The 56,441-nt window shown below is 67.7% G+C and carries 57 protein-coding genes and 1 pseudogene (2 of these 58 running past the window's edge); 26 read left to right on the top strand and 32 right to left on the bottom strand.

The window, feature by feature from the left end; genetic code table 11:
• The 3 genes and pseudogenes from ispF to carD all read right to left on the bottom strand — a co-directional run.
• Positions 1–256: the 5' portion of a 2-C-methyl-D-erythritol 2,4-cyclodiphosphate synthase gene (gene ispF / locus FOH10_RS29010; RefSeq protein WP_143984383.1), read on the bottom strand. It extends 212 nt beyond the left edge of the window; 256 of the gene's 468 nt are visible here — the first part of the coding sequence; the start codon lies at positions 254–256; its stop codon lies off the left edge, out of view.
• A gap of 161 nt (positions 257–417) precedes the next feature.
• Positions 418–1,038: pseudogene (gene ispD, locus FOH10_RS29005) on the bottom strand (2-C-methyl-D-erythritol 4-phosphate cytidylyltransferase); the annotation flags it as partial.
• Positions 1,039–1,094: 56 nt separating this feature from the next.
• Complete coding sequence (gene carD, locus FOH10_RS29000) at positions 1,095–1,583, bottom strand: RNA polymerase-binding transcription factor CarD (protein ID WP_019931623.1); 489 nt, start codon at positions 1,581–1,583, stop codon at positions 1,095–1,097.
• Between the two features lie 317 nt (positions 1,584–1,900).
• On the opposite strand from carD, the gene FOH10_RS28995 reads away from it, so the two are divergent.
• The 3 genes from FOH10_RS28995 (at position 1,901) to disA (ending at position 5,355) form a co-directional block, all read left to right on the top strand.
• Positions 1,901–2,575, top strand: a complete 675-nt coding sequence (locus FOH10_RS28995) for a copper chaperone PCu(A)C domain-containing protein (RefSeq protein ID WP_029925253.1) — start codon at positions 1,901–1,903, stop codon at positions 2,573–2,575.
• Between the two features lie 222 nt (positions 2,576–2,797).
• On the top strand, positions 2,798–4,198 hold the full coding sequence (gene radA / locus FOH10_RS28990; RefSeq protein WP_039808985.1) for a DNA repair protein RadA: 1,401 nt from the start codon (positions 2,798–2,800) through the stop codon (positions 4,196–4,198).
• On the top strand, positions 4,198–5,355 hold the full coding sequence (gene disA / locus FOH10_RS28985; RefSeq protein WP_081871992.1) for a DNA integrity scanning diadenylate cyclase DisA: 1,158 nt from the start codon (positions 4,198–4,200) through the stop codon (positions 5,353–5,355). The genes radA and disA overlap by 1 nt, the downstream gene beginning before the upstream one ends.
• Before the next feature lie 40 nt (positions 5,356–5,395).
• Here the strand turns inward: disA and FOH10_RS28980 are convergent, their stop codons facing one another.
• Together FOH10_RS28980 and FOH10_RS28975 are read right to left on the bottom strand one after the other, a co-directional pair.
• A complete protein-coding gene (locus FOH10_RS28980) occupies positions 5,396–6,055 on the bottom strand; it encodes a DUF4232 domain-containing protein (protein ID WP_029925258.1) in 660 nt (219 codons plus the stop codon).
• 153 nt (positions 6,056–6,208) lie between these two features.
• Positions 6,209–6,832 (bottom strand): carbonic anhydrase, encoded by a 624-nt coding sequence (locus tag FOH10_RS28975; protein ID WP_143983062.1) that lies wholly within the window; start codon positions 6,830–6,832, stop codon positions 6,209–6,211.
• A gap of 267 nt (positions 6,833–7,099) precedes the next feature.
• On the opposite strand from FOH10_RS28975, the gene FOH10_RS28970 reads away from it, so the two are divergent.
• Positions 7,100–7,969: an HhH-GPD family protein gene (locus FOH10_RS28970; RefSeq protein WP_143983061.1), complete on the top strand. Its 870-nt coding sequence runs from the start codon at positions 7,100–7,102 to the stop codon at positions 7,967–7,969.
• 361 nt (positions 7,970–8,330) lie between these two features.
• On the opposite strand, the gene FOH10_RS28965 is transcribed toward FOH10_RS28970, so the two are convergent.
• From FOH10_RS28965 to kstR, 5 genes are all read right to left on the bottom strand, one after another.
• The gene (locus FOH10_RS28965) at positions 8,331–9,209 is read right to left on the bottom strand and encodes a metal ABC transporter permease (protein WP_143983060.1); all 879 of its coding nucleotides are present in this window, start codon (positions 9,207–9,209) and stop codon (positions 8,331–8,333) included.
• Complete coding sequence (locus FOH10_RS28960) at positions 9,206–10,114, bottom strand: metal ABC transporter ATP-binding protein (protein ID WP_143983059.1); 909 nt, start codon at positions 10,112–10,114, stop codon at positions 9,206–9,208. The genes FOH10_RS28965 and FOH10_RS28960 overlap by 4 nt, the downstream gene beginning before the upstream one ends.
• A 130-nt stretch (positions 10,115–10,244) precedes the next feature.
• On the bottom strand, positions 10,245–11,216 hold the full coding sequence (locus tag FOH10_RS28955; protein WP_143983058.1) for a metal ABC transporter solute-binding protein, Zn/Mn family: 972 nt from the start codon (positions 11,214–11,216) through the stop codon (positions 10,245–10,247).
• Positions 11,217–11,390: 174 nt separating this feature from the next.
• Positions 11,391–13,973, bottom strand: a complete 2,583-nt coding sequence (otsB, locus tag FOH10_RS28950; RefSeq protein WP_143983057.1) for a trehalose-phosphatase — start codon at positions 13,971–13,973, stop codon at positions 11,391–11,393.
• Between the two features lie 278 nt (positions 13,974–14,251).
• Positions 14,252–14,899, bottom strand: a complete 648-nt coding sequence (kstR, locus tag FOH10_RS28945) for a cholesterol catabolism transcriptional regulator KstR (protein WP_039808991.1) — start codon at positions 14,897–14,899, stop codon at positions 14,252–14,254.
• 122 nt (positions 14,900–15,021) lie between these two features.
• On the opposite strand from kstR, the gene FOH10_RS28940 reads away from it, so the two are divergent.
• The 7 genes from FOH10_RS28940 to FOH10_RS28910 all read left to right on the top strand — a co-directional run bounded on the left by FOH10_RS28940 (position 15,022) and on the right by FOH10_RS28910 (position 22,483).
• Complete coding sequence (locus FOH10_RS28940; RefSeq protein ID WP_143983056.1) at positions 15,022–17,181, top strand: acyl-CoA dehydrogenase family protein; 2,160 nt, start codon at positions 15,022–15,024, stop codon at positions 17,179–17,181.
• A gap of 28 nt (positions 17,182–17,209) precedes the next feature.
• Entirely contained in the window at positions 17,210–18,277 is a 1,068-nt protein-coding gene (locus FOH10_RS28935; RefSeq protein ID WP_143983055.1) for an acyl-CoA dehydrogenase family protein, read from the top strand.
• Positions 18,262–19,431, top strand: a complete 1,170-nt coding sequence (locus FOH10_RS28930; protein WP_143983054.1) for an acyl-CoA dehydrogenase family protein — start codon at positions 18,262–18,264, stop codon at positions 19,429–19,431. Before FOH10_RS28935 ends, FOH10_RS28930 begins: the two co-directional genes overlap by 16 nt.
• A gap of 10 nt (positions 19,432–19,441) precedes the next feature.
• Positions 19,442–20,383, top strand: a complete 942-nt coding sequence (locus tag FOH10_RS28925; RefSeq protein ID WP_143983053.1) for a bifunctional MaoC family dehydratase N-terminal/OB-fold nucleic acid binding domain-containing protein — start codon at positions 19,442–19,444, stop codon at positions 20,381–20,383.
• Positions 20,380–20,796: a MaoC family dehydratase gene (locus FOH10_RS28920; protein WP_029925280.1), complete on the top strand. Its 417-nt coding sequence runs from the start codon at positions 20,380–20,382 to the stop codon at positions 20,794–20,796. Before FOH10_RS28925 ends, FOH10_RS28920 begins: the two co-directional genes overlap by 4 nt.
• On the top strand, positions 20,793–21,995 hold the full coding sequence (locus tag FOH10_RS28915; RefSeq protein WP_244961417.1) for a lipid-transfer protein: 1,203 nt from the start codon (positions 20,793–20,795) through the stop codon (positions 21,993–21,995). The genes FOH10_RS28920 and FOH10_RS28915 overlap by 4 nt, the downstream gene beginning before the upstream one ends.
• A gap of 224 nt (positions 21,996–22,219) precedes the next feature.
• Positions 22,220–22,483, top strand: a complete 264-nt coding sequence (locus FOH10_RS28910; RefSeq protein WP_143983052.1) for a PIN domain-containing protein — start codon at positions 22,220–22,222, stop codon at positions 22,481–22,483.
• A 39-nt stretch (positions 22,484–22,522) separates the two neighbouring features.
• On the opposite strand, the gene FOH10_RS28905 is transcribed toward FOH10_RS28910, so the two are convergent.
• Genes FOH10_RS28905 through FOH10_RS28895 form a run of 3 tightly spaced genes read right to left on the bottom strand, consistent with a single transcriptional unit; the run spans position 22,523 to position 26,163 of the window.
• Complete coding sequence (locus FOH10_RS28905) at positions 22,523–23,236, bottom strand: hypothetical protein (RefSeq protein WP_143983051.1); 714 nt, start codon at positions 23,234–23,236, stop codon at positions 22,523–22,525.
• Between the two features lie 18 nt (positions 23,237–23,254).
• A complete protein-coding gene (locus FOH10_RS28900; RefSeq protein ID WP_143983050.1) occupies positions 23,255–25,852 on the bottom strand; it encodes a TPR repeat domain-containing protein in 2,598 nt (865 codons plus the stop codon).
• Positions 25,849–26,163, bottom strand: coding sequence for a hypothetical protein (locus FOH10_RS28895; RefSeq protein WP_143983049.1), 315 nt, complete (start codon positions 26,161–26,163; stop codon positions 25,849–25,851). The genes FOH10_RS28900 and FOH10_RS28895 overlap by 4 nt, the downstream gene beginning before the upstream one ends.
• A gap of 231 nt (positions 26,164–26,394) precedes the next feature.
• Here FOH10_RS28895 and FOH10_RS28890 point away from each other — a divergent pair, with 231 nt between their 5' ends.
• Positions 26,395–26,754: a hypothetical protein gene (locus tag FOH10_RS28890; protein ID WP_143983048.1), complete on the top strand. Its 360-nt coding sequence runs from the start codon at positions 26,395–26,397 to the stop codon at positions 26,752–26,754.
• Positions 26,755–26,914: 160 nt separating this feature from the next.
• On the opposite strand, the gene FOH10_RS28885 is transcribed toward FOH10_RS28890, so the two are convergent.
• Both FOH10_RS28885 and FOH10_RS28880 read right to left on the bottom strand, forming a co-directional pair.
• Entirely contained in the window at positions 26,915–27,277 is a 363-nt protein-coding gene (locus FOH10_RS28885; protein ID WP_143983047.1) for a hypothetical protein, read from the bottom strand.
• Positions 27,270–27,737 (bottom strand): hypothetical protein, encoded by a 468-nt coding sequence (locus FOH10_RS28880; RefSeq protein WP_143983046.1) that lies wholly within the window; start codon positions 27,735–27,737, stop codon positions 27,270–27,272. The genes FOH10_RS28885 and FOH10_RS28880 overlap by 8 nt, the downstream gene beginning before the upstream one ends.
• A 71-nt stretch (positions 27,738–27,808) precedes the next feature.
• Between FOH10_RS28880 and FOH10_RS28875 the strand changes: the two genes are divergently transcribed.
• The gene (locus FOH10_RS28875; RefSeq protein ID WP_143983045.1) at positions 27,809–28,024 is read left to right on the top strand and encodes a hypothetical protein; all 216 of its coding nucleotides are present in this window, start codon (positions 27,809–27,811) and stop codon (positions 28,022–28,024) included.
• Positions 28,025–28,121: 97 nt separating this feature from the next.
• Here FOH10_RS28875 and FOH10_RS28870 read toward each other — a convergent pair whose 3' ends face one another.
• Positions 28,122–28,553: a pyridoxamine 5'-phosphate oxidase family protein gene (locus FOH10_RS28870; RefSeq protein WP_143983044.1), complete on the bottom strand. Its 432-nt coding sequence runs from the start codon at positions 28,551–28,553 to the stop codon at positions 28,122–28,124.
• Positions 28,554–28,942: 389 nt separating this feature from the next.
• Here FOH10_RS28870 and FOH10_RS28865 point away from each other — a divergent pair, with 389 nt between their 5' ends.
• Both FOH10_RS28865 and FOH10_RS28860 read left to right on the top strand, forming a co-directional pair.
• The gene (locus FOH10_RS28865) at positions 28,943–29,263 is read left to right on the top strand and encodes a hypothetical protein (protein WP_143983043.1); all 321 of its coding nucleotides are present in this window, start codon (positions 28,943–28,945) and stop codon (positions 29,261–29,263) included.
• Positions 29,264–29,516: 253 nt separating this feature from the next.
• On the top strand, positions 29,517–30,353 hold the full coding sequence (locus FOH10_RS28860; protein WP_143983042.1) for a DUF6881 domain-containing protein: 837 nt from the start codon (positions 29,517–29,519) through the stop codon (positions 30,351–30,353).
• Here the strand turns inward: FOH10_RS28860 and FOH10_RS28855 are convergent.
• Positions 30,325–31,299 carry an alpha/beta fold hydrolase gene (locus FOH10_RS28855; RefSeq protein ID WP_221937892.1) on the bottom strand — a complete coding sequence of 325 codons (975 nt, stop codon included), beginning with the start codon at positions 31,297–31,299 and terminating at the stop codon, positions 30,325–30,327. The genes FOH10_RS28860 and FOH10_RS28855 overlap by 29 nt on opposite strands.
• 63 nt (positions 31,300–31,362) lie before the next feature.
• On the opposite strand from FOH10_RS28855, the gene FOH10_RS28850 reads away from it, so the two are divergent.
• Positions 31,363–32,310, top strand: a complete 948-nt coding sequence (locus FOH10_RS28850) for a helix-turn-helix transcriptional regulator (protein ID WP_143983041.1) — start codon at positions 31,363–31,365, stop codon at positions 32,308–32,310.
• Positions 32,311–32,368: 58 nt separating this feature from the next.
• Positions 32,369–33,820 carry a HEAT repeat domain-containing protein gene (locus tag FOH10_RS28845; protein WP_186000619.1) on the top strand — a complete coding sequence of 484 codons (1,452 nt, stop codon included), beginning with the start codon at positions 32,369–32,371 and terminating at the stop codon, positions 33,818–33,820.
• A gap of 16 nt (positions 33,821–33,836) precedes the next feature.
• Here FOH10_RS28845 and FOH10_RS28840 read toward each other — a convergent pair whose 3' ends face one another.
• From FOH10_RS28840 to zapE, 8 genes are all read right to left on the bottom strand, one after another.
• Entirely contained in the window at positions 33,837–34,271 is a 435-nt protein-coding gene (locus FOH10_RS28840; protein ID WP_143983039.1) for a hypothetical protein, read from the bottom strand.
• A complete protein-coding gene (locus tag FOH10_RS28835; protein WP_143983038.1) occupies positions 34,268–35,542 on the bottom strand; it encodes a DUF58 domain-containing protein in 1,275 nt (424 codons plus the stop codon). The genes FOH10_RS28840 and FOH10_RS28835 overlap by 4 nt, the downstream gene beginning before the upstream one ends.
• Positions 35,539–36,501 carry an AAA family ATPase gene (locus tag FOH10_RS28830; protein ID WP_143983037.1) on the bottom strand — a complete coding sequence of 321 codons (963 nt, stop codon included), beginning with the start codon at positions 36,499–36,501 and terminating at the stop codon, positions 35,539–35,541. Before FOH10_RS28830 ends, FOH10_RS28835 begins: the two co-directional genes overlap by 4 nt.
• Before the next feature lie 22 nt (positions 36,502–36,523).
• Positions 36,524–37,027, bottom strand: coding sequence for a hypothetical protein (locus FOH10_RS28825; RefSeq protein ID WP_143983036.1), 504 nt, complete (start codon positions 37,025–37,027; stop codon positions 36,524–36,526).
• 40 nt (positions 37,028–37,067) lie between these two features.
• Entirely contained in the window at positions 37,068–37,985 is a 918-nt protein-coding gene (locus tag FOH10_RS28820) for a DUF4129 domain-containing protein (protein ID WP_244961416.1), read from the bottom strand.
• A gap of 278 nt (positions 37,986–38,263) precedes the next feature.
• Entirely contained in the window at positions 38,264–39,625 is a 1,362-nt protein-coding gene (locus tag FOH10_RS28815) for a UDP-glucose dehydrogenase family protein (protein ID WP_221938072.1), read from the bottom strand.
• Between the two features lie 2 nt (positions 39,626–39,627).
• The gene (locus FOH10_RS28810; RefSeq protein WP_143983035.1) at positions 39,628–40,830 is read right to left on the bottom strand and encodes a glycosyltransferase family 4 protein; all 1,203 of its coding nucleotides are present in this window, start codon (positions 40,828–40,830) and stop codon (positions 39,628–39,630) included.
• 150 nt (positions 40,831–40,980) lie between these two features.
• Positions 40,981–41,928 carry a cell division protein ZapE gene (zapE, locus tag FOH10_RS28805; RefSeq protein WP_143983034.1) on the bottom strand — a complete coding sequence of 316 codons (948 nt, stop codon included), beginning with the start codon at positions 41,926–41,928 and terminating at the stop codon, positions 40,981–40,983.
• Between the two features lie 176 nt (positions 41,929–42,104).
• On the opposite strand from zapE, the gene FOH10_RS36160 reads away from it, so the two are divergent.
• Together FOH10_RS36160 and FOH10_RS28795 are read left to right on the top strand one after the other, a co-directional pair.
• Complete coding sequence (locus FOH10_RS36160) at positions 42,105–42,314, top strand: type II toxin-antitoxin system VapB family antitoxin (RefSeq protein WP_143983033.1); 210 nt, start codon at positions 42,105–42,107, stop codon at positions 42,312–42,314.
• The gene (locus FOH10_RS28795; RefSeq protein WP_244961415.1) at positions 42,311–42,745 is read left to right on the top strand and encodes a PIN domain-containing protein; all 435 of its coding nucleotides are present in this window, start codon (positions 42,311–42,313) and stop codon (positions 42,743–42,745) included. Before FOH10_RS36160 ends, FOH10_RS28795 begins: the two co-directional genes overlap by 4 nt.
• Positions 42,746–42,813: 68 nt before the next feature.
• Here FOH10_RS28795 and FOH10_RS28790 read toward each other — a convergent pair whose 3' ends face one another.
• A complete protein-coding gene (locus FOH10_RS28790; RefSeq protein WP_143983032.1) occupies positions 42,814–43,674 on the bottom strand; it encodes a MaoC family dehydratase in 861 nt (286 codons plus the stop codon).
• 470 nt (positions 43,675–44,144) lie between these two features.
• Positions 44,145–45,866, bottom strand: coding sequence for a 3-oxosteroid 1-dehydrogenase (kstD, locus tag FOH10_RS28785; RefSeq protein ID WP_425326109.1), 1,722 nt, complete (start codon positions 45,864–45,866; stop codon positions 44,145–44,147).
• Between the two features lie 143 nt (positions 45,867–46,009).
• On the opposite strand from kstD, the gene FOH10_RS28780 reads away from it, so the two are divergent.
• The 3 genes from FOH10_RS28780 to dmpG are packed head-to-tail and all read left to right on the top strand — an operon-like array spanning position 46,010 to position 48,808.
• On the top strand, positions 46,010–46,795 hold the full coding sequence (locus tag FOH10_RS28780; protein WP_143983030.1) for a 2-keto-4-pentenoate hydratase: 786 nt from the start codon (positions 46,010–46,012) through the stop codon (positions 46,793–46,795).
• Positions 46,796–46,837: 42 nt separating this feature from the next.
• A complete protein-coding gene (locus FOH10_RS28775) occupies positions 46,838–47,746 on the top strand; it encodes an acetaldehyde dehydrogenase (acetylating) (RefSeq protein ID WP_029925318.1) in 909 nt (302 codons plus the stop codon).
• Between the two features lie 12 nt (positions 47,747–47,758).
• On the top strand, positions 47,759–48,808 hold the full coding sequence (gene dmpG / locus FOH10_RS28770; protein ID WP_143983029.1) for a 4-hydroxy-2-oxovalerate aldolase: 1,050 nt from the start codon (positions 47,759–47,761) through the stop codon (positions 48,806–48,808).
• Between the two features lie 56 nt (positions 48,809–48,864).
• On the opposite strand, the gene FOH10_RS28765 is transcribed toward dmpG, so the two are convergent.
• Positions 48,865–49,146, bottom strand: a complete 282-nt coding sequence (locus tag FOH10_RS28765) for a DUF433 domain-containing protein (protein WP_143983028.1) — start codon at positions 49,144–49,146, stop codon at positions 48,865–48,867.
• Positions 49,147–49,343: 197 nt separating this feature from the next.
• Here FOH10_RS28765 and FOH10_RS28760 point away from each other — a divergent pair, with 197 nt between their 5' ends.
• On the top strand, positions 49,344–50,270 hold the full coding sequence (locus FOH10_RS28760) for an NADP-dependent oxidoreductase (RefSeq protein WP_143983027.1): 927 nt from the start codon (positions 49,344–49,346) through the stop codon (positions 50,268–50,270).
• A gap of 80 nt (positions 50,271–50,350) precedes the next feature.
• Positions 50,351–51,283, top strand: coding sequence for an AraC family transcriptional regulator (locus tag FOH10_RS28755; RefSeq protein ID WP_143983026.1), 933 nt, complete (start codon positions 50,351–50,353; stop codon positions 51,281–51,283).
• A 73-nt stretch (positions 51,284–51,356) separates the two neighbouring features.
• Here FOH10_RS28755 and hsaB read toward each other — a convergent pair whose 3' ends face one another.
• The 4 genes from hsaB to hsaA are packed head-to-tail and all read right to left on the bottom strand — an operon-like array spanning position 51,357 to position 54,909.
• Positions 51,357–51,941 carry a 3-hydroxy-9,10-secoandrosta-1,3,5(10)-triene-9,17-dione monooxygenase reductase subunit gene (hsaB, locus tag FOH10_RS28750; protein ID WP_143984377.1) on the bottom strand — a complete coding sequence of 195 codons (585 nt, stop codon included), beginning with the start codon at positions 51,939–51,941 and terminating at the stop codon, positions 51,357–51,359.
• Positions 51,942–51,955: 14 nt separating this feature from the next.
• On the bottom strand, positions 51,956–52,855 hold the full coding sequence (hsaC, locus tag FOH10_RS28745) for an iron-dependent extradiol dioxygenase HsaC (RefSeq protein WP_039809041.1): 900 nt from the start codon (positions 52,853–52,855) through the stop codon (positions 51,956–51,958).
• Positions 52,856–52,857: 2 nt separating this feature from the next.
• Complete coding sequence (gene hsaD / locus FOH10_RS28740; RefSeq protein WP_143983025.1) at positions 52,858–53,736, bottom strand: 4,5:9,10-diseco-3-hydroxy-5,9,17-trioxoandrosta-1(10),2-diene-4-oate hydrolase; 879 nt, start codon at positions 53,734–53,736, stop codon at positions 52,858–52,860.
• A 3-nt stretch (positions 53,737–53,739) separates the two neighbouring features.
• Positions 53,740–54,909 (bottom strand): 3-hydroxy-9,10-secoandrosta-1,3,5(10)-triene-9,17-dione monooxygenase oxygenase subunit, encoded by a 1,170-nt coding sequence (gene hsaA, locus FOH10_RS28735; protein ID WP_039809044.1) that lies wholly within the window; start codon positions 54,907–54,909, stop codon positions 53,740–53,742.
• 196 nt (positions 54,910–55,105) lie between these two features.
• Between hsaA and FOH10_RS28730 the strand changes: the two genes are divergently transcribed.
• Positions 55,106–56,314, top strand: coding sequence for a 3-ketosteroid-9-alpha-monooxygenase, oxygenase component (locus FOH10_RS28730; RefSeq protein ID WP_143983024.1), 1,209 nt, complete (start codon positions 55,106–55,108; stop codon positions 56,312–56,314).
• On the top strand, positions 56,314–56,441 hold the 5' end (the start) of the coding sequence (locus tag FOH10_RS28725) for a hypothetical protein (RefSeq protein WP_143983023.1). 202 nt of this gene lie beyond the right edge of the window; 128 of the gene's 330 nt are visible here — the first part of the coding sequence; it begins with the start codon at positions 56,314–56,316; the stop codon falls past the right edge of the window. Before FOH10_RS28730 ends, FOH10_RS28725 begins: the two co-directional genes overlap by 1 nt.

Here is a 56,441-nt window from a genome sequence, read left to right as displayed (position 1 = left end):
CGTCGAGCAGCCGCCGCACCTCCTTCAGCATGGCCGCGCCGGTGACGCCCTCCCATTCGGGGCGTCCGACGCCGAAGACCGCGCCCACATCGCCGAGCCCGGCGGCCGACAGCAGGGCGTCGCACAGCGCGTGCGCGGCCACATCGCCGTCGGAGTGTCCGGCGCAGCCGCTGTCACCGTCGAAGAGCAGTCCGGCGATCCAGCAGGGGCGGCCGGGTTCGATGGGGTGCACGTCGGAGCCGATGCCCACGCGCATGGCGGTCGGATCGATCATCGCGGCACCGTCGCGGAGGATGATTCCGACCGATCGCCCGGTGTGTCGGGCGCGCCGCGCGCAACGTCAAGGGGGCTGGCAGAGATGTCAAGGGGGCTTCTGTGGCCAAGGCCATCCTGGCGTGTCGCGCCCTGCCGAGCCGCGAGGGTATCGGCGAGCGTGAGATCCAGGGGAGTGGTGATCTTGAAAGCCAGCGGGTCGCCCGGCACCGTATGCACGGTCGCGCCCAGCAATTCCACCAGTCCGGCGTCATCGGTCGCCCGGGTGTCGCCCGCGTACGCGTCGCGCAGCAGGGCCGCGTCGAAGCCCTGCGGCGTCTGAATCGCGCGCAGCGCGGAACGGTCCGGCGTTCCGGTCACCTCTCCGGCCGCGTCCACCGACTTGATCGTGTCGGACACCGGCAGCGCGGGCACCACGGCCCGCCGCCCCGCTCGCAGTTCGGCCACCACGCGGGCGATCAGCGACGGCGGCGTGAGGGCACGGGCCGCGTCGTGGACGAGCACATGGGTGGCGTCCGGCGCGGCCGCGAGACCGGCCCGGACGGAATCGGTGCGTTCGGCCCCACCGACCACGACGCTCACCGCCACCGCGCCCGAGGCGGGCAGCAGTCGGCGAGCGTCATCGACCAGCTCGGCGGGGACCATCACCACGACGTGGTCCACCACCGCGGAGGCGATGAGACCGTCTACGGCGAGTCGGAGCATGGGACTGCCGCCGACCGGAACGAAAGCCTTGGGGAGTGATTCCCCAAGGCGAACGCCCATGCCGGCGGCAGGCACCAACGCCACGACACGAAGGCCGTCGCGCGATGTATTCACTGTCAGGAGGCCGCCGCGAGAACCTCGTCGAGCAGGGTCTCGGCCTTGACATCGTCGGTGCCCTCGGCGAGAGCCAATTCACCGACAAGGATCTGACGGGCCTTGGCCAGCATCCGCTTCTCGCCAGCGGAGAGGCCGCGGTCCTGCTCCCGACGCCACAGATCGCGAACGACCTCGGCAACCTTGTTCACATCGCCGGAGGCGAGCTTCTCGAGGTTGGCCTTGTAGCGGCGAGACCAGTTGGTCGGCTCCTCGGTGTGCGGAGCACGCAACACCTGGAAGACCCGATCGAGGCCTTCCTGACCGACCACGTCGCGAACGCCGACATATTCAGCGTTCTCGGCGGGAACCCGAACGGTGAGGTCGCCCTGTGCGACCTTCAGGACCAGATACTCCTTCTGCACACCCTTGATGGTGCGAGTTTCGATAGCTTCGATCAGCGCCGCTCCGTGGTGGGGGTAAACGACGGTGTCTCCGACCTTAAAAATCATGTGTCCCGTGCCCCTTTCGATGTTCACAGTTTAACATGCGACTCGGTAACGGCGCGATCAACGATGCAGGTCAGGGCCACAACTAGGCGGCGGCGGGGGTTGACAGAACCGATTGAGTGTGCATCTGCGTTGTGCCATAAGGAGATACCGGCCACACGTGTTCGCGCGTTCATCCCTTGGCGCATCACGCAATTCCGCATCCGCGTGTGAGCGAACCGCGACACCGCCCCCGCGCGAGGCGCCGGAAGTCGCCCACTACTCTCTTTGACTACTACTCTCCATAGTGGAGTGAGCCCGGTCGACATGGAGGACAACCCGTGACTGCCCTGAAAGCCACCACAGCGTCGAAACCGCGGCGTGCCGCGACACTGATCGCACTCGCTGCGGGCGCGGCGCTCGCGTTGACGGGCTGCAGCGCCGGCCAGATCTCGCAGACGGCGGATCAGGTCGCCGCCGTCAACGGCAACAGCGCCGACGTCGGCAAGATCGCGCTGCGCGATGTGCGGATCCTGCTGCCGCAGTCGGCGGAGTACGACAACGCCAAGGGCGGCAAGGCGCTGCTGGCGTTCAGCGCCATCAACCTCGGCGAGCACCAGAGCGACACCCTGGTCAGCATCGAGGCCCCCGACCTGGGCACCGTCCAGATCGACGGCAAGGTGGAACTCGGTCCGCAGTCGACCGTGGTCGCGGGCGAGGCCGCCGGCGCCGGTGACTCGCACGCCGATCCCGCGCACTCCGACGACGCGCACGGCGCGCCCGTCGCCGAGGCGCCCGCCGACGAGGTCGCCGACCCGGCCGCCGACCCGCTGAAGATCGAGATCACCGGCCTCCAGCAGGACGTCACCGCGGGCCTCACCTACCCGGTGCGCTTCAACTTCAAGGAGAACGGCACCGTCCTGGTGAACGTTCCGGTCGACGCGGGCGTCGAGCTGGAGCGCGCCGTCACCGACAAGTCGCGTTCGGGCGAGGGCGGCGGAGGCGGCGGCCACTGAGCCATCCCAGCGTATACATCGGCCGGTCCGCACCAAGTGCGGACCGGCCGTCGTATTCGCGCCGGATGCCCGTGCCATCGCCGATCTCGCTGGCGGCAGTTCTGCTCGGGGCCGCGCTTCGGACCCCGGCATCACCCGTTGCCGGGCGCGCGATCGAGTCGCCGGGAGACGTGCGGGCGCGGCGGGGGCGGGACTGTCGGGGCGCGTTATTAGGCTGCCCGCGTGGCCAAGGTGAAAACGCTGTACCGCTGCTCCTCCTGCCAGCACGAGGTCGCCAAGTGGGTGGGCCGGTGTCCGGAGTGCGGCGGCTGGGGCACCATCGACGAGGTCGCCGCGACCTCGACGGCGGCGGCCGTGGGTCGCCGGGCCATGCTGCCGAGCACCGCGGCCGCGCCGATCTCCAGTATCGATTCCAAGACGACGCGGGCCCGCTCCACGGGCGTGTCGGAGCTGGATCGGGTGTTGGGCGGGGGCATCGTGCCCGGTTCGGTGGTGCTGCTGTCGGGGGAGCCCGGGGTGGGCAAGTCCACGCTGCTGCTCGAGGTGGCGCACCGCTGGGCGCGGCAGCGTGACGAGAAGTCGCTGTACGTGACCGCGGAGGAGTCCGCCGGGCAGGTGCGCCTGCGCGCCGACCGCACCGATGCCGTGCACGAACGGGTCTACCTCGCCGCCGAATCCGATCTCGCCACCATCTTCGGCCATGTGGATCAGGTGAAACCCACACTGCTGGTGGTCGATTCGGTGCAGACCATGCTGGCCGCCGACGCCGACGGCGTCATGGGCGGCGTCACCCAGGTCAAGGCGGTGACGGCGGCGCTCACCTCGATGGCCAAGGCCAGCGGCATCGCCGTGCTGCTGGTCGGCCACGTCACCAAGGACGGTGCGGTGGCGGGTCCGCGCACGCTCGAGCACCTGGTGGACGTGGTGCTGCAGTTCGAGGGCGACAAGCACTCCACCCTGCGCATGGTGCGCGGCATCAAGAACCGTTTCGGCTCCACCGACGAGGTGGGCTGCTTCGAGATGCGCGAGAGCGGCATCGCCTGCGTGGACGACCCGTCCGGGCTGTTCCTGCACCACCGGGGCGTGGCGGTGCCCGGTACCGCGGTCACGGTGGCCATGGACGGCAAGCGCCCCATGCTGGGCGAGGTGCAGGGCCTGACCGTGGACACCCAGGTGCCCGCGCCGCGCCGCGCGGTGAGCGGGCTCGACTACAACCGGGTCGCCATGGTGCTGGCCGTACTCCAGAGCCGCTGCGGTCTCTACGTGGGCAAGCAGGATGTGTACGCGGCCACCGTCGGCGGTATGCGGCTGGCCGAACCGGCCGCGGATCTGGCGGTGGCCCTGGCCATCGTGAGCGCGCACCAGGATCGGGCGTTGCGGCCCGGCATGGTGATCCTCGGCGAGGTCGGACTGGCGGGGGAGGTGCGCCGGGTGGCCGGGCTGACCAGGCGGCTGGCCGAAGCCGAACGGCTCGGCTTCACCGAGGCGCTGGTGCCGCCGGGGGTGGACCGCGCCGGACGCACCATGACCCTGCGCGAGGTCTCGGACCTGGGGTCGGCCATCGCCGCCAGCGGACTACGCCGTCGTCGGGCGAAGGCGCCGGTCGAGGCGGTCGGCGACTGATGGCCGGGCGGTGGGTGAGCGGGCTGCTCGGTCGCTCGAATTCCGCTGCGGCCGGGGACGGTTCGGCAGCGAGCGCGAATGACGGCGCGGCGCGGGACAATTCCGCGAACGCGCGCCGCGATGTGCTCTCGCGATTCGTGCCCGGCACGCAATTGCGGGACGGGATCGATCGAATTCTGCGGGGCCGCACCGGTGGATTGATCGTGCTCGGTTACGACGATCGGGTGGAGCGCATCTGCGACGGCGGATTCGAATTGGATGTCGAATTCGCGCCGACCCGGCTGCGGGAATTGTCGAAAATGGATGGGGCGGTGGTGCTTTCCACCGACGGCACGCGAATTGTGCGCGCCAATGTGCATTTGGTGCCCGATCCGGCGCTGCCGACCGTCGAATCCGGCACCCGGCACAAGGCGGCCGAACGCACCGCCGCGCACACCGGATATCCGGTGGTGTCGGTGAGCCGCTCCACCGGCCTGGTGACCGTGTACGCGCACGGCGACCGATATCTGGTGGAGGATTCGCCGCTCATTCTGTCGCGCGCCAATCAGGCCATGGCAACCCTGCAGCGCTACCGGGCCCGCTTGGACGAGGTGACCCGGCGGCTGTCCGCGCTGGAGATCGAGGACTTCGCCACCCTGCGCGATGTGCTCACCGTGCTGCACTGCCTCGAGCTCATGCGCCGCACCGCGGGCGAGATCGACCAGGCGGTCGCCGAACTCGGCGTCGACGGCCGTCAGCTCGCCCTGCAACTGACCGAACTGGTGGCCGACACCGCGCAGTTGCGGCGGCTGCTCGTCCGCGACTACCTGGTGGCGGAGCGGGCCGGGGAGCCCCGCATCGACCGTGCGCTGGCGCGACTGGACGCGCTCGGCGAGCCGGAGCTGCTCGTGCTGGCGGATCTGGCTCCGCCGCTGGGCTATCCGGCCACCCTGGAGGCCCTGGACACACCGGTGGGGCCGCGCGGCTATCGGCTGCTGGCCGAGATACCCCGGGTCCCGTTCCGGCGGGTGGAACCGCTCGTGGACGCCTTCGGCGGCCTGCGCGGACTGTTGGACGCCACCCAGGCCGATCTGGAAACCGTGGACGGCATCACCCCCGCCACCGCCCGCCGCATCCGCGAGGGCCTGTCCCGCCACGCCGCTGGCGGCGACTGCTGAACCGGTGCCGGCCGCCGTGGTGGCAGGCCGGTGTCGGCGCTCAGGTGATGTTGAACGGCTCCGGGGAGCTGGTGACCGAGCCGAGTTGCGCCACAACGCTGTACGGTCCCGGCGGCACCGGCACGCGCTCGCCCGCGCAATTGGGCTGCGAGGTGGAGCCCGACCAGGTGACGGTGAAGGCGGCCTGCTGACCGGGCTGCAGGGTGCGCACGTCGGGGGTGCCCTCCGGGTAGCAGTCGGTGCTGGCCCACATGCGGCGTTGGCCGTCCAGCGAGGTCACCGCGACCTCCTGCAACCCTGAACCCATATCGCGCTCACAGGCCTCGCTGGAGATATTGGTGATGACGATGCCGAAGACCGGCTGCTCACCCGCCTTGTAGGTGGGCGCGCCGACGCTCACCTTCACCGCGAGGGACTGGTCCGGGCACTGCTTGCCCTGTGCCGCGGGCCCGGCCTCGGCGGTGGCATTGGCCTGGGACTGCGCCGAATCCGACTCCGATGTGTCGGAGGAACTTCCGGCCGCCTTGTTGGTGGCGGCCGTGGTGGTGTCCGCGGCGGCGGAGCTGTCGTCGCCGTCGCCGCGCAGTAGCGCGAAGGCCAGCCAGAGCACCAGTGCGAGGGCGACTACCAGCGCGCCGATCGCGAGCAGTCGGCGACGCCAGTAGATTTCCGGCGGCAGTGGTCCATTCGGTTCCAGCACGGCAACTACGGTAAGGGCACAGTTGGGCGCATCCGGCTCAGGGTCGCGGCGTGTCGGTGGGGAAAAGCCCCTGGGGCCGGGTAGATTTCAGCCCCTTCGGACACCCGACCAGCTTGCGGGGTCCCCACCTGCGCCGAACGTCCGTTCCGGCGGCTAGACGACCTCGCCGATATTGCCGATCACCCGGCGCAGCGTGATCTGTCCTTCGCCGAGCTTGTAGGTGACGCACGCGATGGCGCACTCACCGGCGGCCACCCGCTGCGAGATGACCATGGACCGCTGCATGAGCAGGCGCGCGGTCTCCTCGACGTGCCGCGCCTCCAGGTCGTCCACCGTCTCCAGCCCCTCGCGGCGGCCCAGCAGGATGGACGGCGTGACCCGCTCGACCACGCTGCGGATGAAGCCGCCGGGCACATTGCCGTTGTCGAGGGCGTCGATGGTGGCGCGCACCGCACCGCAGCTGTCGTGGCCGAGCACCACGATGAGCGGCACGTTCAGCACCTGCACGCCGTACTCGATGGATCCGAGCACCGAGCTGTCCACCACGTGTCCGGCCGTGCGGACCACGAACATGTCGCCGAGGCCCTGGTCGAAGATGATCTCGGCGGCCACGCGGGAGTCACCGCAGCCGAACAGGATGGCCTGCGGGTGTTGCCCGGCAACCAGCTTGGCGCGATCGGCGGCTCCCTGGCTGGGGTGCAGCAGATTGCCGTTCACGAAACGCTCATTGCCCTCGCGCAGGGCTTTCCAGGCACTGATCGGATTGGATTGCGGCATGTGTCCCATTCTCCACATCGCATGGGTTACCGGCGAGTCCGCGACGTTACGGCGCGGCAAACACCCCCTTGCGCCCGGCCGCCACCGGCCGTGAGCACCCCGCCGACCTGTACTTCGGCGACTGCGGCAGCGTGATGGGACCGGCGCGAAGGGCGCGTGCGATCGGTCCGCGCCCGCCCGCACCGGGCACGGATTCGTCGGCGGCGGTGACTACCATCGCGTGGCGTCGGATGTCCCGGCTCCGACGGGCCGGGAGGAGGGCGGGAGATGGACAGCGACGCACTGGTCGAGTGGTACGAGCAGACCGCGCGGGATCTGCCGTGGCGGCGGCCCGAGGTGACCGCGTGGCAGATTCTGATGAGCGAGATCATGCTGCAGCAGACGCCGGTGGCGCGGGTGGAGCCGATCTGGCGGGAGTGGGTGGCGCGCTGGCCGGTGCCCTCGGCCATGGCCGCGGCGTCCCAGGGCGAGGTGCTGCGCGCGTGGGGCAAGCTCGGCTATCCGCGGCGGGCGCTGCGGCTGCACGAATGCGCCCAGGCGCTGGCCCGCGACCACGGCGACGAGGTGCCCGCGGATGTGGACGTGCTGTTGGGGCTGCCCGGGATCGGCGCGTACACCGCCCGCGCGGTGGCCTGTTTCGCCTACGGGCAGCGTGTGCCCGTGGTGGACACCAATGTCCGCCGGGTGGTCGCCCGGGCCGTGCACGGCCGCGCCGAGGCGGGCAATCCCGCCGCCCGCGACCTGGTCGAGACGGAGGCCCTGCTGCCGGTGCGGGTGGACCGCGCCGCGGTCTTCTCGGCCGCCCTCATGGAACTCGGCGCGGTGGTCTGCACGGCCCGCAACCCCGACTGCGACTGCTGCCCGCTGCCGTCGTGCGCCTGGGTCGGCGCCGGGCGACCGGCCTCGGACGTGGTCCGCAAGGTGCAGAAGTACGAGGGCACCGACCGCCAGGCCCGCGGCCGCCTCATGGACGTGCTGCGCGCCGCCCACGGCCCCGTCGAACGCGTCCGGCTGGACCTGGCCTGGACCCGCGATCCGGGCCAGCGCGACCGCGCCCTGGACTCGCTGCTGGTGGACGGCCTCATCGAACAGACCTCCGACGGCCTCTTCGCCCTGGCGGGCGAGGGCGGGGACTGAGCCCCGGCCGCAACCCCGGGGCCGACCTCATCGACGGTCGGCCGCCTCACTCGGTGGCGATGTCGGGCCTCGATCACCGACAGGTCGGTGATCGTTCGGCCGACAGCGATGGGCGCTCAGGTGCATGTGCTTCCGTGCACGCACACCCTCCGCGACGCGACGAGGTGGCGTCGTCGCGGAGGGTGCGCGTCGGCGCGATCCGCTGCCCCTCATGCGGCGGATCGCGAGTCTCGGGGCCTGGAGCTTCGGGCGGGCGGAAGACCGGCGCGGCCCGTGAGACCGCCAGCCAGCGCCGCGCTCGGCATCTTCGGATGTCGATCCGCTCGGCGGAGAGCCGCCGTTGTCCTTGCGCCGCGGCGACTCAGGCCGGGACGAGCGCCCGTCCGCGAGTTCTGGTGCGGCGGCCGACCATCCGGCAGATCACGTAGATCGCGAACGAGATGGTGGTGACGAAGGTCGAGATGGGCACACCGGGAGCCAGCGAGAGCAGGATGCCGCCGACCGCCGCGACCTCAGCGAACACGATGGACAGCACGGCGGCGTGCGCCGGATTGGCCGTCAGCTGCGCCGCCGCGGCGGCGGGCGTGATGAGCAGCGCGAGCACCAGCAGCGCCCCCACGATCTGCACCCCGAAGGCGGCGGTGATGCCGACCAGCACCGCGAACACCACGGCGAGTGCGCGCACCGGAACCCCGCGCGCCACCGCGACTTCCGGATCGGTGCTGGCGAACAGCAGTGGGCGGTAGACGAATCCGAGCACCACCAGCACGCCCGCCGTGCAGGCGGCCAGCAGTCCGAGCCCGGAATCGCCGACGCTCACCACCTGCCCGGTGAGCAGCGAGAATTTCGACCCCGCGCGCTCGGGCCCGAGCCACAGGAACAGCACCGACAGACCCAGTCCGAACGACAGCACCACCGCGATCACCGAATCGCGTTCGCGCGCACGGGCACCCAGCACCCCGAACAGCACGGCCGCCACCACCGACCCGGCGATGGCCCCGAAGCCGACCCCGATCCCGGCCAGCAGCGCCGCCGCCGCACCGGTGAGCGACAGTTCGCTGGTGCCGTGCACCGCGAAGGACATCTGGCGGCTCACGATGAGCGGCCCGATCGCGCCCGCGAGCAGGCCCAGCAGCGCCGCCGCCAGCACGGCCTGCTGCACGAAGTCGTAGGACAGCAGATGCGCGGTGGTGGAGAAGTCGAACATCTTGGCGAAGACGTCGGCGAGTTTGTCGTTCACGCGCGCACCTCGCCGTCACCGTGGCAGTGCTGCGCTCCGGCCGCGCCGAGCGCGTCCATGGTGTCGCCGGTGCCGACCACCACCAGGCGGCCGCGCACCCGCAGCACGTCCACCTCGGTGCCGTAGAGCTGCGAGAGCACCTCGGTGGTCATCACCTCGTCGGGCGGGCCGATCCGGAATTTGCCGTCCACCAGGTACAGCACCCGATCCACCAGCGGCAGCACCGGATTGATCTCGTGGGTCACGAACAGCACGGCGGTGTCGTGGGAGCGGCGGCGCTTGTCGATGAGTTCGGAGACCAGCCGCTGGTTGGCCAGGTCCAGGCTGAGCAGCGGTTCGTCGCACAGCAGTACCCGGGGGTCGCCGACCAGGGCCTGGGCCACCCGCAGCCGCTGCTGTTCGCCGCCGGACAGCACGTCCAGCGGGGCGTCGGCGAAGTGGTCCGCGCCCACGTCGGCGATGGCGGCGGCCACCTTGCGCCGTCGTTCCTTGCGCCCGCGCAGGCCCAGCCCCCAGCGGTGCCCGTCCACGCCGAGTCCGATCAGGTCGACCCCGCGCAACTGCACGCCGGCGTCGATGGTCTTCTGCTGCGGGATGTAGCCGATATCCGGATTGCCCGCGCGGGCCGGACCGCCCGCGATCTCGGCGGTCCCGGCCGACAGGCCGAGCTGGCCCAGCAGCACCTTCAGCAGTGAGGTCTTGCCGGAACCGTTGGGTCCGAGCACGGCGATGAACTCGCCGGGCGCGATTTCCAGATCGAGCCCGTCCCACAGCGTGCGCTCCCCGAACGCCAGCCGGGCCGCCGTCAGCCGCACGGCCGGGGTGCTGGTCGGCGATGCCGTGCCGCCGAGGCTGTCGCCGACCGGGCCGCTGGGAGAAACCACGCTGTTCACAGGGGTATTCATGTCGTCGCCCCGTCCATTGATTCCCGTCGCCCGGTCAGCCCGGGGAGCCGAGGTGGAAGCGTCCATTATCTCTTCTCCGATCGCGACGTTGGCGGACATGGGGACGGGCGGACGGCTTCGCCAGCTGCGATCAGCTCAGCGCCTTGGCCAGGGCCTCGGCGTTGCGGGTCTGCCACTGAATGTAATCCAGGCCCTCGGGCAGGGTTTCGGTCACCTCGACCACGGGGATGCCCGCCGTCTCGGCCATGGCCTTCAGCTCCTTGGTGGTCTTGTCCTCGGTCTGGATGTTGTAGATCAGGGCCCGGACCTGCTTGCCGGTGAGCAGGTCGCGCACGGCGGCCACCGACGCCGGGGACGGATCGGTGCCCTGTTCGACGGCTTCCTGGAATTCGTGCGGGGTGCGATCGTCGGCCTTGGCGTCGAGCAGCAGGTAGTACGCGAGCGGCTCGGTCTGTACGACCGGCGTATTCGGGTGTTCGGCGGCGATGCGCTCGATGGTGGTCTCGATGGCCGTCAGTTTGTCGTTGAAGGCGACGGCCCGGTCGGCGTAGCTCTGCTTGTTGTCCGGGTCGAGCTCGCCGAGCACCTCGGCGATGTGGTTGGCGACCTCTCCGGCGACGTGCACGTCGTACCAGACGTGCTCATTGCCGTCACCGTGGTCGTGCCCGTGCTCGTCGGCATGCTCGTCGCGGTGCTCGTCGGGCTTCGCCTCGGTCGCGGCGGGAGCATCGTGGGCGTGCGGGTCCTCCCCGGCGACCTCGACCGCGTTGACGGTCCTCTTGTCCTTGCCGGCGATGGCCTTGTCGATGAACTCGTCGTAGCCGCCGCCGTTGTAGACGATCAGATCGGCGTCGCTGATCTTGGCGGCCTCGACCGCGGTGACCTCGTAGGAGTGCGGGTCGGCGCTCGGGTCGGAGATCAGCGACTCGATCTCGATATCGGGCCCGGCGACCTGCTCGGTGATGTCTCCCCAGACATTCGTCGAGGCCACGATGGTCAGTTTCTCGGGATCGTCGGAGCCGGTCCCGCAGGCGGTGAGGGCTGCGGCGGTGGCGACACCCACGGCGATTCCGGCGAGGCGAACTGCGATTTTGCTTGTCACGCGGGGTACTCCACTTGCACTGGCTCAAAACGGAAACGATTTCCATTTAAATGTAGCGCACGGTGTCGGACACTTCCGCATCGCGGCCGTCGGTTGTGTCCGGCGACACCGCGGACAATGCGCGAGACCCCCGCGGGCGGGTTGCCCGCGGGGGTCTCGACCAGCTCCGGCCGGTTATGTCTGCGGGGCCAGCACCGCCGCCACCGGCTGGCTGAGCAGCTGGGCGCAGCGCAGCAGGCCCAGGTGGCTGTACGCCTGCGGGTGGTTGCCGAGCGAGCGCTCGGCCACCGGGTCGTACTCCTCGGAGAGCAGACCGGTCGGCCCCGCCACGTCGACCAGCTGGGCGAACAGCGCCTCGGCGTCCTCCCGTTTGCCGATGAGCAGATACGCCTCGACCAGCCAGGCCGCGCACAGGTGGAAGCCGCCCTCGCCGCCGGGCAGACCGTCGTCGTGGTGGTACCGGTACACGGTCGAGCCGCTGCGCAGCTCCGCCTCGGTGGCCACCACGGTGGCGTGGAAGCGCGGATCCGACGGTTCGATCAGTCCGCTGAGCCCGATGTGCAGGGTGGCGGCGTCCAGATCGGTGCCGTCGTAGGCCGCCGTGTAGGACTGCACCTCGTCGTTCCAGCCCTCCACCTTCACCTCGTCGGCGATGGTGTCGCGCAGCTTCTCCCAGTCCGGGTCCAGCGGCCGCCCGAACTGCCGGGCCAGGGTGATGGCCCGGTCCGCGGTGAGCCAGCCCATGACCTTGGAGTAGACGTGGTGCCGCGGATTGCCGCGGATCTCCCAGATGCCGTGGTCGGGTTCGCGCCAGCGCCGCTGCACGGCCGAGACCATGGCGACCACGAGCTCCCAATCCGCGTCGGGCAGGGCCTGACTCGGATCGGTGATGCCCTTCTTCTCGCGGGCATGCGCCAGCTGTGAGATGAGGTCCACGATGGGGCCGAACACGTCCAGCTGCACCTGCATATTCGCCGCGTTGCCGACGCGCACCGGCCGCGATCCGGCATAGCCGGGCAGCTGGTCGATGACGGCTTCCGGCGGCAGCGTCTCGCCGTAGAGGGTGTACAGCGGGTGCAGCCGCTCGGGGCCGGGCAGTGTTTCCAGCACCCGGTGGGTCCAGGCGAGCAGTTCCTCGGCCTCGTGCAGGGAGCCGAGCGAGACGAGCGCCGACGCGGTGAGCGAGGCGTCGCGCAGCCAGCAGTAGCGGTAGTCCCAGTTGCGCACGCCGCCGATGTCCTCGGGCAGCGAGGTGGTGGCCGCGGCCAGGATGGAGCCCGACGGCGCGTGCACGAGTCCGCGCAGGGTGAGCGCGGACCGCTTCATGAGGTCGGGTTTCAGCGGCGGCAGGTCGAGTTTGCCCGCCCAGTCCTTCCAGTACCGCTCGGCTTCCCGTCGCCGGTCCGCCTCCGGTGTCATGGCGGGTGCGAGATCGGAGGTGCCGCATCGCATTTCGAGCACGATTGGCCCGTTGCGGGGATCGACCACGGCGCGCGCGGTGTGGTGGATGCCGTCGTCGACGATCTCCCACTCGATACCGGGGGAGCGCAGCACGATGGGATCGTTGGTGCCCTGCACCCGGATTCCGCCGGCCTGGCGGATCAGCTTGACCGGCACCTGACCGAATTCCGGTCGCGGCGCGAAGGTCACGACGGCTCGCGCGTCACCGGTGATGACGCGGGTCAGGTCGGTGCGTTCGGGTACCACGTCGTGCGGCAGGTAGTCGACGACCTGCAAGCTGGCCCAACGGGTTTCGACGGTCATGGTGCCGTCGATGTAGCGCTGCGACAGCGGCAGTCCGGCGCGCTCCGGCGAAATGCTGAAGTGTCCGGCGCTGAATCCGCCGAGCAGGTGCGCGAACACCGCCGCGGAGTCCGGCTCGGGGTGGCACAGCCAGGTGATGGTGCCGTCGGGGGTGACCAGGGCCTTGGATCGAGGGCTGGCCAGCATGGTCAGCCTTTCGATTCGGGGGGCGGAGGCACCGGCCAACCACGTGCGGCGCTCTTCCAGCAGGAAGGCCAGCGCCTTGGACACCGTCTCGGTATTGGCGACATGGTATTTGGCGAGGCTCTCGCCCTCGCCGACCTTGATGCCGACATCGGGTCCGGAGAGGCGCTTGAACGCCTTCTCGTCGGTGACGTCGTCGCCGATGAACACCGCCGCGGACGCGCCCTGCTGATGCCGGACGATATCCAGGGCCGCGCCCTTGTCGGTTTCCACCACCGCGAGTTCGATGACCTCTTTGCCCTCGGTGACCTGGATGCCGACCCAGCTGGCGGGACCCTGGCGCACCTGAACGAGGGCCCGGCGCCCGATTTCCGGGCTCGCGTTCCGGACGTGCAGGGCCACGCTGGCGGGTTTGATCTCGACGGTGACGCCCGGGTTGTCCTGGGCGATCTGGGTCAGGGTCGACTGCACTTCCTGCAGTAACTGTTTGGCGTCGTTGTCGATGGCGTGCACGAAGCCGACATCGAACTCCGAGCCGTGGCTGCCGATGAGCTGCACCTCGACGGGCAGCCGCGACAGCGCCGCGAGATCACGGAGCGCACGGCCCGAGATCACGGCGGCGGTGGTGCCGGTGAGTCCGGCGAGAGCGCGCAGGGCACTCACCGACTCCCGATGGGGATAAGCCTTCGCCGGGTCGGAGACGATCGGGGCGATCGTCCCGTCGTAGTCCGATGCGACCAGCAGCCGCGGCACCCGCGCGACCGCCGCGAGTGCCCGGCGAAGTTCCAGTGGCAGATCCTGTGCGCTCACGCATCCAACCTAGTGATCGGAGGAGAAATTTCAGGGCGCGAGAAACTCTACTGGGTGCTGATTGCCCACATGTTGGGGGCGTGATACATGGCGTTTACATTCGGGCGAACTGTCCCGGATGCGCGCTGTGAACGCCGGTTGGCTACTCGTGAGTCACTCCGCGGCAGCGGCTTTCACCTGCGAAAACGCGGCGGTCCGGCGCGGCGGTGAGATATGCCACGCCGGACGGGTCGCAGTCGAGGTTGCTGGCCGCGATTGATTAGCTGGACGTGTCAGGGCTACTTGCCGTCGCCGATGAGCAGGTCGACGGTCAGCTCCAGCCGCTCGGTGACATCGGTCGCCGAGGCGCGCCGGGTCAGCCACGCCACCAGATTCGACATCCACACATCGGAGATGACGCGGGCGATGGCCAGCTGGCGGTCGGTGGGGGTGTCCTCGGCCAGGGCGCGAGCGAAGAACCGGTCCATCACCTTGCCGACCCGGTCGACCTCGGCGGCGGCGGAGGCGTCGGCGAACATGAAGGCGCGCGTCATGGCCTCGGTGAGCAGCGGATCGCGCTGCATGGCCCGGGTCACCTGCTGCAGCATGAGGTGCATGCGCTCCTGCGGGGTGTCGCCCGGCAGCGGTTTGCGCTTGCTCTCGAACTGCTCGAATTCCCGCGCCAGCGCGGAGACCAGCAGGTGCACCTTGGACGGGAAGTAGCGGTACAGCGTGCCGACGGCGACGTCCGCTCGTTCGGCGACCGCGCGCATCTGGACCGCGTCGTAGCCGCCCTTGGAGGCCAGCGCCATGGTCGCGTCGAGGATGCGCTTGCGCCGGTCACGCTGGGCGGCCGAGCTCAGGTCGTCCTCACTGAGCGTGGTCACCGGCGCGGTGCGGCTGGCGGCAGCCGGTTCGGCGGCCTGCGATCGGGAGGGACTGGCCATCGGTTGAAAGTCCTTTCCTTACGAGTTCGTACCGCGCCCAGGCGACGTCTTGACTTACGCCCGGCTCGAATATTAGAACATGTTCTAGGTGTGGGAGTCACGCCGGAAAGGCGGTATGGAGTGTGACCATCGCCACCACTGACGAGCATAAAGCCGTCCAGGAGTCGATGCGCGGATGGGCCGCCGCGATGCGCCCAATTGCAACAATGCGGACCGGCGCGCCGGACTATTGGCGCGAATACTGGTCGCGCCTCGCCGATCTCGGAATATTCCGGGTCGCGGTGCCCGAGGAGACGGGCGGTGCGGGCGGAACGGTCGGAGATCTCGCCGTGCTGGTGGAACAGGCGGCGCATGATCTTGTCGGCGGTCCGGTTCTCTCCACGGCATTGGCTGGACTCGTTGCCGGGGAGACGCTCGACGAGAATACGCCGTGCGGCGTGGCTCTCGGGGGCGAAATCGAGATATCGGCCGGTGAAACGGATCTCACCCTCACCGGGGAGTGGGACGTTGTGATCGGTGCCGCACCCGGTACGGCCGTGCTGGTCCCGGTGCGTACCGGTGACCGCGGCCGATGGTGTCTGCTCGACGCCGACGCGGCGGGATTGCGGGTGGAGCCGCTGGAACCGCTGGACCACAGCACTCCTCTCGCTCGCGTCGTCTGCGCGAATGTCACCGTCGCGCCGGAAAAGATCTTCTCGCCGCGCGAGAATGTACTCGATCTGGCCGCCGTGCTGGTGGCCGCCGAAGCCGCCGGGATCGCCGGCTGGTGCCTGGAAACCGCCACCGAATACGCCAAGGTGCGTGAGCAATTCGGTAAGAAGATCGGCGAATTCCAAGCGGTCAAACACATCTGCGCGTGGATGCTGTGCCGTGCCGAGCAGATTCGCGCGGTGGCCGCCGACGCCGCCGACGCGGTCGATACCGGAAGTTCGGAACTGCCGTTGGCCGCCGCCATCGCACTGGCGGTCGCACTGGACGCCGCGGTGGAGACCGCGAAGGACTGTATTCAGGTTCTGGGTGGAATCGGTTTCACCTGGGAGCACGACGCGCACCTGTATTTGCGGCGAGCCGTCGCGCTGCGTCAACTGCTGGGCGGTTCGGCGCACTGGCGGGCGCGGGTCGCGGAGTTGACGCTCCAGGGGCAGCGCCGCACGGTCGGACTCGAACTGGGCGCGGATGCCGCGGTGGCGGGTGAACCGCTCCGGGAGGCCGTCGGTCTGGACGCGGAGCAGGCGGCGGTACTGGCCGCCGAGCTCTCGGGCATCGCCGCGCTGCCCGCGGCGCAGCAGCGAAACGCGTTGGCGGACACCGGGCTGCTGGCCTCGCACTGGCCGCGGCCCTACGGTCGCGGCGCGGGCCCGATCCTGCGCTCGCTGATCGAGGAGCAGATCCGCAAGGCCGGTATCGAACTGCCCGATATCGCCATCGCCAACTGGGCCGTTCCCACCCTGCTGCAATACGGCACGCCGGAGCAGATCGAACGATTCGCGGGGCCGACGCTGCGCGGCGAGGTGGTGTGGTGTCAGCTGTTCAGCGAACCGGAGGCCGGTTCCGACCTGGCGGCATTGCGCACGGTGGCCCAGCGCGTGGACGGCGGCTGGAAACTGCGCGGGCAGAAGGTGTGGACGTCGTTGGCGAAAGAGGCGACGTGGGGAATCTGCCTCGCGCGCACCGATCCCGCCGCACCCAAACACAAGGGCATCAGTTATTTCCTGGTGGAAATGAATAGTCCGGGCTTGGAAATTCGGCCGCTGGTGCAGATCACCGGCGAGGCGAAGTTCAGCGAGGTATTCCTCGATGATGTCTTCGTGCCGGACGAATGCTTGGTCGGACAGCTGGGCAATGGCTGGAAGATCGCCCGCTCCACCCTCTCGGCCGAGCGGGTCGCCATGGGCGGCAAGGGAATCGGCGAGGAACTGGAGGCGCTCATCGCCGCCGTGCCGACCTCCGGACCGGGTGCGGAATTGGTGGCCGATCGCCTGGGCGGACTTGTTTCAGAATCGGTCGCTGGGACTTTGCTGGAAGCTCGGGCAGCGCGCAAACTGCTCAGCGGCGGCGATCCCGGCCCACAATCGAGTGTTCGCAAACTGGTCGGTGTGCGGCATCGGCAGGCGGTAGCCGAATTCGCTGTCGAATTGTCGGGCGTGCCGGGCGCCCTGGAATCGGACGTGGTGAAAGAATTCCTGCTCACGCGTTGTTTGTCCATTGCGGGCGGAACCGAGCAGATTCTGTTGACCGTTGCCGGTGAACGAATTCTCGGGCTGCCTCGCGAATCGCAGTAGCCAGCCACACTCAACCGGGAGCATTGCATTGGACTTCACACGGGACGAGAGCCAGGACGCTGTCGCCGAGGTTGTCGTAAGTTTGCTGGAGCGCGAGAGCGCGCGCGATATCGCGTTATGGCCCACTCTCGTCGACAGCGGGCTACTGGCTGTCGCGCTACCGGAGAAATACGGTGGCGACGGTATGGGACTACTGGAGGTGTCGGCCCTGCTCACCGAGCTGGCCACCGACGCCGTGCAGGTGCCCGCGCTGACCACCTTGGGCTTCGGCGTGCTGCCGCTGGTCGCGGCGGGCGTGCCGGATGCGTTGGCGCAGGAGGTGTTTCCCGCGGTGGCCGAGGGCGCGGTCATCACGGCGGCACTGAACGAGCCGGGCGCGCCGTTCACGGTGAAGCCGGAGACCACCGCGGTCTCCGACGGGACCACCGTGCGCGTCTCCGGGCGCAAGGTGGCGGTGCCCTACGCCGACACCGCGCGCTGGATCCTGATCCCCACCGACAACGGCATCGCGGTGGTGGACGGGGACGCGGCGGGACTCACCCGCACCGCCAACCCCACCTCCGACGGCGTACCGGAGTTCACCCTCGTCCTCGACGACGTAGCGGTACCGGCCGAGCGGCTGCTGCCAGGCGGACTCGCCGAACTGCACCGCTATGCGCTGGCGTGCCTCGGATCGGTGGCCGACGGTCTGCTCAAAGGGGTGATCGCGCTGACCGCCGAACACGTGCGAACCCGCCAGCAGTTCGGCCGGCCGCTGGCCGAATTCCAGGCGGTGGCACAGCAGATCGCGGATGTGTACGTGGTCTCGCGCACCCTGCACGCGGCCGCCGTCTCGGCGAATTGGGCGTTGGCGCAACCAAGCGATTCCGCCGAGCACAACGAACGTACCGATGACGACCTCGACGTGCTGGCCTACACGGTGGCCGCGGAACTGCCCGCGGCCCTGCAGAAGTGTCATCACCTGCACGGCGGCATCGGCGTCGATGTGACTCACCCGCTGCACCGCTACTACTCACAGGCCAAGGACATCGCCCGCTGGCTCGGCGGCGAATCCTTCCGGCTGGACCGACTGGGAGCCAGATGTACATCGAACTGACCGCCGAACAGCGGCGGTTGCGCGACGATCTACGTTCGTACTTCACCGGTCTCGTGACTCCCGAAGAGGAGGCCGAGATGCTGGTGAACCGGCACGGCGACGCCTACCGCGCGGTGGTGCGTCGAATGGGCTCCGACGGCTGGCTCGGTGTGGGCTGGCCGAAGGAGTTCGGCGGCCAGGGCTTCGGGCCGCTGGAACAGCAGATCTTCTACAATGAAGCCGTGCGCGCGGACGTGCCGGTGCCGCTGGTCACCCTGTTGACCGTCGGCCCGGCACTGCAAACCTTCGGCACCGAGGAGCAGAAGCGCACGTTCCTGCCCGGAATCCTCTCCGGTGACATTCATTTCGCCATCGGCTACTCGGAGCCGGAGGCGGGCACCGACCTCGCCGCGCTGCGCACCAGCGCGGTGCGCGATGCCGACGGTGACTGGATCGTCAACGGGCAGAAGATCTTCACCACCGGTGCGCACGAGGCCGACTACATCTGGCTGGCGGCGCGCACCGGCACGGTGGAGTCCCGCCACCGCGGCATCACGATCCTGATCGTGGACACCAAGGATCCCGGCTACTCGTGGACGCCCATCATCACCTGCGACGGCGCGCACCACACCAACGCCACCTACTTCGACAATGTGCGCGTGCCCGCGTCCATGACCGTCGGCGAGGAGAACGGCGGCTGGAAGCTCATCACCACCCAGCTCAATCACGAGCGGGTGAGCCTGGGTCCGTCCGGCAAGATCGAACAGCTCTACGACCGGGTGCGAGAGTGGGCGCGGACGCAGGGTGTGCTCGGCGAGCCCGACGTGCGGCGCGCCCTGGGCCGCCTGCACGCCATGGTGCGGCTGAACGAACTGCTGAACTGGCAGGTGGCGTCCAATATGGAACGCTCCGACGCCGATCCGCGCGATGTCATCGCCGACGCCTCCGCCACTAAGGTGTACTCCACCGAGGCGCTGCAGGAGGCGGGTCGCCTGGCCGAGGAGATCGTGGGCCGCTTCGGCGACCCCGCCGACCCGGCCACCGCCGACCTGCTGACCTGGCTGGACCGGCGCACCAAGCAGAACCTGGTGGTGACCTTCGGCGGCGGCGTGAACGAAGTAATGCGCGAGCTGATCGCCCAGATGGGCCTGCGACTACCTCGCGTCCCCCGATAGGAGTTCCCCTGTGTCACAGAGCTTCACGGCCGACGACATCGTCGCGGCCGCCGAGAAGATCAAGGCGGCGGGCCAGTCCGCGCCGCGTCTGGCCCGTGATCCGGTGAACCAGCCGATGATCAACAACTGGGTGGAGGCCATCGGCGACACCAATCCGATCTACGTGGACGTGGCGGCGGCGCGGGAAGCCGGGCATCCCGATGTGGTCGCGCCGCCCGCTATGGCGCAGGTGTGGACCATGTTGGGCCTCAACGGCGTCCGGCCCGCCGACGATCCCATGAACGCCACCAACGACCTGCTCGACGCCGCCGGGTACACCTCGGTGGTCGGCACCAACTGCGAGCAGATCTACCACCGGTACCTGCGGGTCGGTGAGCAGGTGAACGTGCGCAGCTCGCTGGATTCGCTGGTGGGGCCCAAGCGCACCGGGCTGGGGGAGGGGTGGTTCGCCACCTACCGCACCAGCTGGTACGTGGGCGACGAGCTGGTCACCGAAATGCTGTTCCGCATCCTCAAATTCGCGCCGGGAGCGGCGAAACCCGATCCGGCTGCGGACCTCGCGAAGCGGGTGCGGCCCACCGTCTCCAAGGACACCGAATTCTTCTGGGCGGGAACCAAGCTCGGCGAGCTGCGCATCCAGCGGCGCCCCGACGGCACCCTCCAGCATCCGCCGGTTCCGGCGCTGTGGAAGGACAAATCCGAGCAGACCGACTACGTGGTGGCCTCCGGGCGCGGCACCGTGTTTAGCTTCGTCGTGCATCACGCGCCGAAGGTGCCCGGCCGCACGCTGCCGTACGTGGTGGCGCTGGTCGAACTGGAGGAGGGGGTGCGGATGCTGGGCGAGCTGCGCGGTATCGACCCCGCCGAGGTCGAGGTGGGACTGCCGGTCGAGGTCGGCTTCGAGGCGCTCGACGACGACAACACCGTGCCGTACTGGAAGGCTGTGCGATGACCGCTCTGGAGCCCGCCACCGTGCGGGTCGGAACCACGCTGCCCGAGTTGGTGATTCACGCCGACCCGACCTTCGTGATCAGTTCGGCGCTGGCCACCCGGGATTTCCAGGATGTGCATCACGATCGCGACAAGGCGGTCGAGCGCGGTTCCAAGGATATCTTCGTCAACATTCTCACCGACACCGGCCTGGTGCAGCGTTTCGTCACCGACTGGGCCGGGCCGCGCGCCATCGTCAAGTCCATCGCGCTGCGGTTGGGCGTACCGCTGTACGCGAACGACACCCTGACCCTGACCGGCACCGTCACCGCCGTCGAGGGCGATGAGATCACCATCGAGGTCGTCGGCCGCGACAGCCTCGGCGACCACATCACGGCCAAGGCCGTCATCTCGCTGCAGGAGGCAGTCAAGTGACCACAGCAAGCGGTGGTCGGCCGACCGGCGGACTGAGCGGCCGCGCGGCCATCGTCGGTATCGGCGCGACGGATTTCTCCAAGGATTCCGGGCGCAGTGAACTGCGCCTGGCCGCGGAGGCGGTCACCGCCGCGCTCGCGGACGCCGGACTGACCCCGGCGGACGTGGACGGCCTGACCACCTTCACCATGGACACCAACACCCAGGCCGCCGTGGCCCGTGCGGCCGGCATCCCGAGCCTGAAGTTCTTCAGCAACATCCCCTTCGGCGGCGGCGCGGCCGCGGCCACCGTGCAGCAGGCCGCCATGGCGGTGGCGACCGGTGTCGCGGATGTGGTGGTGGCCTACCGCGCGTTCAACGAGCGCTCCGGAAATCGCTTCGGCCAGTTCGCCACCCACCTGGCCACCGGCAATCCGTCCTCCTCGGGTGTGGACAACGCCTTCTCCTACACCCACGGCCTCGGCACCCCCGCCGCCCAGGTGGCGATGGTGGCCCGCCGCTATATGCACGTCTACGGCGCGACCAGCGCCGATTTCGGCCGCGTCGCCGTCGCCGACCGCAAACACGCGGCCGTCAACCCCGCCGCCCACTTCTACGGCAAGCCGATCACCCTGGAGGACCACCAGTCCTCCCGCTGGATCGCCGAACCTCTGCACCTGCTGGACTGCTGCCAGGAAACCGACGGCGGCGTGGCCCTGGTCATCACCAGCACCGACCGCGCCCGCGACCTCCCCAACAAGCCCGCCGTAATCCTCGGCGCCGCACAGGGTTCCGGCGCCGACCAGTACGTCATGACCAGCTACTACCGCGACGCCCTCACCGGCCTCCCCGAAATGGGCCTGGTAGGCGACCAACTCTGGTCCCAGAGCGGCCTCACCCCCGCCGACATGCAAGCCGCCATCCTCTACGACCACTTCACCCCCTTCGTCCTCATGCAACTCGAGGAACTTGGCTTCTGCCCCCGAGGCGAAGCCAAGGACTTCATCGCCGACGGAGCCATAGAACTGGGCGGCCGCCTCCCCCTCAACACCCACGGCGGCCAACTCGGCGAGGCCTACATCCACGGCATGAACGGCATCGCCGAGGGCGTCCGCCAAATCCGCGGCACCTCCGTGAATCAGGTCGACGGCCTGGAGAACATCATCGTCACCGCCGGCACCGGCGTCCCGACCTCCGGCCTGATCCTCAGCACGAACTGACTCGCTCCAGGCACGTCACGTTGGGCGCTCCAAGCACGAGATCACCAGGGATGCGGTCCGGGAGTACCTCATGCGGCATCGTCGATGGACGGAACCGCTGGTCGGCGACGAGGATACATTGGACATGGGTGGTCCGATCGGCAAGGACGACATCCATGATGCGATGAACCGGCCAGCATGATCGTCGTCGCCGGCACCTCGGGTCTGCTGGCACTGATGCGGTATTGGGCAAGCTGGCCGATCGAATCGCCGTCACGCGCATCGTGCTCGGGGAAATCGGTGCCGCACAGTTGCATTCGGCCCTGGAGGTCCGCACCGCGTACCACGACCTCAACCTCGATATCGTCGATGCGACCTGCGTGGTGCTGGCCGACCACTTCGACACCGATCTGATTCTGACTCTGGATCGCAGGGATTTTCGCGTGATCAGGCCACTGCGCCGATACGCGGCATTCCAGGTTCTGCCCGACGACTTCGTCGGGGGATAGTGACGCGAACAGCCGCACCGCTGGTGATCGGCCGAAGGACTATTTTTCGGCGGGGAGGCGTTCGGGTGGCTCCTGAATGTAGGGGTCGGGTCGGAACGGTTCGCATGTTTGCCGGGCCAAGTCGTTCTGCTGGCCAGGAAGTTCGGCGAACTCTTCGGTGGACTGGTCTACTACCAGCGGTCGTGGTGTCGAAGCCTTCTGCCCGCTGGCGGAGGCCTCGGTGGTCATGGCGACGGTGTATCGTATGGGGGAATAGGAATCGGTGGGAGTGCTCAATGTCAGTTCGCCGTCGTCGCCCATCTCGTAAACGCCAGGTGTGTTGTAATCGCAGACGGTGATCACCCATTGAGCACCGCTTTTCTGCTCGATGCTGACTGCCCGGTATGTCTCGCCACCGGTTTCCGGTATTAGGTTTCCTGGTATGCCAATATAGGGTCGACCTTCTTCGCTCACATTGTCGTAGATATCCGACAGATAAGACTCGTCCTCGCTGACGATGTAATTGTTTATTGCGACCTCGACTTTGAGGGCAGTGGTGGCTGCATCGGCTTCGGCTTCATTGACTGGGACTGCGATGTTCGACCTGAACTGCAGTGGGGGATAGGGGAATATTTCTGCTTGCGTTGTCGATGTCGCGACTGAAGTCGTACCGGTTGCATCGGGTGGTGGTTCGGTCGAGCAGGAGGATGTCACCATGGCCGTGATCAGCACCGGCAGGGCCAGGCTAATGCGAGTTGTGAGATTCGGTTTCAAGTGTTTCCACCGCCTAGTCTAGGGTTTCTGCTGGCCAGTTCGTATGACCTCTAAGCTGGATCCGTCCACGCCTACTCCCATCACCGTTTCCATGCCGTGAACTAGGCGGTAGGTGGTATTCAGGTCCGTGAGCCCTTGCCTGTTGAGGTAACGCCAGAAATCCTTCTTCGTATTCTCGTTAACGGGGTCATCTAAATCTATTGGTTGGTTTGTAGCTGGGTTGATAAATTGCTGATCGAGACGCCCGTTTTCGAATGCTGATTGCATTATTGCTCGCTCGAAGTCTCTATATGCCTGGTCGTTCAGTTTGGATTCACTGGGATACTGAACCGCCAGCTTGTCGGGTTTGTCAATATAGTCTTTGATAAGCGCGTCGACGCCCGCGTTGGCAAGGAGTTTACTGTTGGAGTTCACCGTGTCGATGGTGAATTTCTCTCCATCGGTCAGGTCTCTGCCGATCATTCCGGGTAGCTTCTCAGTCAAGGCAAATTTGGCAGCATCTCCGGCATTGCCAACCAGGACATCTCCGATAATATTAGCTGCCGCAAGTTTACGGTCGTAGATTTCCTGCTGCTTGTCATTGTACTTGCTGATATCTTGCTCATCCTGGTAAGTGAGCGCGTTGGCTGCGGCATTCGTGATCCGGCTGTCTAGCCCGGCGAGCTGCTCGATATGTGGTCTCAGGTATTCGCCCGGCGATTGGTCACTTTGGGAAAATGCGGCATTCAACAAACTGGCCTCGTAGGCTTGGCGACCCACCTCAAGGGTCAGGCGACCCTCCTCCGACTGGCTGGCCAGGTACAACAGTCGGTTGGCGCTGGTGGGCTCGAGTTGCGCCTCTCCGTAGTCGGCGAGATAGGCATTCCGGGGGTTTCCGGCAGAGTCGATGTAGGCGTCAATATTAGAACCCATCACATTCGCGAGTGCCCGGGACAGCTCCGGGTTATCGGCGAATCCCTTCTCAGTCCGCTCGAATTCGCTCACGTCGAGACCACCGGGGCGGTTCACCTGTGGCTGATCACCGCTGGGCTCGTACTCCTCGCGTGGTGCGAACAGATCGGGCAGGTGGGTAAGGGCCTCCCGGGCGCGCAGCGCTTGTTCGGTCGGCTGTCCGTCCGGGCCGACCTCGTGGGATTCGGTGCCGATCCAGTTGATCATCCCGCCGGCGGCCGTCCCGTCGTCCTCCCAGTCGCGCTGGAATATCCCGCGGATCACGTCCGGCTCGTACGGTTTGTAGCTCTGCCCCGGAACGTCCTTGCCGAACAGTTCCTCACTGCCGTTTCCGGTCAGCACCGCATAGCTGGACTCGTGGTTGCGGGCACCGACCGACAACAGATCCTGGGCGGCCTGCTCCGTATTCGCCTTCCATTCCGCGTCACCGGTGACAGGATTGATCTGCCACTGCCCGTATTTCTGCTCAAAGGCGTCGTTATCGACCAACCATGCCTGGTGCGCGGCCTGACGGTCCAGTTCGACGCCGAATCGCTCACCGGGGATAAAGCTCTCATCGGATGCTGCGAGGAACGATCCGAATCGAGCGACATCGTTGGAGTACTCAACGACCCGCGAGCTCTCCATCCAGCCCATCGGTCCCGCGCGATAGTCGTCGGGCACGTCCGAGGTGTTCCCGTCGGGGCCTTCGAGCAAGTTGTTGGGCCGAGTTCCCACGAACTCGCGGATTTCGGGGTGGAGCTGGTCCCAGCCGCCTGTGCCGGTGACGTTGCCGTTCTCGTCACGGGCGACGACGTTCTCGTTGGAGAGGGTCAGCAATCCGTTGGCGAGGTCTTCGCGAAGTGCCAGCGCCTCGGGTGATCCGTTCTTCTCCAAGCGGTCGGCGAGGTCGAGGAGACCGTCGCGTCCGGCTTCGTCGTACAGGTTCTGCAAGTAGTCGAGTGTGGGCTGAGGAACGGTTACTTCCTCGCCGTTGGCGATGGCGGCGAGCTGCTCCGGGGTCAGTTCCAGTGCGGCGATGCGAGCGCCGATGCGGGCGGTCTCCTCATCGGATAGGCGGCCATCGGCAATGGTCGCGCCGTCTTCCTGTCCCTGAGCTCGGCGGTCAGGGGCGTCCGGGAGCTCCTTGAAGGCGTTGGTGATGCTGTTGGCGACGGTGTCGGCAGCGGTCCCGGCAGCGGCCAGTCGTTTCTTCAGTTCGGTCCCGTAGTCACTGGCTTGGCGTTCGAGGGCGGCGATTTTGGTGGTGACGTCCTCGCTGCTGGGTTTCACCCCGTTGACCTCGGCACTGGCGGCGAGGATCTGGCTGTCGCTGACGGCTACCTCACCGGTCTCCCGCCACTCGTATCCGGCGTCTTGGATTGTCTGTACCTGGTCGGCGACGGATTGCTTGGCGGTGCTGACAGTTGCGAGGTTATCGGTGATGGCGGTACCGGCCGCGGTGATCGCAGTACCGATCTTGTCGCCGTTTGTGGTGAGGGTGGTGCCGCGATCACGGAGGGAGGTGCCGAACTTGCCGCCGATCGCGGTGTCCGAGCCCTTGATTCCATTGGTGGCATTGCCGAGTTGAGTGCGGAACCCCTCGGCCTGCTGTGTCCAGAACGTGGCTTGCCCCGTAAGCGCTTCGAGATCCCAGGATAGGACCTGTGACACGGTCGGACTCACCGCCCACCACCCGCCTGCTGGATTCTGGTGGCGGAGGCGGCATCCTGACCGAACTGCGTGACGATGCCGTTATTCGTGAGAGTGGCCACGAAACGAAGCTCTTCGGACGCTGCCTGAATAACTGCGACGGCTTTGGATTCGCCCGAGACACAGGCCGCATTGACGCTGGTGCCCGCGAGCAGTTCGGTGGTCGCCAACGCCCGGTTCGATTGGCCATCGGCTATTCCATCGAGGCCGCCGGCGGCGGTGTCGAGCGTTGACACCACCGTGCGTGCGCCCTCTTTGTCGAGGAAAACGATATCATCGGCCACCAGGCACCCCCCGGGTTCGTTCGTTTCGAGCTGCAACGTTAGCCGATGAAACGGTGACCGTCAGCGCACACCCCAGCTACCCACACCACCGAAACGTGCCGGGTATCGCGCCGCGTACGCCCGGCGGAGGTTTGCCCGGCCCCAGGTGTAAGGTCGTCGGCCAGCAGCGTCTTGTGTGAAGGGGGCATGATGTACTCACCACAATCCGGCGCGGATACATTGCGCGCCAGGATGAGTCGGCTTGCCGACGCCCAGAACTCCAGCCACGCCACATTGTCGGCGGCCGGGATCACCGTCGACGTCAAAGCCAGCGGTGAGGTCATCGGCATTCACTTGGCCTTCGACATTCACCAGGTCCCGGATTTCACCCGCTTGGGACAGGTGATCACCACATTGATCAACCGAGCACGGGCCCAAGCCCAGCAGGAGATCACCCAACTGGTTCGTGAGGTGCGGTCCGATCAGCGGATGGTGACCGTGCTCGAGAACGCCTTCGACGCCCCCGAGCGTGACCGCGCCGCCTCTTCTCCTGTGGAGGCATGGGATGACGAATATTGGGAGCGACAGAAGTCGCCGTTCGCGCCGGACTGACAGGTCGCATTGTCCTTCGAACTGCTGGTCTGTTTCTCGGGCACAACCGGTGAAACCGGCGGGCGTGATCGTCGGTCGCCATACGGTCACCACCAGGCACCTGGCCTGAGCGCCGGGCGATCGTGAGCGGGAGGCGCAGGCTAGTGCGCTTGTCGGCCAGTTAGCGGCGACGCTTGTCGGTTTGCCGTGGATGCGCGGTCCCCGCCTGCGTGATCCACACGGTTCGCCGCGCGTCGTCGATCGCGTACCAGATGCGGCCGCCACCGGTTACCTCGTATTGCCACTGCTCCATCGCGACGCCATCGATGTCGACGTGGCCGAGATCGAGTCGCAGCGGATGCTGCCGTGCCAGGCTGTCTCGACAGCGTGGATCGGCGGTGATTGCGACCCAAGCGCGATCGAGATTGCCAGGGGCGTGGGTCAGCAGCGTTTCCCAGCCCTTCGCGGCTTGGCGGTCGATCAGTCGAACGACCCAGCCCGTCGGCCTCCGTACCTCGTCACCTCGCCCGAGCTTCTCAGCCATCGGCGCTACCCGGCCGCTCGACATCAACAGCGTCGACTGTGTCGAACGGTCCGCGTAGGCGGTTGGTCAGTTCGGGGTCGGAGTAGATTTCGGCCGTGGCCTGCCATTCGCGCATTGCGCGTGAAAATGGCAGCAGCAGGCCGGTTTCCGCGCCCGCGAGCAGATGATCGAGTAGTTCCTTTACGCACTGAGGGCGGGCGTCGGCGGGGAGCCAGACAAGCCACGGCAGCTCCTCCGCGAAGACCTCCTCCGCCAACGCGCGGTTCGACTTCGCGACGATCGCGAGCGACCGAGCAGCCAACCCGAGGCCCTTGACCATGGCTTCGAACCGCTCCGAGCGCATGAGCACCAGGTTCTCCGCATCCCGCCGCTCGAGAATCACGTCCGCGTCATCCAGCGCTGGGAACACGCTGGTCTGCTTGTTGATCAGGGTGGAGAAGGGAAAGCTGCGCGTGGTCATACGGCCAGTGTACATCTCGGTTCGAAAGTAGTTCGAAAGTCATCTCAGGTTCGAGCGTAGGGTGAGGGCTCATGGAGTCGGACAGCAAGCTGGAGGATCTACGGTCAGTGCTCTCGTGCGTCTTCGAAAAGCTCGGCGCGGAAAGCCTCACCGAGCCCGACCGGGTCGAGTTGGTGGCGCGCGCCGAGGTGGTTCAGAACCAGATCGACGCGATCCAGGATGCCGGCGGCGAAGAGCACGTGCGGACTAACGCAGCGCCGGAGCCATCAGGTGACTGGTTGTTCTGAGGCGGCGCTGTCGGTATGACGCGTTCGAACTCCTCTTGGCCTGTAGCTGATTCGGCAGGAGAGTTGCTGATTCGGTGCGAGTCTGAAGGGCACGACTCTATGGGTCGGATGCGTAATCGGCGGTGATCCAGCGGTCGGGGCGAATTGTGAACAAGACGGAATCGAACTCGCCCATGCGGCGGACGTGATCTCGGCCGCTTTCGTCACCGAGGTAGCGGATGGCAATGGCCTCGCGGATGCCGATCGGGGAGGGTGTGGTGATATCGACCACGGTGCCTTCGACAATGATGTATTGGTAGGGCCACAGCGCCCTGTGGACGACGAGTGTCACAGCGCCGGCCTGCCGGATGAGCCTGGCTTTGCGTGTCGACGGGACAGTGCTGATCTGGAGATTCCCGCCTGGGATGTAGTTGTACCAGATCGGCATACTGGCGGGTGGACGCCCACCGTTTGCGTCGACAGACAGCACGGCAACATGCTGTCCCGCAAGGAATTCCTGCCGTTCGGCTTCGGTGAATGCTCTCGGCATAACCGCCTGAATCCTCCCGTTCCCGTCGGCATAGTGAGACCTGCGCTCGTTTCTCCTGCGCGACACCAGGCTATGAGCTCATGCTCTTGGGAGCGAGTGGTTTTCGGGATCGATCGGGCCTGGAGGTACCCGAGAACAACCACTTGTTGCGGTTGTGCGCCGATACTCGTCGCATCGACACGCTGGGGAAACGCTGGGTGCGGGACCGTATGGCGCGGTACCGGGCGGCCGGGTACCACAATGGTCGCGTGGATTCGGAGCCCAATGATCGGTCTCGATCTCATACCCGCCTGATCACCGACGCCCATCGACGCCTTGCGGAGACGTTCGCTGCGGTCGTCTCTCCTCGGTGGTCCGAGCGCGCTGTCGCCGCCTGTTTGAGCCGGCTCATGACCAGCACCGTCACCGAGGCGTGGCGCATCGCGGTCATCGACGCCTGGGTCGAGGACGAATGGACGTTCGTGGTCGTGTATCGATCGCCGTATTTCGATGGACCTCTCGCGTTGCGGAGTTCGACGTATGACGCTCATACCAACGCGTTCTCGAGCATGTCCTCGCCTCGGTTGGCCGATGCGCCGGATCCGGTGCAATTCGGCCGCGACGTGGCGGATTTCGACATCGGGGAACCACTGGGTACCGTGCGGGAGAATCTCCGCGTCGACGGCGACGGGATTCACTGGTGGGGGAGTTCGGCGCCACCTGCTCGGTGAGGTGCTCGCACGCTCGTGGACGCCGTCGCCGACGAGTTGATCGACACCGTGGCCCTGGGATCTCGATTCCCGGATATCCATGGGCTGCGCGAAATCTGGAGCGAGTCTTGGTAGTTGGATGATCGCTGGTGCCGCTACCTACGAGAGGTCGGCTGGGCGTGACGGTGATTGCGACTGCTCCGAACCACTGTCGCGAAAGTCGCATGGGTGGTGGCTCGGACGTGGCGTCGGTGGGGTCGAGTACGTTGCCGCCATGGAGTTTTCGTTGCCGCATCCGGATGTCCTGTGGGCTCGTGTGCGGGACATGGACGGAACGTACGTGAATTTCGATGGCCGTAGCCATCTTGCGAGCACCGTCGACGGTTTCACCGATGTCTGCAAGCCTGAGGGCAGTAGGTTGGTTGCCGAAGACGGGGCCGGTAACTGGTTCGCGCTCGTTCATCTCGATCGCGGCCGCGCTGTGCTCTTCGGCTGCGATGAATCGACCGATCTGCACGACACGGAGTACGACCCGTGGGCCAGCGCGCCCGAATGGGTTGCCGCGATCGATCGCGGCGTCGACCATCCCAGGGTGTTCAGCGAGTTCGTCACCTTTGCGCGCTGGTGGGATGGGCAGCGGTGGCTAGGGACGCCGTTCGCGCCGGAGGTCGTCGGCGAGCTCGCTGACAGCCCCGATGTCAGCGATGGTCTCTACATGGGATTGCGCGGTGTGGCCGGTGAGTGGTTTCCCGGAAACGGGCCGGCCACCGACCGTGTGTCGGCGCTTGCCGCCGTCAGCGATTACCGATCGCCCGAACCCGGTATGCGTTATCGGCGGACAACGATCGAGGATGCGAAATCGACCGAGGCGACCGGAATTTTCGTTGAGTTCGACGCTCGGGGAATCGAGCGTCGGCGGGTCGAGCATTTCCGGGACGGCAGCATGGGGTTCGCGGGTGTCGGGTTCTCCACCGGTACCACGCGGATGTCGCGTGATCCGGTGGAACCTGTGGAGCGGACGACACGACGTCCCGGCGTCACGGCGGTTGATATTTCGGCCGAGGAGTTTCAGGTGGAGTGGGTTATCGCGGTCGGGGAAGATCTGGGGTAGTGCTGGTGGTATCCGTCAACCACTTCATGATCGCCTGGTTCGTTTCTTCCGGCCTTTCCTGCTGGATCCAATGGCCGCAGTCCAGATTGACGATTTCGACGTTGGGGACGAACTCTGACAGTTTGTCCGCCTGCTGGACCGGGTCGCGGTCGCCGTAGATCATGAGCGTGGGTTGTCGGATGATCGGGTTCGCGTCCGCCAGCAGGTGCCAGTTGCGGTCGAGATTTCGGTACCAATTGATGCTGCCCGTGAAGCCTGAGGTTTCGAAGGCGGAGGTGAAGACGGCCAGTTCGCTGTCGCTCAGCAACTGTTCTCCACGTGGGGTTTCCGCGTTGGCGAGGTTGATCATCAGCATTCCCGGCTCCGGCTCTTCGAGTGGCACGTTCTTGCGGTAGAGGTTGCGGAGGAAGCGGGACGTGTTGGCCTCCAGTGCGGCGTCCGCGACGCCTGGCTGTCGATTGAAGTGCACGAAATAGAAGTCACCCCCGAGCATTTCCGCCATGGACTCGATCCAGGGCCGTTCGCCGCGCTCCTGGTAGGGCAGGCTCAGATTTATCACCCTGTTCACGCGGTGTGGATGCAGCAGGGTCAGGCCCCAGACGACCATCGCGCCCCAATCGTGGCCGACGAAGGTGGCGTCCTCGTATCCGTAGTGATCGAGTAGGGCGACGAGATCACCCGACAGGTGTTCGATGTCGTAGTCCGTTACCTCGGTCGGGCAGGACGAGTTGCCGTAACCCCGCTGGTTCGGGACGACGACGTGGTAGCCCGCGGCGGCGAGGGCGGGCATCTGATGTCGCCACGAGAAGGCATGTTCGGGCCAGCCGTGACAGAGCACTATGGGGTTTCCCGCATTCTCCCGGCCTGCTTCGAAGACTTCGAGTTCCACTCCATTGACCGGAATGAGGGTGGGCTCGGGAAAATCGGTCGGATAGGTCATGGTCATGTCGCCATCTTGCGGAGCAAAACCGGTCACCTCATGACCGGTTTATATGAAATTCTTGCCGATGTGCGAACAGACCGACTGGTGGCCACCCTCCTGCTACTGCAACAGCGCAAACAGGTGACGGCGGCGGAGGTAGCGCGCGAGCTGGAGGTCTCCGAGCGCACCGCCCGCCGCGACCTCGACGCCCTGGCCATGGCCGGGGTGCCGGTCTACTCCACCCAGGGTCGTGGTGGCGGCTGGCGGCTCGTGGGCGGCGCTCGCACCGACCTGTCCGGTTTGACCGCGAGTGAGGCCCGCGCCCTGTTCCTGGTCGCCGGTCCGGCCTCCGCCGGGACGCCAGCCGTGAAAACGGCCCTGCGCAAGCTCGTCCATGCCCTGCCGGAGCCCTTCCGGGTGCAGGCCGAGGCGGCGGCGTCGTCCGTTGTCGTCGACCCGCAACCATGGGGGTCGAGCAAGGTCGTGTACCGGCCACCCCGCTTCCTCGACGAACTCCAGAACGCGGTGATCCGAGGCATCCAGCTGCGGCTCGGCTACGTCGACAGCACCGGAGCGGAAACCGAGCGAACCGTCCACCCATTGGGCGTCGTCGCCAAAGGCCCCTCCTGGTACCTCGTCGCCAACACCGAAGCCGGTCGGCGCACCTTCCGAATCGACCGCGTCTCATCCGTCGTTCCGACCGACCATCCCGTGCACAGACCCGACGACTTCGACCTCGCCGAGAGCTGGCGCGAAATCGCCGACGAGGTCGATCGCGAACGAACCCCCCTCGAAATCCAGGCGGTCTGCGTACCCCACGGCATCGACATCCTCCGGCGGGCGTTCGGCGGTCGGCTCGACGTGGGCGGCCCCACCACCGACGGCCGCATCGAGGTCGTGATCCGCGGCCACAACGAATCCATGCTGGCCGGTGAGCTTTCCGGACTGGTCGAATGGCTCGAGGTGACCGGCCCACCGGGCGTACGCCATCACTTGGCCGCGATCGGCCACGCACTCGTCGAGAGATACGCGTGAGACACTCCGGCGGCGAATCTCGATGGTTCCGCGGTGGCGGCTCGGTGAAGATGGATCGATGATGCCGGCGGAATTGGAGCGGATTGCGGAGCAGCAGGATCGATCGGCGACCTTCACGCTGCTTCGGAGGCTGATCGACTCCGACGGGACGGAGCGGGAGCGGATCGTCGACACACTCGGTCGGCTGGGTGACCCGCGCGCGGTCGCGTCGCTAGCCGAGATCGGACGGGACCGTACTCGGCCGGTCGAGCTACGGCGTGCGGTATTGCGGGTGTTGGAGGATGCGGCGATGTGTCCGGAGGGGCCGAGGCTGCGTGCCTGGTGGGAGTCCGGGGACGACATGGTCCGCGCGTGTGTGCTGCGGCAGGCGACACGTGGCGAGGCCGATCTGGTCGAACCGGTCGTGCGCGATCCGTCCCACCGGCTGTACCGGGAGGCACTGACCGGCATCACCGTCGGTTTCGAGGAACCGCGCTGGCAGCAGTACAAGATCGCGGGCCTCGGCCATTCCGATCCAGCGGTGCGCCGCATCGCCGCCGAGAGCCTGGGCTGGGATGAACCGCTGGCCGCCGAACCCTTTCTGCATCGGGCCGCCACCGACAGCGACACCGACGTCGCCTGTGCCGCGATCGACACCCTCCGCTACTACCCCAGCCGCGCCACCTTGCGGCTGCTGCACGAGATCGGCCGGGGCGATGATGCGCGCGCGGCGGCAGCTGAAGCCGCCGAGGCCGACCTGCTCGACGACTTCCTCGATCAGCGCTCGCGAATCGGGGACTGGCTCGCGCCGGTCGCCGATCTACTCGGCGCACCCGACTCCGACACCCCGCGAGCATTCTCGCCATCGGGTACAGCACAGCTCGAGCCGGCCGTACCGACGGCCGCGACGTTCATCACCATGTACTCCGATCTCGACGGCCCATGGGCGGCGAAACTCGCCGCGCTGCACGACTACGACTGGGGAACGGTGCCCACCGCCGACCGCCCCGGCTTGGCCGCGTTCCTGTCCAACCATCCGGACCCCCGGGTCCGCGACCTGTGCTGTGCCGCGCTGTCGACCTGGCAGGAGGTGGATGCCCTGCTCGCTTTGGCTCACGACCCGGCGCTCGTGGTCCGCAAATCCGCCGTCTACCACCTGAGGTTCGTGCCGCCGTCACGCGAGATCGCATCGCTCACCTGGGATTTGATCGCGTCCGGCGAGGTCGCCGGTACCCGCGCAGACGAGGCGCTCGCCACTTGCGCGGCGCACACAGCACCCGGAGCGCTCGACGACCGCTCGATCGAGCTGGGACGTACCGATCTTCGGGAAAGCGTCCGCGCCACGGCGGTATCCCTGCTGAAGAACAACATCGTCCCGCTGCTCCCGCTGCTCTCCGAACCACCCCTGCTGACCTGGTCGGTGCACATCCGACTCCTGGCCGCCTGCCGTGAACTGAGGCTACGGCCGCCCGCCGCCAAGACTCTGCGAAGCGTCGACAATCTGCACTTGGCGGCGGCTCTCACCGACTGACGGATGGTCGAAGGTCTCACCCGTCCGCCGGGCGGCGGTCGCCCAGCCCCTGGATGAGCCAGGCGTAGAGGAGGATCACCACTATCGGGGCGGCGATGGGGGCCCAGGCCAGGTGGATCGGTAGCAGGGCGGCGGCTCCGGCGGCGAGGGTGAAGACGATGGCGCCGGCTACCGAGGGGATGGTGGTGGGGACTACTCCGACGGGGGCGGAGACGGTGGCGGTGTTGAGGAGGTAGGTGGTGGCTACCAGGCCGATGGCTCCGGCTTCGACCGCGCCGGTGTCGAGCCAGGCGACGACGCCGAGAGCGGCCAGGACGGCGGCGACGGCGAGGACGCGCCAGCGCCAACCGGCTGTTACGAGGGCGAGAACCGGGAGGGCCGTCCAGGGTTCGAGGAGGCCGACGGCGGTGGTGAGGAGCAGGCCGGACAGGACGGCGAGGAATCTGGTCATCGGCGCACCCGGACGGTTCGGCGGTGTTCGGGGATGAGGCGCATGACCTGGTCGAGGCGGGTGCCTTCCGGCCAGGCGACGATGTCGACGCCGACGGTGCCCATATCGCGGTACATGGAGGCGCGTTCCAACTGCCACATGCGGGCCAGCGTGTGGTCGAGGCCGTCGGCGAAGGGTGCGCCGCGCAGCACGTCCACCACCACGACGACGTGCCCGCGTTTGCGCAGATCGATGAGCGCCAAGGCGAATTGGGTGTCCAGCAGGGTGGAGAAGGCCACCACGATCGCGCCGATCGGCACGGCGGTGTGCGGGGCGAGGGTGCCGGAGGTGGGGATGTGTTCCTCGCCGACGTCCAGGACGGCGTCGACGATGCGGTAGAACTGGCGGCGGCCGATATCGGGTCGCAGCCAGCGCGGGGACTTGCCGAGGCAGACCACGGCGGTGCGGTCACCGGCCTGCAGCGCCGACTGCGCCACCTGTGCCGCGCCGCGCACGGACAACTCCAGCGAATCCGATGCCGGGCCGGGCGCCTGTAGTGAGGTGTCCACCAGCACAACCACATCCGCGGCCCGGTTGGTGAAGCGTTCGGTGACGAACAGCCGTCCGCGGCGCGCGCTCACCGGCCAGTTCACCGTGCGCAGCTGATCGCCCGGTGCGTACGCGCGCACATCGGCGAATTCCACGCCCGGCCCGTGCCGCCGGGTGAGATGGGTGCCGATGCGTTCGGGTAATTCGGTGCGGGGCAATCGCATTCGCTGCGGATCGGCGATCGGGTACACGAAGACCTCCCCGGCGGGCAGCCGCACCGACGCCACCGCCAGCCCGGCCGGGCTCAGCGCCGACACCCGGATGGGCACCGGAAAACGTCCCCAGCGTGGCGACGACAGCGCCACACGCAGTCCGGCGGGTGCGGTTCCGGAGTCGACCGCCTCCTCCACGCGCATCTCCATACCGTGGATCGGCTCCGGATGCAGCCGCAGCAGCGCATGCCCGGACTCCACGAATGTCGCGACCGCCAGGGTCACTTCCTCGGTTTCGAAGCAGCGCAGGATTCCGGCCCCGTCCACCTGGATGCGGGTGCGCGACTGTTGCAGCGGCGCGGTCGCCAGTACTCCGAGCATGGGGGCGGCGAAGACGACCAGCTGCCATTTGCCCAGCACGATGGCCAGCACCAGCGCGGGTGCGGAGGCCACGGCCAGCATGTACACCAGCGGCGCGGGCCGCCACCGCAATTCGGCCTCGGTGGCGGTGCTGGTGTCGCGGTGCCTCATGTCGTGGTGGCGCGCGGCACCGGCAGCCGTCGCAGCAGTTCGGCGATCACGTCCTCGCCCCGGATGCGGCGCACCCACATCTCGGGGCGCAGTGTGATGCGGTGGGCCATGGCCGGAATGGCGAGGGCCTTCACATCCTCGGGGACCACGAAGTCGCGGCCGTTCAGCAGCGCCCGCGCCCGCGACATCTGCACCAGGTCCAGTTCCGCGCGCGGGCTGGCGCCCACCTCCACCTGTGGATGGCCGCGGGTGGCCGACGCCAGCGACACCACGTAGCCGACCACGTCGGGGTGCACGCTCACGAACTCGACGGACTGCCGCATCTCCAGCAGGCCCTCGGCATCCACCACCTGCCCCACCTGGGCCGGGGCGGAACCGCGTTCGAGCCGCCGCCGGATCATCTGCGTCTCGTCCTGTTCGGACAGATAACCCAGGCGCAGTTGCATGGCGAAGCGATCGAGCTGGGCCTCGGGCAGCGGATAGGTGCCCTCGTACTCGATCGGGTTGTCGGTGGCCATGACGACGAAAGGCTGTGGCAGCGGGAAGGTTTCGCCGTCGATGGACACTTGCCCCTCGGCCATGGCCTCCAGCAGCGCGGCCTGGGTCTTGGGCGGGGTGCGGTTCACCTCGTCGGCGAGCAGCATATTGGTGAACACCGGTCCGCGCCGGAAACTGAAACGGCCCGAATGCATGTCGTAGATGGTGGAGCCGATGAGGTCGGCGGGCAGCAGGTCGGGGGTGAACTGCACGCGGGTGAAGTTCAGGCCCAGCGCGGCGGCGAAGGAGCGTGCGATGAGGGTTTTGCCCAGGCCGGGCAGGTCCTCGATGAGCACGTGCCCGCCGGACAGCACCGCGATCATGATCAGCTGCAGTTCTTCGCGTTTGCCGACCACCACCCGGGACAGTTCCCGCAGCACCGCGTCGGTGCGCTTGATGGTGATGTCCATCGGTGAGGTCATAGTTCTTCTCGCATCTCGGGTGTCACATGTTCTGGAGGCGGCGCAGGATCTCGTCCAGCGCCGCGCGGCCCGGTGCGCGGGTGGTCTGGTCGCGCAGTGCGGAATTGGCCGGGTCCACCCAGCGCCACAGTTCCGGACCGAACTGCAGCACCCCGGCCGCTTCGGCGGCCCGCCGGTTCTTGGTGTGGCGGTGGCCGCTGGAGAGTTCGAATTCCTTGGCCAGCAGCGGTCGTAGGTGGCGGTCCCAGTCGGCGCGGGTGCCCTCGGAGCGTTCGGCCAGCATCTGTGCCCGCGCCTGCCAGCGGCGCAGCATCTCGGCCGGGCCGTTGTCCACCTCGTTGTCGGCCAGGTCGTCGCGTTCGGTGCGGCGGGCCCGCTCCACCAGCGACCAGATGAGCAGCGCCAGCGCCCCGGCCACCGGAACGGCGGCGACCATCAGCAGGGTTTCCCGCTGATTGCCGAAGGCCAGCACCTCGAACAGGGCCACCAGCAGCAGTGCGCCGATCACCACGGTCGTTCGGTTCATATCCGGACCCCCATCCAGACATGTTGTGCAGCAAGAATTTTCATACTTTTTGCCCCTGCAGATCCTGCAATACGATACGCAGCAGCTGCTCGGCCCGCATCCGCTGCCACTCCAACATGGAATGCGGGCTGAACCGGGCCTCCTCGAACAGCGCCACCAGCTCCCGCGCGGACGCGTCGTGCAGCACACCGCGTTCGAAGGCCCGCGCCAACACCTCGGACGGGGTGTCCGAGACCAGCGGGGCCACCTCGCGCGCCTGCGCCAGACCCCGTTCCATGGCCACGTAGCAGGCGATGATGGCGGTGCGCGGATCCTGGCCGGGCGCGATCATGGCCGCCAGGCCCATCTCCGCCACCTTGGCCAGCGAGACCATTTCGCGGGCCGCCGCCGGTGTGGGCGGCGTGGTGTGCGCCATCGGCCTGCGCCGCGAGCCCACCGCGACCACCACCAGACCCGCCATGGCCACCGCCACCAGCGCTACCGCTCCGGCCCCCACCAGCATGAGCGCGGTACCGGAGAGCCGGGGTGCGGTGCCGGGGTCGGGGGGCGTGGTATCCGGTACCGCGGTGGCGGTGTCCGAGGCGGTCGGGGCCGTGCGGTTCTCCGTCGGTGCGTCACGTGCGGGGCCGACCAGGAGTACCGAGACCACCGCGGTGAGCAGTAGGGCGAGGGCGGCCAGTCCGATCAGGATCAGCAGTCCGAGCCGGTTGAGCCGCCAGTGTTCGCCGCCGGAGTCCCGATCGGGTTCCGGCATGGCCAGCGGCAGCCGATGCTGGCTGTTGATGACGCCCGCGAGCAGGATCACCATCGAGACCAGCAGCAGGACCGGCATGAGGGCCACCGCCACCACCGGGGGTGTGTGCGGTGCGCGGGGGCCGCCGGTGCCGGGGATGTGGCCGCGCAGGGCGAGGACGGCCAGCACCAGGAGCGCGATCAGTCCGATCGCGCGCGATGCCACGGCTCGCACCCCGGTCACGAGCACCCCCAGCCAACCTGAGTCCTGCACAAAACAGGGTCATAGTTACATGCCAAGCGGTTCGTCGGGCGGGAAATGGCGAACACGGATTACCCGCGATCACCGCATAGGTCACCGGCTTTCGCGAAGTACCCAGATCACCGCGGATTCGCTTGTGAACTCGCACAACACCTGTGGGATCCGCAGCGCCGATCTGAAACGGGTTATCTCGAAGTTCGAATAGTCCGCGGACCCGTCGATGCCGACGTCACCGACCCCGCTCAGGCCGATTCCAGCAGCGGATCGACACGCCCGGCATCCGCCCGCCGCGCCACCAGCCGACCCAGCGCCCGGAAATCCCAGCCCGCGCTCAGCCAGGGTTCGGGATCCAGGGTGTTGCGGGCGTCGATGAGCACCCGGCGGCGCGCCACCGAACTCAGCAGCGCCGGATCGAGTTCGCGGAATTCGCGCCATTCGGTCAGATGCAGCACCACATCCGCGCCGAGTACCGCGGCCGTCGCGTTCGGCGCGTACCGCAGCTGGGGGGCGATCCGGCTGGCGGACCGGTTGGCCTCCGGGTCGTAGACGGTGACCTCGATTCCGGCGTGGTGCAGCCGCACGGCCACATCCAGAGCCGGGGAGTCGCGCACATCGTCGGAGAGCGGTTTGAACGCCGCGCCCAGCACCGCCACCCGGCCGGTGGGCCGCTCGTCGCCCAGTATCTCCAGGGTCTCCCGCACCACGCGCTCGCGGCGGCGCAGATTGATGGCGTCGACACTGTCGAGGAAGCGCACCGACTCCGGCACGCCCAATTCACCGGCGCGGGCGATGAGCGCGCGCACATCCTTGGGCAGACAGCCGCCGCCGTATCCCAGTCCCGCACCCAGGAATTTGCGGCCGATGCGGTCGTCGTGGCCGAGCGCGTCGGCCAGCAGGTTCACATCCGCGCCGGTGATCTCGCACAGTTCCGCCATCGCGTTGATGAACGAGATCTTCGTGGCGAGAAAGGCATTGGCCGACACCTTGACCAGCTCCGCGGTCGGCAGATTGGTGACCACCACCGGCGCGCCCTCGGCGATGGCGGCGGCGTACACCTGCCGCAGCGCCCATTCCGCGTCCGGCGTGGTGACGCCGAAGACCAGGCGATTCGGGTGCAGGGTGTCGTACACGGCGTGGCCCTCGCGGAGGAATTCCGGATTCCAGGCCAGTTCCACGGCGATGCCGCGCGGTGCGAGTTCGTCGATGCGGGCGGCGAGGGCCTCGGCGGTGCCCACCGGGACGGTGGACTTGCCGACGATCAGGCAGTTGCGGGTCAGCTGCGGCACCAGCCCCTCGATCGCCGCGTACAGCTGCGTGAGATCCGCCGCGCCCGTGGGGCTTTCCGGGGTTCCGACGCACAGGAAATGCACGTCGGCGAAGCTCGCGGCCTCGGCCAGCGAGGTGCCGAAGCTCAGGCGGCCCTGGTCGACGTGCGTGCTCAGCAGTTCCGGTAGGCCGGGTTCGTGGAAGGGCACCCGCCCCGCCGCCAGCGCGGCCGCCTTGGCGGCATTGTTGTCGACGCCCAGTACGTCGAATCCGAGTTCGGCCATGCCCGCGGCATGGGTCGCGCCGAGATATCCCGTGCCGATGACGGATATGCGCAACATCAGCAGGCCTCCTTGGTGAGCCGCTCGTCGCCACGACGCTCGGCGATGACCTCGCGGTAGTAGCCGACGAGCAGGTGGTTGACCGCCGCCCAGGAGCGGTTCCGCACACTCTGCTGGGCGGCGGCAGCGGTCCGGTTGCGCAGCGCGGGATCGTTCACGAGCTGCTCGACGAAGCCGACCATGGCGTCGGCATCGCCTGGGGGATAGAGGAATCCGGTGCCGGGCTCGACCACGTCCACGGGTCCCCCCGCGGCCGGTGCGACCACGGGCACGCCGGAGGCGAGGGCCTCCTGCGCTGCCTGGCAATAGGTTTCGTGACGGCCGGTGTGCACGAAGACGTCGAGGGAGGCGTACGCGGCGGCCAGCTCCTCGCCGTGCAGGACGCCGAGGAAGGCGGCGTGCGGCAGCAGTTTTCGCAGCCGCGCCTCCTCCGGCCCGCCACCCACCACGACCAGTCGCGTATTCGGCAGCCGCCGCAGGTGCGCGAGCAGTTCCAGTTCCTTCTCGGGAGCGAGGCGGCCGATATAGCCGACCAGGGCTTCGCCATGGGGGGCCAGGCGTTCTCGCAGTTCCCGGGAGCGGCGCGCCGGGTCGAACTGCTCCAGGTCCACCCCGCGCGGCCAATGCGCCAGGCCGGGCACGCCCATGAGCTCGAGCTGCCGCAGGCTCGCGGTGGACGGGGCCAGGGTGCGGTCCACCCGCAGATGGATGCGGCGGGTCAGCTCGGTCATGGCGCGCACGCCGCCGGGCAGGTCGTAGCGCTGCGCGAAGCCCACCAGATCGGTCTGGTAGATGGCGACCGAGGGCACATCCCGTTCGGCGGCGACCACGGCGGCCTGGTAGCCGAGGGTGGCCGGGGAGGCGATGTGCAGCACGTCGGGCTGGAAGGAGTCCATGATGCGGCGCAGGCGGCGGCGCGTCTCCAGCCCGATCCGGAAGTCGCGGTAGAACGGCAGCCGCGCGCCGCGGGCCACGTGCACCGGGAATCCGGCGTAACTCCGCGGACCGGTGGGGGCGAGCAGTTCGGCCTGGTGGCCCTCGGCGGCGAGATGGTCGAGTACCCGGCGCACCGAGTTGGTGACGCCGTTGACCTGTGGCAGGAAGGATTCGGCGACGACCAGCACCCGCAGTCGGTCTCCGCGCTGGTCGGCAAGGGGCAGAGGCTCGGAGCTCGATTCCCGGGCCTTGTTCAGGATTCGCATCGGGTCCCCTCCGGTCGGTGCTGCCTCCTGCAAGCACCGTAAGAAGCCGCCCGCAACGTCAGCCCCCGTGTGCGCTAACGGGACATGAACCCCGAACGTCGGTCCGGTCGGTGAGTTCACTCGGCCGTCAGACCCGCTTCGCGCACATGATCAATGCTGGTCGCGACCGTGAAATCGAAGGGTGCCGAGCCGGCTCAGCGCCCGCTCGAGATCCGCCACCCCGGCCACGTCCCGCCCCAGCTCGCTCCGGGCGACCCGCGCGTACACCCACAGCTCCAGGTCGGCGTCGTACAGCACATCGACCAGGTGTACGAACCGCATGACCCATTCCGGATCGACCGCACCGAGCGCGGGCACCTCGCAGACCGTCCAACGGTGAAATCTCCCGGTGAGTTCCAGGAAGTCCGCCGCCGACACCGGGATTCCGCACAGCCGCGCGAAATCGACGGTCAACGCCCCGGATTCGGCCCGCCGCGCGCGCACCATGCGGTGACCGATCGGCACCGCCACGTCACCGCGCACGCCGCAATCGCCGACGATGTACGCCCCACCCGCGAAGCCCCCGCCCGTCCCGCCCGCCGTGCGATAGTCCCGGGGACCGTCCACCGACACCACGTCGAGATGCTCGCGAATCCGCTCGATGGTCGGCACGAACAGGTGGTGGAACAGCGGATTGGGCAGCAGCCGCTCCGGCGGATAGTTCGAGGTCACCACCAGTGTGATGCGCCGCGCGAACAATGTATCGAGCAGCCGCGCGACCAGGGTGGCATCACCCGGATCATGTACGTGGAATTCGTCGAAGCACACCAGTTCGGCACCGTCCAACAGCGCGTCCACCGCCCCGCCGATGGAACCGGTCTCGTGCACGGCCCGATGCAATCGGGCGAAGAACCCGTGGAAATGAAAGCGCCGCTTGCGATCCGACCGCACCTCGGCGAAGAACCGATCCATGAGCATGGTCTTCCCCCGCCCCGGTCGCCCGTGCAGATACACCCCGCGCACCCGCCGCCACCGTCGCCCGAGCCGCCCGTCGAGGGCTGCCAGCCGCTGCGCCGCTACCGCCTGATCCGCGTCCAAGGCCACCGCGTCGACGCTCATCCCGCCCTCCTCGCCTCGACATCCGTCGAGGTCCCTCTACAGGTGTAGAGGCGAGCGAGAAGGCCCGCCAGGGAAGGTGATCATGTCCACACCGCCGGACCGCCATCCGGATGGCCCTCGGTGACGAATGACAGGAGTATTGATGGCTGGATTGTTGGAGATATATCATGAGCTATATGAAAACGATGATCGATTTGAATGACGAGGCGCTGGCACTGGCCGCCAAGGAGCTCGGAACCACCACCAAGAAGGACACGGTCAATGCCGCGCTCGAGTTCGTCGCGGCGCGCAGGCGGCGAATCGAGCAAGTGCTGAACGATCCTTTCGGCCTGGGGGTCGGCTCCGACATCGGGGACACCGAGATCATGCGCCAGGCTCGCCGTTGAGCGAGACCACCCCCCTGCGACTGCATCTGATCGACACCTCGGCAGCCGCCCGGGTCCGGCACGATGTCGTGCGAAAGGTGATCTCCGGACTCATCGTGGACCGGGCCGCCGCAACGTGCGCGACGGTCGATCTGGAGGCCGGATTCTCCGGCCGGAATCTGGCGGAGGTTCAGAAGGTCGCGCATGCGCGCCGCGCCGGCTACATCAACCTGCCGATCAACGAGTCCATCGCGGACCGTGCGCGTGAGGTACAGCTGTTGATGGCCCGGCACGGGCTGCATCGCGCAGCCGGGGTCATCGATCTATTGACGGCCGCCGTAGCCGAATTCCACGGTGCCGTACTCGTGCACTACGACTCCGACTTCGAGCACATCGCCGCCGTCACGCGGCAGCCGCACGTGTGGGTGGCACCTCCGGGGAGCATCGACTGAGACCGCGCGAAGGGGAACTGGTGGCGGCATCGGTCGAGTAGTCACCGCCACCAGTTCCCCTTCGGCGATTACGCGAGGGTGAGGGTGACGTCGTTGAGGACGGGGGCGTCGTCGCGCTCCACGACGGTGGCGGTGATGTGGAGGTCGTTGTCGGTGCGCCAGATTCGGGTGCGGATGGTTTCGCCGGGGTAGAGGACGCCGGCGAAGCGGGCGCGGAAGCCCTTGACGCGGGTGGCGTCTCGGTCCAGGACGGTGTCGGTGGCGGTTTTGAGGACCAGGCCGTAGGTGCACAGACCGTGCAGGATGGGGTTGGGGAAGCCGGCGTTGCGGGCGAATTCGGGGTCGGAGTGCAGGGGGTTGCGGTCGCCGCACATGCGGTAGAGCAGCGCCTGCTGCGGGAGGGTGGGGGTGAGGACGTCGAAATCGGGTGCGCGGTCGGGCAATTCGGTCTTGGAGGAGGGGCCGCGTTCGCCGCCGAAACCGCCCTCGCCCTTGGCGAAGATGGACGAGCGCGCGGTCCACAGGGGTTCGCCGTCGGAGCCGGTGACGGTGTCCTCGCGCCACACCACCGCGGCGGAGCCCTTGTCCCAGATATCGGTGACGCGGCCGACCGTGGTGGCCTTGCCGGAGGCGGGAATCGGGCGGTGCACCACGATCTCCTGACTGCCGTGCACCACCTTCGCCAGATCGATGTCGATACCGGTGAACCGCACCCTGGGCGGCTCGGTCTCGTGGAAGGTGGGCGCGACGGTGGCGAAGGACGGCAGCACCTGCGGCTCCCGATCATCGAGATACCGCAGTTCCGCCGCATCGGTCCACCGCGCGCCCGCCCCCAGCGCCAGGTGGTAGTGCTGCACATCGCTGGGCGACCAGGCGAACTCCCGCCCGGGGATCTCCGCGCCGAGCGCGCTGTTCAGGTCGATGGGCATGTGGTCTCCTCGTGAATCTCGGTGGGGCGGCGCTCCCAGGGCACCGCCGCGTCGTTGTCGGGGCTGTGGCCGCGCGGACGAACCCATGCGGCTTCGATCCTCTTGCCGCTTCTGTATCGGCGCAACCCCTGTGCTCGCTCGTCGGGAAGGTCCGAGCGGCCGCGTCGGGACCGATCGACCGGCGTCGCGTAGGGGTTGCCGCGTTCCTCGCGTTGTTCGGATATCAAGTCCCGCAAGAGGATTGCCGTTCTTCCGGGTGCGCGCTACCGTGGCCGTTCGGGGTCCACTTCGGGTGGCGGTCGCCCGTCGGGCCGGTATGCCCCCGGCGGGCGACCGCCGTGTATTCGGATGTATCGCGTATTCGGTTGTACCGCCCGTGGTGTGCAGGGCACCGGTGGGCGGGGGTGGGTTGGGCGCGCTCGCTGTGACCCGGACGCGCCCAACCCGATCCTGAACCGGGTTGGGACGGTTCAGGACGCTTCGGCGGCGGCCTCGCTCTGCTTCGCCTTGGCGGCGATATCGAGGACGGCCAGGTAGGCGAAGGTGATGGCCGGGCCGATGGTCGCGCCGGGCCCGGCGTAGGTGTGGCCCATGGCGGGGGTCGCGGTGTTGCCGGAGGCGTAGAGGCCCTCGATCACGGTGCCGTCCTCGCGCAGCACGCGTCCGGCGGTGTCGGCGACGAGCCCGCCCTTGGTGCCGAGGTCGCCGGGCACCATCTTGGCCGCGTAGAACGGCCCCTGCGCCAGCGCCGCCAGGCACGGGTTCGGCTTCACGGTGGGGTCACCGTAGTACCGGTCGTAGTGGCTCTTGCCGCGCCCGAAGTCCTCGTCCACCCCGGTTTCGGCGAACGAGTTGAACCGTTCCACGGTGGCGGTCAGATTCGCCGCGGGCACCCCGATCTTGGCGGCCAGCTCCGCGAGGGTGTCGGCCTTGACGATGTTGTCGTTTTCCATCCAGCGGGACGGAATCCGCTGACCAGGCTGCAATCCGGCGAAGATGTAGCGGTTGCGGTAGCGCTGGTCGAAGACCAGCCAGGCGGGGATGTTCTCGCCCGGACCGTCACCCTGCCCGTATTCGCCGCCGTACATGGTGTGCACGGCCTCGACGTAAGGAGCGGACTCATTACCGAATCGCTTGCCGTCGGCGTTGACCATGATGGTGCCGGGCAGATTCCGTTCGGCCAGTGCGAACCACGGCTTGCCGCCCTTGAAGATGGTCGGCCCCCACCAGGCGTCTTCCATGAAGTCCACCGCGCCCCCGGCCTCCATCCCGGCGATGATGCCGTCGCCGGTATTGGCCGCCGCGCCGGTGGTCCATTCGGTGCCGATGGGCTGCCGCTGGTACTTGGTGCGCATCTCGGCGTTGTGCTCGAAGCCGCCGCTGCCCAGCACCACGCCGTAGCGGGCGCGGAAGACGACGGGTTCGCCGTCGCGCAGCGCCTCCACGCCGACGACCCGGCCGTCCTCCACGACGAGCTTGGTCATCGGGGTCTCGAGCAGCACCGGCACGTTCGCGTCCATGAGCCCCTTGCGCATGGCGGCGATGATCGCCTGCCCCATGCCGAGGATGTGCTTGCCGGTCCATTTGGCGAGATAGGTGCGCGCGCCGACCCGCATGGCGCGCATGATGCCCTTGGGGTGGCGGCGGATGAGGTTCAGCCGCACGAAGTCGGCCTGCATGACCACGACGTTGAGCGGGGCCTTGGCGTAGGGCGGCTCCAGTTTGAAGCGCTCCTCACCGAGGATCTTGGCATTGAACGGCGCGGGTTCGCAGGAGCGGCCCTCGCCTCGGCCGCCGGGTGCCTCCGGGTAGTAGTCGGAGTAGCCGGGCACCCACTTCATCTTCAGCGGGGTGTGGTCGAGCACGAAGTCGAAGGCTTCCGCGCCGCGGTCGATGTAGGTGTCGATCCGGTCCGCGGGCACCACGTCGCCGATGATGCTGTGCAGGTAGGTGCGGGCTTCCTCGCGGTCGTCGGGTCGTCCGGCGGCTTTCAGCGCCTTGTTGCCGGGAATCCACACGCCTCCACCCGAGCGTGCGGTGGATCCGCCGTAGTGGGGTGCCTTCTCGATGAGCACCGCACGCAGCCCGTGGTGGGCGGCGGTGAGCGCGGCGGTCATTCCGGCGGCTCCGCTGCCGACCACCACCACGTCGTAGCTGTGCTCGCTACTAACCGGATCGTTCATGTAGAACACGTTATAGAATCAAACCAGGTTTGGTCTATCTTGGTCTGGCAGCTGGGACTCTCGGGGCGAAACCCCGATACGAAACTCGTTTCAGTTCCTATGCTCGGTACGGCCCGGGTCAACGGCCTGACCCTCGATGGAAGGAAACAAGCGTGCTGTCCGACGCGGTACGGAAGGAACTGGCAGAAGAGCTCGCGGTCGCCGAACGGGATCGGGTGCCGCTCGATCCGCTGGTGGCGCGGTATGCGGACATCGACGTCGTCGACGCGTACGAGATCCAGCTCATCAATATCCGGCAGCGGGTCGGCGGCGGCGCACGTGTGATCGGTCACAAGGTCGGGCTCTCCTCCAAGGCCATGCAGCAGATGATGGGCGTGGACGAACCCGACTACGGCCACCTGCTCGCGGAAATGGAAGTGTTCGAGGACATTCCGGTGGACACCTCGAAATACCTGTACCCGCGGGTGGAGGTCGAGGTGGGATTCGTGCTGGGCACGGATCTGCCGGGCGAGGACTGCACCGAGGCCGACGTGCTGGCGGCGACCGTCGCCTACGCACCCGCCATCGAGTTGATCGACACCCGCATCAAGGAGTGGAAGATCGGCCTGTGCGACACCATCGCCGACAACGCCTCCTCGGCGGGCTGGGTGCTGGGTCCGCAGCGGGTCGCCCCGGATCAGTTGGACATCAAGAAGATCGACGCCGTGCTCACCCGCAATGGTGAGGTGGTGGCGGAGGGACGCAGCGACGCCGTACTCGGCGATCCGACCATCGCGGTGGCGTGGCTGGCACGCAAGGTCGCCTCGTTCGGGGTGCGTTTGAAGAAGGGCGACATCGTGCTGCCCGGTTCCTGCACCCGCGCCATCGACGCCCGTCCGGGCGACGACTTCACCGCCGAGTTCGCCGGACTCGGTTCCGTCCGTCTGCGTTTCAGCTGAGCAGACGTTTCCGCTGAGAAGACACCGAGTAGGAGAACTGCCGTGACTGCGAACAAGGTCACCGCCGCGATCGTCGGATCCGGCAATATCAGCACCGATCTGCTGTACAAACTGCTGCGGTCGGAGAAGATAGAGCCGCGCTGGATGATCGGCATCGACCCGGACTCCGAGGGCCTGAAGCGGGCCCGCGGACTGGGCCTGGAGACCTCGGCCGAGGGCGCGGACTGGCTGCTCGCCCTGCCCGACAAGCCCGATCTGCTCTTCGAAGCCACCTCGGCGTACGTGCATCGCGCCTACGCGCCCAAGTACGAGGCCGCCGGTATCCGTGCCGTCGACCTCACCCCCGCCGCCGTCGGCCCGGCCGTGATTCCGCCGGTCAACCTGGATTCGCTGGTGGAAGCCCCGAACGTCAATATGATCACTTGCGGCGGGCAGGCCACCATTCCCATGGTGGCGGCCGTATCCCGGGTGGTGCCGGTGGAATACGCGGAGATCGTGGCGTCGGTGTCCTCGGTGTCGGCCGGTCCCGGCACCCGCGCCAATATCGACGAGTTCACCAAGACCACCTCCAAGGGCGTGGAGACCATCGGTGGGGCCAAGCGCGGCAAGGCCATCATCATCCTGAATCCGGCCGAACCGCCGATGATCATGCGCGACACCATTTTCTGCGCGATTCCCGAGGACGCCGACCGCGACGCCATCGCCGAATCCATCCACGCCATGGAGAAGTCCATCCAGGAGTACGTGCCCGGCTACCGGCTGCTCAACGAACCGCAGTTCGACGAGCCGTCGCTGGTTTCCGGTGGCATGGCGAAGGTTTCGATCTTCGTGGAGGTGGAGGGCGCGGGCGACTTCCTGCCGCCGTACGCGGGCAACCTCGACATCATGACCGCCGCCGCCACCCGGGTGGGCGAGGTCGTGGCCGATCAGATCCTCTCGGCTCGGGTGTAAGGAGATTTCATCATGGACAACGTGTTCAAGCCCTATTCGGGCGAACTCGATGTGCGCGTCACCGACACCTCGCTGCGGGACGGCTCACATCACAAGCGCCACCAGTTCACCGTCACCGAGGTGCGCGATATCGTCGCCGCCCTCGATGCCTCCGGGGTGCCGGTCATCGAGGTCACGCACGGCGACGGCCTGGGCGGCTCCTCGTTCAACTACGGGTTCTCCAAAACCCCGGAGCAGGAACTGATCAAGGCCGCTGCGGAGACCGCCAAGCGCGCCAAGATCGCCTTCCTCATGCTGCCGGGCGTCGGCGTCAAGGAAGACATCAAGATCTCGCAGGACAATGGCGCGAGCATCTGCCGCATCGCCACCCACTGCACCGAGGCCGACGTGTCGATCCAGCACTTCGGGCTGGCACGGGAACTCGGGCTGGAGACCGTCGGCTTCCTCATGATGGCGCACAGCACCACCCCGGAGATGCTGGCCAAACAGGGCCGCATCATGGCCGACGCGGGCTGCCAGTGCGTGTACGTGGTGGACTCCGCCGGCGCGCTGGTGCTGGAGCAGGTCACCGACCGGGTGGCGGCGCTGGTCGCCGAACTCGGTGACGACGCGCAGGTCGGCTTCCACGGTCACGAGAACCTGGGCCTGGCCGTGGCGAACTCGGTGTACGCGGTGCGCGCGGGCGCCACCCAGATCGACGGTTCCGCACGGCGTTTCGGCGCGGGCGCGGGCAATCTGCCGGTGGAGGCGTTCATCGGCGTCTGCGACAAGCTCGGCATCAAGACCGGCGTCGACTTCTTCGCCGTCACCGATGCGGCCGAGGATGTGGTCCGCCCGGCCATGCCCGCGGAATGCCTGCTCGACCGTCAGGCGCTCATGATGGGGTACGCGGGCGTCTACTCCTCGTTCCTGCGGCATGCGGAGCGGCAGGCCGAGCGGTACGGCGTCTCCGCCGCCGAGATGCTGGTGCGCGCGGGTCAGCGCAAGCTGGTCGGCGGTCAGGAGGATCAGCTCATCGACATCGCCCTGGAGTTGCAGCGGGAGCAGGCGGCCAGCGCCTGAACCCGGGCCTCCCCGCCGACGGGAAGACGGCGCTGCCGCTCACCCGCGCCGGATGGCTACCCTGAGACTGCCGCTGAGCTCGGAGGGACAACTGAACTCGGGGGCATGCCGGGCCGCGACCCACAGGTCGCGGCCCGGTTCGCTGCACCGGCCGCGTACCGCCACACCGCGAGTAGATCCTCGCGCTCGAGCATGGGACTGTCGGCAAGGATCTCCTCGACGCCCACACCCGCCCCGAGGAGATCCGCCAGCAGCGCCACCGGATACCGCAGCCCCCGGACCGTGGGCAGCCCCCGGCAGATGTCGGGATCGGATGTGATGCGCTCCATGTCGGCCATGGCCTCGAACGCTACGCGCGAACAGTAACCCTTCTCTGAGGCCGCGATGTCCGGGCCCTGTGGTCTCGGCTACCGTCCGGTCCGTCTCTTCCGAAAGACTGTGAGACCAAATTTGGAGATTCTGAGCCATACATCGTCTTCGTGATCATTCGTAGTGTTGCCGTATCGGATCGAACGGAACAACGGTGGGAGTGACAATGCGAGCGGTGATTCAGAAGTCGGTCGGCGGGCCCGAGGTGCTCGAGGTCGCCGAGATCGAACGGCCGGAACTGCTGTCGGGTGAAGTGCTGGTGCGGGTGCACGCCAGCTCGGTGAACCCGGTCGACGTGGCGGTGCGGGCGGGCGCCATCCCGCTGCTGGGCGAGCCGCCCTTCGGCGTCGGCTGGGATATCTCCGGCGTGGTCGAGGCCGTCGCCCCGGGTGCGCGGTACGCGGTCGGCGAGGAGGTCTACGGCATGCCGTTCTTCCCGCGCGCCGCCACCGGCTACGCGGAATACGTGGCCACGCCCTCGCGTCAGGTGGCGCGTAAGCCCAAGTCCCTCAGCCACGTCGAGGCCGCCGCCCTGCCGCTGGCCGCGCTCACCGCCTGGCAGGGCCTGGTCGACAGGGCCGGGATCGCGGCGGGCGACCGGGTGCTGATCCACCGGGCGGCCGGTGGTGTCGGCCATCTGGCCGTGCAGATCGCCAAGGCCCGCGGGGCGCACGTGATCGCACTGGCCAGCGCCGCCAAGCACGACTTCGTGCGGGAACTGGGCGCGGACGAGGTGATCGACTACCGCACCACCGACTACGCCGAGGTGCTGCGTGACCTCGACGTGGTCCTCGACTCCAATGCCGACGGTGAGCGCTCGCTGCGGGTGCTGAAGCCGGGCGGTGTGCTGGTGAGCATCATGGAGCACTTCAACCCCGAGCGGGCGGCGCAGGTGGAGGACGCGGGCCGCCGCTTCGCCGGAGTCTCGGTCGAACCCGACTACGCCGCGTTGGAGGCCATCGCGGAACTGGTGGACGCGGGCAAGATCCGCCCGCACGTCTCGCGCACGCTCCCACTCGAGGAGGCGGCCACCGCCCACGAGCTGGTGGGGTCGGGGCAGACTGTGGGCAAGATCGTGCTGGCGGTGAACTGACCGCCGCGGATCGCGGGCGGCCCGCCACCCCTGACGGTGGCCGGACCGTGCGCGCGGTCGTCGCAGGAAGGAGTGAGTGGATGGACGTGCTCAGTGAGGCGCTGGCGTCGATGCGGACGGGTGCGCCCAACTCGGTGCGCACCGATGGGCGCGCGCCGTGGGCGATGCGGTTGCCGGAGGTGCTGGGCGCGGGATTTCACGTGGTGCTGCACGGGACGTGCTGGATCATCCCCTCCGCCGAGTCGTCCGAGGCGGTGGCGCTCGGGCCCGGCGATGTGATCTTCCTGCGCGACGGCGCGGGCCACATCCTCGCCGACCGTCCCGACACTCCGCCGGAAGAGCCTCGGCCGGAACAGTATTCGGGACGGCCGCCGGTGGGCGCGGTATCCATCGGCGGGGACGGCCCGCTCACCAGCCTGCTGTGCGGCAACTACCACCTGGACGGGTCGCGGCGGCATCCGCTGCTGCGGCAGCTGCCGGAGTTCATCCACCTGCCCGCCCGGCACGGGCACCACCCGGAGCTGACCGCCGCCGTGCAGCTGCTCGGCGCGGAGCTGGACAATCCACGTATCGGCTCGCACGGCATCGTGCCCGCGCTCATCGATTCCCTGCTGCTGTACATTCTGCGGGCTTGGATAGAGGAGCAGCCCGCCTCGGAATCGGTGGGCTGGGCCGCCGCGCTGCGGGATCCGGCCGTCGCCCCCGCCCTGGCCGCCATCCACGCCGACCCCGGGGCCGCCTGGACGGTGCAATCCCTGGCCGACCGCGCGGGCCTGTCCCGCGCCGCCTTCGCCAAACGCTTCGCCACCATGGTCGGCGAACCGCCGCTCGCCTACCTCACCCGCTGGCGGCTCACCACCGCCGCCCGGCTGCTGCGCGAAGACGACATCCCGGTCGGCCAGATCGCCGCCCGCACCGGGTACACCTCCGAATTCGCCTTCGGCAAAGCCTTCAAGCGCGAATACGGCCTGCCGCCGGGGCAATACCGCCGCCAGATCCGGGTTGCCGCCTGACGGGACGACAACCGGCCCCCGCGAACAGGGTTCGCGGGGGCCGGTCGACGTCAGCGTATTGCTTCGAACCCTCCTACAACCAGGTGTCCAACGTGGTGGTGGTGAGGAAGTGCTCCAAATCGGCGCGCCACGGCGCGGGCTTGGTCTTCTCCGGCTCGATGGCCGTGTACTGCCCCCGGTAGAACAACAGCGGCCTGCCGGAAGCCGTGGCTTCCGACAGGGCCAGGACCCGTCCGATCACGATGAAGTGATCGCCGCCGTCGCGCACATCGGCCACCGTGCACTGGATCGTGGCCAATGCGCCGTCCAGCACCGGGAGGTCCAGATCCGAGGTGTGCCAGGGGGTTCCGGCGAACTTGTCGGGTTCGCGGGAACCGAAGCGGGCGCACACCTCCTGCTGGTCCTCGGCGAGGATGCTCACGCTGAACCGCCCGTTGCGTTCGATGGCCGCCCAGGAGCGTGAGCCCTTGGTGGGGCAGAACAGCACCAGCGGCGGTTCCAGGGACAGGGCGGCGAAGGACTGACAGGCGAACCCGATCGGCGTCTTCACTCCCTCGACCTCGTCGAAGGTGGTGATGATCGTGATGCCGGTGCAGAACTGCCCCAGCACATTCCGGAACCCGCGTCCGTCGATCTCCGGGTACTCCTCGGTCGTCATCTCCGCCCCGTCGCTCACTTGAATCCCACGCTGAAGTCGTGACCCCACAGGCTGACCGCCGTCGATTCCCGCGCGATCCACGACTCGTCCTCGACTTCCAAACCCTCACAGCCGAATTCGATATCGAACCCGCCGGGCGTCTTCATATAGAACGACAGCATCTTGTCGTTGATGTGCCGCCCCAGCGTGGCCGACATCTTCACCTTCTTGCGCAGGGCGCGGTCCAGGCAGAGCCCGACATCGTCGGAGTTCTCCACCTCCACCATGAGGTGCACGATACCGGTGGGGTTGGGCAGCGGCAGGAAGGCCAGCGAGTGATGGCGCGGATTGCAGCCGTAGAACCGCAGCCAGGCCGGATCGCCGTCGGCGGGCCGCCCCACCATCTGCGGCGGCAGCCGCATGGAGTCGCGCAGCCGGAAGCCCAGCACATCCTGGTAGAACGCCTGTGCGGCAGCGTCGTCGGTGCAGGTGAGCACCACGTGCCCGAGCCCCTGCTCGGCGGTGACGAACTTGTGCCCGTACGGGCTCACGAACCGCCGCGCCAGGTACTGCGCCCCGTGGAACGCCTCCAGCACATTGCCGGAGGGGTCCTCGAAGCGGATCATGTTCTCCACCCGCCGATCCGCGAGCTCCTCCTTGGTGGCCTCCTTGAACGCCACCCCGTGCTCGGACAGCCGCTCCCGCAGCGCTTGCAGCGCCGGGGCGTCCACCACCTCCCAGCCGGAGACCAGCAGCCGGTCCTTGTCGCCGGGGACGATCACCAGCCGCGCCGGAAAGTCGTCCATCCGCAGGTAGAGGGCATCCGGATCGGGGCCGGGAGCCTCCATCATGCCGAGTACCTTGAGCCCGTAGTCGCGCCAGGCCGCCATATCGGTGGCCTCGATGCGCATATATCCGAGCGCTCGAATTCCCATGCTCACTTCTCCTTGACACCGAGCAGGAAGTCGGTTGCCAGCCGGTTGAATTCGTGGAACTTCTCCAGCTGAGCCCAGTGGCCGCAACCGCCGAACACGTGCAGCTGCACCCGCGGAATCATCTTCAACGCCACCAGTGCGCCGTCGATCGGGTTCACGCGATCCTCACGGCCCCAGATCATCAGCACCGGCTGCCGCAGCTTGTAGGCGTCGCGCCAGATCATGCCCTTGGCGAAATCCGCTCCGGCGAAGGACTTCCCCATGGCGCGGGTGGCGGCCAGTGCCTCGGGCGCGGAGGCGGAGGCGAAGCGTTCCTCGATGAGTTCCGGCGTGATGAGCGACTGGTCGAACACCATGATCCGCAGGAACGCCTCCAGGTTCTCCTTGGTGGGCTCGACATTGAACTTGGACAGCAGCTTCACGCCCTCGGTGGGGTCCGGCGCGAACAGGTTGGTGCTCAGTCCGCCCGGACCCATGAGCACGAGCTTGCCCGCCCGGTCCGGGAAGTCCAGCGCGAACCGGGTGGCCGTGCCGCCGCCGAGCGAATTGCCGAGCAGGTGAACGCGTTCGGTGATCTCCAGGGTGTCCAGCAGATCCTTCAGCGCGGTGGAGCTGTGCACGAAGTACTGCGGGTGGTCCACCGGCTTGTCGGAGCGTCCGAAGCCGGGCTGGTCCACGGCGAGGACGTGAAAGTCCTTGGCCAGCACCGGAATGTTCTTGGCGAAGTTGGACCACGAGCTCGCGCCCGGACCGCCGCCGTGCAGCAGCACGATGGTGGGGCCGTTGCCGACGCCCGCCTCGTGGTAGTGCAGCGTCAGATCCGGCCGCACCTGCGCGTAGCGCGAGGTGGATTCGAAGGTGATTTCTCCCACTGCGGTCATCGGCTACACCATCGTATCCGCGATCGGGAGCCCGAAGGCGTGGGTGCCGTACATGACGTAGGCGCGCTCGGGATCATTGGCGGCGTGCACGCGTCCGGCGTGCGCGTCCCGCCAGAACCGCTGCAGCGGAGTGCCGTTCGCCAGTGCGGTGGCACCGGACGCCTCGAACAGCTTGTCGATGGAGGAGATGGCGCGACCGGTGGCGCGGACCTGGTCGCGGCGGGCGCGAGCCCGCAGGTCGAAGGGGACTTCGCGACCCTCGACGAGGTAGGCGTACTCATCGGCCACATTGCCCGACAGCTGCCGCCACGCCGCGTCGATATCGCTGGCGGCCTCGGCGATGCGCACCTTGCCGAACGGATCGTCCTTGGCGTTCTCGCCCGCGTAGGCCGCGCGCACCCGCTTGCCCTGATGTTCCACGTGCGCCTCCAGCGCGCCGTAGGCCATGCCGACGATCGGGGTGGAGATGGTGGTGGGGTGGATGGTGCCCCACGGCATCTTGTACACCGGATCGGTATTCTGCTCCAGGCCAGGAGATTTCAGATCGCTCATGGCACGGAAACTGAGGAAGCGGTGCTTGGGTACGAACACGTTCTCGACCACGACCGTGTTGGATCCGGTACCGCGCAGGCCGACCACGTTCCACACGTCGTCGATGCGGTATTCGGTGCGGGGGATGAGGAACGAGCCGAAATCGACCGGCTTGCCGTTCTTGATCACCGGTCCGCCCACGACCACCCAGTCGGCGTGATCGGAGCCGGAGGACCAGGCCCACGAGCCCTTCACGGTGTAGCCGCTGCCGTCCTCGGTCACCACGCCCGCACCCATGGGCGCGTACGACGAGGAGATGCGGACGTCGGTGTCCTCGCCCCAGACCTCTTCCTGCGCCCGCTGGTCGAACAGGGCCAGGTGCCAGTTGTGCACGCCGATGATGCCCGCCACCCAGCCGGTGGATCCGCAGGCGCTCGCGATCTTGCGCACGGTGTCGTAGAAGACGACCGGGTCGGCGGCGTGCCCGCCCCACTGGCGCGGTTGCAGCAGCTTGAAGAACCCGGTCTCCTGCAGATCCTTGACGGACTCCTCGGGCAGGCGGCGCAGGTCCTCCGCCTCCTGTGCGCGGTCGCGCAACGTGGGCAGCAGCGCCTCGACCCGCTCCACTACTTCTTGCGTCATCTCGCCAGTTGCTCCTGCCTGGTAGATCGGGAACGTATTCGTCTGGGTTCGAGACTAGAACACGTTCCTATTCCGTGTCGAGAACACGGCGACTCCCGTGGTCGAATGGGGCTCTCGCCTGCTCATCGATCTCTGGCTAGCGCATAACCCCGACTATTTTGTAACGTGTTCTAGTACTTCCAGAGGAGGATGGACGATGGCAACAACCCCCCAGGGGCCCCGCGGAAAGGTCCGTGAGATCGACGTGGGCAGCATGCCCACCCGGTATGCCCGGGGCTGGCATTGCCTGGGCCTGGCCGACACCTTCCGCGACGGAAAGCCGCACTCGGTCAACGTCTTCGGAACCAAGCTGGTGATCTTCGCCGACAGCAGCGGCGAACTGCAGGTACTGGACGCGTACTGCCGCCACCTGGGCGGCGACCTGTCGATGGGCGAGATCAAGGGCGACGAGGTCGCCTGCCCCTTCCACGACTGGCGCTGGGGCGGCGACGGCAAATGCAAGGCGATCCCCTACGCGCGCCGCGTGCCACCGCTGGCCCGCACCCGCGCCTGGACCGCGCTCGAGCGCAACGGCCAGTTGTTCGTCTGGCACGACCACGAGGGCAACCCGCCGCCGAACGAGGTGACCATTCCCTACATCGACGGCGCGTTCATCGACGCCGACGGTAATCCGCTGGAGCGGATGAGCGACGCCTGGACCCCGTGGACCTGGCACACCATGCTGATCGAGGGCTCCAACTGCCGCGAGATCATCGACAACGTCGTGGACATGGCGCACTTCTTCTATATCCACTACGCCTTCCCGACGTACTTCAAGAACGTCTTCGAGGGCCACATCGCCACCCAGTACCTGAAGACCAAGGGCCGCCCCGATATCGGCTCCGCGGCCGAGGCCGGTGTGGACGTGCTGCTGGAGTCGGAGGCGTCGTACTTCGGGCCGTCGTACATGATCAACCCGCTGAAGAACATCTACAGCGGCTTCGAGGTCAACTCGGTCCTCATCAACTGCCACTACCCGGTCACGCAGAACTCCTTCGTACTCCAGTGGGGCGTCACCCTGGAGAAGCCGAAGGGGCTGCCCGACGAACAGGCGCAGGGCTTCGCCGAGAAGATGACCGACGGCATCAGCGAGGGCTTCCTGCAGGACGTCGAGATCTGGAAGCACAAGTCCAAGATCGACAACCCGCTGCTGACCGAGGAGGACGGCCCGGTCTACCAGCTGCGCCGCTGGTACGACCAGTTCTACGTGGACGTGGCCGATGTCGACCCGCGCTCGACGCAGCGCTTCGAATTCGAGGTCGACACGTCCAAGGCCAACGAGGCATGGGAACTGGAGGTCGCCGAGAACCTGCGCAAGAAGCGGGAGGCCGAGGCGGCCGCGACCACGCAGGAGGCGAACGTCTGATGACCAACTGGGCGAAGGCACCCGATTTCGCGGACAGTCCGGAGCGGCAGGCACTGGTGCGCGCCCAGACGGTCGAGGACAAGAAGCACTACATGGAGGCGGGCTTCACCCCGCTCGCCTGCCAGTC

This window comes from Nocardia otitidiscaviarum, assembly GCF_007362295.1.
GTDB lineage: Bacteria > Actinomycetota > Actinomycetes > Mycobacteriales > Mycobacteriaceae > Nocardia > Nocardia otitidiscaviarum.
The sequence above is the reverse complement of the archived record's forward strand: the minus strand, read 5'-3'. Positions and strand labels throughout refer to the sequence as shown.

Bases quoted from the DNA above. Each gene is read 5' to 3' on its own strand.
- carD (WP_019931623.1), bottom strand. From the start codon at position 1,583: ATGATTTTTAAGGTCGGAGACACCGTCGTTTACCCCCACCACGGAGCG.
- disA (WP_081871992.1), top strand. From the start codon at position 4,198: ATGGCCGGGCGGTGGGTGAGCGGGCTGCTCGGTCGCTCGAATTCCGCT.
- FOH10_RS28975 (WP_143983062.1), bottom strand. From the start codon at position 6,832: ATGCCGCAATCCAATCCGATCAGTGCCTGGAAAGCCCTGCGCGAGGGC.
- FOH10_RS28970 (WP_143983061.1), top strand. From the start codon at position 7,100: ATGGACAGCGACGCACTGGTCGAGTGGTACGAGCAGACCGCGCGGGAT.
- FOH10_RS28960 (WP_143983059.1), bottom strand. From the start codon at position 10,114: ATGAATACCCCTGTGAACAGCGTGGTTTCTCCCAGCGGCCCGGTCGGC.
- kstR (WP_039808991.1), bottom strand. From the start codon at position 14,899: ATGGCCAGTCCCTCCCGATCGCAGGCCGCCGAACCGGCTGCCGCCAGC.
- FOH10_RS28930 (WP_143983054.1), top strand. From the start codon at position 18,262: ATGTACATCGAACTGACCGCCGAACAGCGGCGGTTGCGCGACGATCTA.
- FOH10_RS28920 (WP_029925280.1), top strand. From the start codon at position 20,380: ATGACCGCTCTGGAGCCCGCCACCGTGCGGGTCGGAACCACGCTGCCC.
- FOH10_RS28890 (WP_143983048.1), top strand. From the start codon at position 26,395: ATGAGTCGGCTTGCCGACGCCCAGAACTCCAGCCACGCCACATTGTCG.
- FOH10_RS28885 (WP_143983047.1), bottom strand. From the start codon at position 27,277: ATGGCTGAGAAGCTCGGGCGAGGTGACGAGGTACGGAGGCCGACGGGC.
- FOH10_RS28880 (WP_143983046.1), bottom strand. From the start codon at position 27,737: ATGACCACGCGCAGCTTTCCCTTCTCCACCCTGATCAACAAGCAGACC.
- FOH10_RS28875 (WP_143983045.1), top strand. From the start codon at position 27,809: ATGGAGTCGGACAGCAAGCTGGAGGATCTACGGTCAGTGCTCTCGTGC.
- FOH10_RS28870 (WP_143983044.1), bottom strand. From the start codon at position 28,553: ATGCCGAGAGCATTCACCGAAGCCGAACGGCAGGAATTCCTTGCGGGA.
- FOH10_RS28865 (WP_143983043.1), top strand. From the start codon at position 28,943: ATGACCAGCACCGTCACCGAGGCGTGGCGCATCGCGGTCATCGACGCC.
- FOH10_RS28860 (WP_143983042.1), top strand. From the start codon at position 29,517: ATGGAGTTTTCGTTGCCGCATCCGGATGTCCTGTGGGCTCGTGTGCGG.
- FOH10_RS28855 (WP_221937892.1), bottom strand. From the start codon at position 31,299: ATGACCATGACCTATCCGACCGATTTTCCCGAGCCCACCCTCATTCCG.
- FOH10_RS28845 (WP_186000619.1), top strand. From the start codon at position 32,369: ATGATGCCGGCGGAATTGGAGCGGATTGCGGAGCAGCAGGATCGATCG.
- FOH10_RS28840 (WP_143983039.1), bottom strand. From the start codon at position 34,271: ATGACCAGATTCCTCGCCGTCCTGTCCGGCCTGCTCCTCACCACCGCC.
- FOH10_RS28835 (WP_143983038.1), bottom strand. From the start codon at position 35,542: ATGAGGCACCGCGACACCAGCACCGCCACCGAGGCCGAATTGCGGTGG.
- FOH10_RS28830 (WP_143983037.1), bottom strand. From the start codon at position 36,501: ATGACCTCACCGATGGACATCACCATCAAGCGCACCGACGCGGTGCTG.
- FOH10_RS28825 (WP_143983036.1), bottom strand. From the start codon at position 37,027: ATGAACCGAACGACCGTGGTGATCGGCGCACTGCTGCTGGTGGCCCTG.
- FOH10_RS28810 (WP_143983035.1), bottom strand. From the start codon at position 40,830: ATGCGAATCCTGAACAAGGCCCGGGAATCGAGCTCCGAGCCTCTGCCC.
- zapE (WP_143983034.1), bottom strand. From the start codon at position 41,928: ATGAGCGTCGACGCGGTGGCCTTGGACGCGGATCAGGCGGTAGCGGCG.
- FOH10_RS36160 (WP_143983033.1), top strand. From the start codon at position 42,105: ATGAAAACGATGATCGATTTGAATGACGAGGCGCTGGCACTGGCCGCC.
- FOH10_RS28790 (WP_143983032.1), bottom strand. From the start codon at position 43,674: ATGCCCATCGACCTGAACAGCGCGCTCGGCGCGGAGATCCCCGGGCGG.
- dmpG (WP_143983029.1), top strand. From the start codon at position 47,759: ATGGACAACGTGTTCAAGCCCTATTCGGGCGAACTCGATGTGCGCGTC.
- FOH10_RS28765 (WP_143983028.1), bottom strand. From the start codon at position 49,146: ATGGCCGACATGGAGCGCATCACATCCGATCCCGACATCTGCCGGGGG.
- FOH10_RS28760 (WP_143983027.1), top strand. From the start codon at position 49,344: ATGCGAGCGGTGATTCAGAAGTCGGTCGGCGGGCCCGAGGTGCTCGAG.
- FOH10_RS28755 (WP_143983026.1), top strand. From the start codon at position 50,351: ATGGACGTGCTCAGTGAGGCGCTGGCGTCGATGCGGACGGGTGCGCCC.
- hsaB (WP_143984377.1), bottom strand. From the start codon at position 51,941: ATGACGACCGAGGAGTACCCGGAGATCGACGGACGCGGGTTCCGGAAT.
- hsaC (WP_039809041.1), bottom strand. From the start codon at position 52,855: ATGGGAATTCGAGCGCTCGGATATATGCGCATCGAGGCCACCGATATG.
- hsaD (WP_143983025.1), bottom strand. From the start codon at position 53,736: ATGACCGCAGTGGGAGAAATCACCTTCGAATCCACCTCGCGCTACGCG.
- hsaA (WP_039809044.1), bottom strand. From the start codon at position 54,909: ATGACGCAAGAAGTAGTGGAGCGGGTCGAGGCGCTGCTGCCCACGTTG.
- FOH10_RS28730 (WP_143983024.1), top strand. From the start codon at position 55,106: ATGGCAACAACCCCCCAGGGGCCCCGCGGAAAGGTCCGTGAGATCGAC.